At 60.2% G+C, this 57671-nt stretch carries 54 protein-coding genes and 2 pseudogenes (1 of these 56 running past the window's edge); 30 read left to right on the top strand and 26 right to left on the bottom strand.

Annotated elements, in window-relative coordinates; translation table 11 throughout:
• On the top strand, positions 1–530 hold the 3' portion of the coding sequence (kdgD, locus tag IB262_RS25510) for a 5-dehydro-4-deoxyglucarate dehydratase (protein WP_192357271.1). The gene continues 382 nt to the left of window position 1, outside the view; only the last 530 of its 912 coding nucleotides appear in the window; the start codon falls outside the window, past its left edge; the stop codon is at positions 528–530.
• A gap of 20 nt (positions 531–550) precedes the next feature.
• Positions 551–1687: a mandelate racemase/muconate lactonizing enzyme family protein gene (locus tag IB262_RS25505; protein ID WP_192493963.1), complete on the top strand. Its 1137-nt coding sequence runs from the start codon at positions 551–553 to the stop codon at positions 1685–1687.
• Between the two features lie 123 nt (positions 1688–1810).
• Here IB262_RS25505 and IB262_RS25500 read toward each other — a convergent pair whose 3' ends face one another.
• Positions 1811–2731 (bottom strand): AraC family transcriptional regulator, encoded by a 921-nt coding sequence (locus IB262_RS25500; RefSeq protein WP_060609433.1) that lies wholly within the window; start codon positions 2729–2731, stop codon positions 1811–1813.
• Positions 2732–2944: 213 nt separating this feature from the next.
• Here IB262_RS25500 and IB262_RS25495 point away from each other — a divergent pair, with 213 nt between their 5' ends.
• The 6 genes from IB262_RS25495 to IB262_RS25470 all read left to right on the top strand — a co-directional run bounded on the left by IB262_RS25495 (position 2945) and on the right by IB262_RS25470 (position 9915).
• Entirely contained in the window at positions 2945–3826 is an 882-nt protein-coding gene (locus IB262_RS25495; protein WP_034798656.1) for a sugar ABC transporter permease, read from the top strand.
• Between the two features lie 4 nt (positions 3827–3830).
• The gene (locus IB262_RS25490; protein WP_060516781.1) at positions 3831–4715 is read left to right on the top strand and encodes a carbohydrate ABC transporter permease; all 885 of its coding nucleotides are present in this window, start codon (positions 3831–3833) and stop codon (positions 4713–4715) included.
• Between the two features lie 2 nt (positions 4716–4717).
• Complete coding sequence (gene ugpC / locus IB262_RS25485; protein ID WP_113189544.1) at positions 4718–5812, top strand: sn-glycerol-3-phosphate ABC transporter ATP-binding protein UgpC; 1095 nt, start codon at positions 4718–4720, stop codon at positions 5810–5812.
• 39 nt (positions 5813–5851) lie between these two features.
• Positions 5852–7117, top strand: coding sequence for an ABC transporter substrate-binding protein (locus IB262_RS25480; RefSeq protein WP_192493962.1), 1266 nt, complete (start codon positions 5852–5854; stop codon positions 7115–7117).
• A gap of 75 nt (positions 7118–7192) precedes the next feature.
• Positions 7193–8746 carry a glycoside hydrolase family 28 protein gene (locus IB262_RS25475; RefSeq protein ID WP_192493961.1) on the top strand — a complete coding sequence of 518 codons (1554 nt, stop codon included), beginning with the start codon at positions 7193–7195 and terminating at the stop codon, positions 8744–8746.
• A gap of 8 nt (positions 8747–8754) precedes the next feature.
• On the top strand, positions 8755–9915 hold the full coding sequence (locus tag IB262_RS25470; RefSeq protein ID WP_192493960.1) for a glycoside hydrolase family 88 protein: 1161 nt from the start codon (positions 8755–8757) through the stop codon (positions 9913–9915).
• Here IB262_RS25470 and IB262_RS25465 read toward each other — a convergent pair.
• Positions 9852–10868 carry a LacI family DNA-binding transcriptional regulator gene (locus IB262_RS25465; RefSeq protein ID WP_192493959.1) on the bottom strand — a complete coding sequence of 339 codons (1017 nt, stop codon included), beginning with the start codon at positions 10866–10868 and terminating at the stop codon, positions 9852–9854. The genes IB262_RS25470 and IB262_RS25465 overlap by 64 nt on opposite strands.
• Positions 10869–11005: 137 nt before the next feature.
• Here IB262_RS25465 and IB262_RS25460 point away from each other — a divergent pair, with 137 nt between their 5' ends.
• From IB262_RS25460 to IB262_RS25435, 6 genes are all read left to right on the top strand, one after another.
• Positions 11006–12040: a Gfo/Idh/MocA family oxidoreductase gene (locus IB262_RS25460; RefSeq protein WP_082936614.1), complete on the top strand. Its 1035-nt coding sequence runs from the start codon at positions 11006–11008 to the stop codon at positions 12038–12040.
• Between the two features lie 10 nt (positions 12041–12050).
• Positions 12051–12953 carry a sugar phosphate isomerase/epimerase gene (locus IB262_RS25455; RefSeq protein WP_034798673.1) on the top strand — a complete coding sequence of 301 codons (903 nt, stop codon included), beginning with the start codon at positions 12051–12053 and terminating at the stop codon, positions 12951–12953.
• Between the two features lie 59 nt (positions 12954–13012).
• Positions 13013–14245, top strand: a complete 1233-nt coding sequence (locus IB262_RS25450) for a sugar ABC transporter substrate-binding protein (RefSeq protein ID WP_192493958.1) — start codon at positions 13013–13015, stop codon at positions 14243–14245.
• A gap of 202 nt (positions 14246–14447) precedes the next feature.
• Entirely contained in the window at positions 14448–15350 is a 903-nt protein-coding gene (locus tag IB262_RS25445; protein WP_192493957.1) for a sugar ABC transporter permease, read from the top strand.
• On the top strand, positions 15347–16174 hold the full coding sequence (locus IB262_RS25440; RefSeq protein WP_034798680.1) for a carbohydrate ABC transporter permease: 828 nt from the start codon (positions 15347–15349) through the stop codon (positions 16172–16174). Before IB262_RS25445 ends, IB262_RS25440 begins: the two co-directional genes overlap by 4 nt.
• Entirely contained in the window at positions 16171–17244 is a 1074-nt protein-coding gene (locus tag IB262_RS25435; RefSeq protein ID WP_192493956.1) for an ABC transporter ATP-binding protein, read from the top strand. Before IB262_RS25440 ends, IB262_RS25435 begins: the two co-directional genes overlap by 4 nt.
• Positions 17245–17554: 310 nt before the next feature.
• On the opposite strand, the gene IB262_RS25430 is transcribed toward IB262_RS25435, so the two are convergent.
• The 3 genes from IB262_RS25430 to IB262_RS25420 are packed head-to-tail and all read right to left on the bottom strand — an operon-like array spanning position 17555 to position 21228.
• Complete coding sequence (locus tag IB262_RS25430) at positions 17555–18823, bottom strand: glycerate kinase (protein WP_192493955.1); 1269 nt, start codon at positions 18821–18823, stop codon at positions 17555–17557.
• Positions 18820–19908: a tartrate dehydrogenase gene (locus IB262_RS25425; RefSeq protein ID WP_112976230.1), complete on the bottom strand. Its 1089-nt coding sequence runs from the start codon at positions 19906–19908 to the stop codon at positions 18820–18822. Before IB262_RS25425 ends, IB262_RS25430 begins: the two co-directional genes overlap by 4 nt.
• A 21-nt stretch (positions 19909–19929) precedes the next feature.
• Positions 19930–21228: an MFS transporter gene (locus tag IB262_RS25420; protein ID WP_089045957.1), complete on the bottom strand. Its 1299-nt coding sequence runs from the start codon at positions 21226–21228 to the stop codon at positions 19930–19932.
• Between the two features lie 128 nt (positions 21229–21356).
• Here IB262_RS25420 and IB262_RS25415 point away from each other — a divergent pair, with 128 nt between their 5' ends.
• Entirely contained in the window at positions 21357–22271 is a 915-nt protein-coding gene (locus IB262_RS25415) for a LysR family transcriptional regulator (RefSeq protein ID WP_034798776.1), read from the top strand.
• 135 nt (positions 22272–22406) lie between these two features.
• Here IB262_RS25415 and IB262_RS25410 read toward each other — a convergent pair whose 3' ends face one another.
• The 4 genes from IB262_RS25410 to IB262_RS25395 all read right to left on the bottom strand — a co-directional run bounded on the left by IB262_RS25410 (position 22407) and on the right by IB262_RS25395 (position 26329).
• Positions 22407–23102, bottom strand: a complete 696-nt coding sequence (locus tag IB262_RS25410; protein ID WP_226020918.1) for a FadR/GntR family transcriptional regulator — start codon at positions 23100–23102, stop codon at positions 22407–22409.
• Between the two features lie 129 nt (positions 23103–23231).
• Positions 23232–24128 carry an NAD(P)-dependent oxidoreductase gene (locus IB262_RS25405; protein ID WP_060584408.1) on the bottom strand — a complete coding sequence of 299 codons (897 nt, stop codon included), beginning with the start codon at positions 24126–24128 and terminating at the stop codon, positions 23232–23234.
• A gap of 179 nt (positions 24129–24307) precedes the next feature.
• Positions 24308–25300, bottom strand: coding sequence for a sugar-binding protein (locus tag IB262_RS25400; protein WP_060516756.1), 993 nt, complete (start codon positions 25298–25300; stop codon positions 24308–24310).
• A gap of 48 nt (positions 25301–25348) precedes the next feature.
• Positions 25349–26329, bottom strand: a complete 981-nt coding sequence (locus tag IB262_RS25395; RefSeq protein ID WP_110819357.1) for an NAD(P)-dependent oxidoreductase — start codon at positions 26327–26329, stop codon at positions 25349–25351.
• 147 nt (positions 26330–26476) lie between these two features.
• Here IB262_RS25395 and IB262_RS25390 point away from each other — a divergent pair, with 147 nt between their 5' ends.
• From IB262_RS25390 to IB262_RS36060, 3 genes and pseudogenes are all read left to right on the top strand, one after another.
• Entirely contained in the window at positions 26477–27268 is a 792-nt protein-coding gene (locus IB262_RS25390) for an ATP-binding cassette domain-containing protein (protein ID WP_226020917.1), read from the top strand.
• Between the two features lie 46 nt (positions 27269–27314).
• Positions 27315–28310, top strand: coding sequence for an ABC transporter permease (locus IB262_RS25385; protein WP_060516753.1), 996 nt, complete (start codon positions 27315–27317; stop codon positions 28308–28310).
• A 189-nt stretch (positions 28311–28499) separates the two neighbouring features.
• Positions 28500–28623: pseudogene (locus IB262_RS36060) on the top strand (cupin); the annotation flags it as partial.
• Positions 28624–28685: 62 nt separating this feature from the next.
• Here IB262_RS36060 and IB262_RS25380 read toward each other — a convergent pair.
• The 7 genes from IB262_RS25380 to IB262_RS25350 all read right to left on the bottom strand — a co-directional run bounded on the left by IB262_RS25380 (position 28686) and on the right by IB262_RS25350 (position 36886).
• Positions 28686–28913 carry a hypothetical protein gene (locus tag IB262_RS25380; protein ID WP_060516749.1) on the bottom strand — a complete coding sequence of 76 codons (228 nt, stop codon included), beginning with the start codon at positions 28911–28913 and terminating at the stop codon, positions 28686–28688.
• 385 nt (positions 28914–29298) lie between these two features.
• Entirely contained in the window at positions 29299–31530 is a 2232-nt protein-coding gene (locus IB262_RS25375; protein WP_246802716.1) for a PBP1A family penicillin-binding protein, read from the bottom strand.
• Between the two features lie 244 nt (positions 31531–31774).
• Positions 31775–33079: an aminotransferase class III-fold pyridoxal phosphate-dependent enzyme gene (locus IB262_RS25370; protein ID WP_192493953.1), complete on the bottom strand. Its 1305-nt coding sequence runs from the start codon at positions 33077–33079 to the stop codon at positions 31775–31777.
• Positions 33076–33894 carry an N-formylglutamate amidohydrolase gene (locus IB262_RS25365; RefSeq protein ID WP_110819359.1) on the bottom strand — a complete coding sequence of 273 codons (819 nt, stop codon included), beginning with the start codon at positions 33892–33894 and terminating at the stop codon, positions 33076–33078. The genes IB262_RS25370 and IB262_RS25365 overlap by 4 nt, the downstream gene beginning before the upstream one ends.
• Positions 33895–33912: 18 nt before the next feature.
• The gene (locus IB262_RS25360) at positions 33913–35256 is read right to left on the bottom strand and encodes a glutamine synthetase family protein (protein WP_060644493.1); all 1344 of its coding nucleotides are present in this window, start codon (positions 35254–35256) and stop codon (positions 33913–33915) included.
• 38 nt (positions 35257–35294) lie between these two features.
• Positions 35295–35957, bottom strand: a complete 663-nt coding sequence (locus IB262_RS25355; RefSeq protein ID WP_110819361.1) for an isochorismatase family cysteine hydrolase — start codon at positions 35955–35957, stop codon at positions 35295–35297.
• A 47-nt stretch (positions 35958–36004) separates the two neighbouring features.
• Positions 36005–36886 (bottom strand): MurR/RpiR family transcriptional regulator, encoded by an 882-nt coding sequence (locus IB262_RS25350; protein WP_060516737.1) that lies wholly within the window; start codon positions 36884–36886, stop codon positions 36005–36007.
• 180 nt (positions 36887–37066) lie between these two features.
• Between IB262_RS25350 and IB262_RS25345 the strand changes: the two genes are divergently transcribed.
• The 5 genes from IB262_RS25345 to IB262_RS25325 all read left to right on the top strand — a co-directional run bounded on the left by IB262_RS25345 (position 37067) and on the right by IB262_RS25325 (position 42297).
• Positions 37067–38947, top strand: coding sequence for a branched-chain amino acid ABC transporter ATP-binding protein/permease (locus IB262_RS25345; RefSeq protein ID WP_192493952.1), 1881 nt, complete (start codon positions 37067–37069; stop codon positions 38945–38947).
• Between the two features lie 22 nt (positions 38948–38969).
• A complete protein-coding gene (locus IB262_RS25340; protein ID WP_051659459.1) occupies positions 38970–40133 on the top strand; it encodes an ABC transporter substrate-binding protein in 1164 nt (387 codons plus the stop codon).
• Between the two features lie 94 nt (positions 40134–40227).
• Positions 40228–40962 carry an ABC transporter ATP-binding protein gene (locus tag IB262_RS25335; protein WP_200949873.1) on the top strand — a complete coding sequence of 245 codons (735 nt, stop codon included), beginning with the start codon at positions 40228–40230 and terminating at the stop codon, positions 40960–40962.
• 24 nt (positions 40963–40986) lie between these two features.
• Positions 40987–41874: a branched-chain amino acid ABC transporter permease gene (locus IB262_RS25330; protein WP_176960447.1), complete on the top strand. Its 888-nt coding sequence runs from the start codon at positions 40987–40989 to the stop codon at positions 41872–41874.
• Positions 41875–42057: 183 nt separating this feature from the next.
• On the top strand, positions 42058–42297 hold the full coding sequence (locus tag IB262_RS25325) for a tautomerase family protein (protein ID WP_060609394.1): 240 nt from the start codon (positions 42058–42060) through the stop codon (positions 42295–42297).
• A 240-nt stretch (positions 42298–42537) separates the two neighbouring features.
• On the opposite strand, the gene IB262_RS25320 is transcribed toward IB262_RS25325, so the two are convergent.
• The 8 genes from IB262_RS25320 to IB262_RS25285 all read right to left on the bottom strand — a co-directional run bounded on the left by IB262_RS25320 (position 42538) and on the right by IB262_RS25285 (position 49998).
• Positions 42538–42939 carry a hypothetical protein gene (locus IB262_RS25320; RefSeq protein WP_060516733.1) on the bottom strand — a complete coding sequence of 134 codons (402 nt, stop codon included), beginning with the start codon at positions 42937–42939 and terminating at the stop codon, positions 42538–42540.
• Positions 42940–43257: 318 nt separating this feature from the next.
• On the bottom strand, positions 43258–44319 hold the full coding sequence (locus IB262_RS25315) for an ABC transporter ATP-binding protein (protein WP_090301584.1): 1062 nt from the start codon (positions 44317–44319) through the stop codon (positions 43258–43260).
• Positions 44320–44336: 17 nt separating this feature from the next.
• A complete protein-coding gene (locus IB262_RS25310; RefSeq protein ID WP_060516729.1) occupies positions 44337–45158 on the bottom strand; it encodes a carbohydrate ABC transporter permease in 822 nt (273 codons plus the stop codon).
• Complete coding sequence (locus IB262_RS25305; RefSeq protein ID WP_060516727.1) at positions 45155–46042, bottom strand: sugar ABC transporter permease; 888 nt, start codon at positions 46040–46042, stop codon at positions 45155–45157. The genes IB262_RS25310 and IB262_RS25305 overlap by 4 nt, the downstream gene beginning before the upstream one ends.
• Positions 46043–46289: 247 nt before the next feature.
• Complete coding sequence (locus IB262_RS25300) at positions 46290–47624, bottom strand: extracellular solute-binding protein (RefSeq protein ID WP_090301586.1); 1335 nt, start codon at positions 47622–47624, stop codon at positions 46290–46292.
• Positions 47621–48445 (bottom strand): ROK family protein, encoded by an 825-nt coding sequence (locus tag IB262_RS36055; protein ID WP_246802715.1) that lies wholly within the window; start codon positions 48443–48445, stop codon positions 47621–47623. The genes IB262_RS25300 and IB262_RS36055 overlap by 4 nt, the downstream gene beginning before the upstream one ends.
• Before the next feature lie 50 nt (positions 48446–48495).
• Positions 48496–49182 carry a putative N-acetylmannosamine-6-phosphate 2-epimerase gene (locus IB262_RS36050; protein WP_244546904.1) on the bottom strand — a complete coding sequence of 229 codons (687 nt, stop codon included), beginning with the start codon at positions 49180–49182 and terminating at the stop codon, positions 48496–48498.
• Between the two features lie 69 nt (positions 49183–49251).
• Complete coding sequence (locus IB262_RS25285) at positions 49252–49998, bottom strand: GntR family transcriptional regulator (protein ID WP_034798725.1); 747 nt, start codon at positions 49996–49998, stop codon at positions 49252–49254.
• 472 nt (positions 49999–50470) lie between these two features.
• Here IB262_RS25285 and IB262_RS25280 point away from each other — a divergent pair, with 472 nt between their 5' ends.
• Positions 50471–50617 carry a DUF1127 domain-containing protein gene (locus IB262_RS25280; RefSeq protein WP_064817045.1) on the top strand — a complete coding sequence of 49 codons (147 nt, stop codon included), beginning with the start codon at positions 50471–50473 and terminating at the stop codon, positions 50615–50617.
• Positions 50618–50903: 286 nt separating this feature from the next.
• Here the strand turns inward: IB262_RS25280 and IB262_RS25275 are convergent, their stop codons facing one another.
• Positions 50904–51905, bottom strand: a complete 1002-nt coding sequence (locus IB262_RS25275) for a DUF4105 domain-containing protein (protein WP_034798802.1) — start codon at positions 51903–51905, stop codon at positions 50904–50906.
• Between the two features lie 529 nt (positions 51906–52434).
• Between IB262_RS25275 and IB262_RS36045 the strand changes: the two genes are divergently transcribed.
• The 3 genes from IB262_RS36045 to IB262_RS25265 are packed head-to-tail and all read left to right on the top strand — an operon-like array spanning position 52435 to position 53688.
• Complete coding sequence (locus IB262_RS36045) at positions 52435–52965, top strand: ABC transporter substrate-binding protein (RefSeq protein WP_234824578.1); 531 nt, start codon at positions 52435–52437, stop codon at positions 52963–52965.
• Positions 52962–53501, top strand: a complete 540-nt coding sequence (locus IB262_RS36040; RefSeq protein ID WP_246802714.1) for an ABC transporter substrate-binding protein — start codon at positions 52962–52964, stop codon at positions 53499–53501. The genes IB262_RS36045 and IB262_RS36040 overlap by 4 nt, the downstream gene beginning before the upstream one ends.
• Positions 53502–53517: 16 nt before the next feature.
• Positions 53518–53688 (top strand): hypothetical protein, encoded by a 171-nt coding sequence (locus tag IB262_RS25265; RefSeq protein WP_192493951.1) that lies wholly within the window; start codon positions 53518–53520, stop codon positions 53686–53688.
• A gap of 51 nt (positions 53689–53739) precedes the next feature.
• Here the strand turns inward: IB262_RS25265 and IB262_RS25260 are convergent, their stop codons facing one another.
• Positions 53740–53931 (bottom strand): hypothetical protein, encoded by a 192-nt coding sequence (locus IB262_RS25260; RefSeq protein ID WP_192493950.1) that lies wholly within the window; start codon positions 53929–53931, stop codon positions 53740–53742.
• A 148-nt stretch (positions 53932–54079) separates the two neighbouring features.
• Between IB262_RS25260 and IB262_RS25255 the strand changes: the two genes are divergently transcribed.
• From IB262_RS25255 to IB262_RS25245, 3 genes and pseudogenes are all read left to right on the top strand, one after another.
• Entirely contained in the window at positions 54080–54532 is a 453-nt protein-coding gene (locus IB262_RS25255) for a DUF2721 domain-containing protein (protein ID WP_034798730.1), read from the top strand.
• Between the two features lie 390 nt (positions 54533–54922).
• Entirely contained in the window at positions 54923–56614 is a 1692-nt protein-coding gene (gene aspT / locus IB262_RS25250; RefSeq protein ID WP_034798732.1) for an aspartate-alanine antiporter, read from the top strand.
• Between the two features lie 260 nt (positions 56615–56874).
• Positions 56875–57671, top strand: a pseudogene (locus IB262_RS25245) (decarboxylase); the annotation flags it as partial.

The raw sequence follows: 57671 nt of genomic DNA, 5'->3' as shown, positions 1-57671 counted from the left end.
CGATCTGCCAGTCGGTCGGCATCGGCGTCATGGTCTATAACCGCGACAACGCGGTGCTGCAGGCCGACACGCTTGCCCGGCTGTGCGACGAATGCCCGAACCTGATCGGCTTCAAGGATGGCACCGGCGACATCGGGCTGGTGCGCCAGGTCACCGCCAAGATGGGCGACCGGCTGATGTATCTCGGTGGCATGCCGACGGCGGAACTGTTTGCCGAGGCCTATCTCGGTGCCGGCTTCACCACCTATTCCTCGGCCGTCTTCAACTTCGTGCCCGGCCTTGCCAATGAGTTCTATGCCGCCCTTCGCGCCGGCGAGCGCGCCACCTGCGAGCGCATCCTCAACGACTTCTTCTATCCGTTCATGGCCATCCGCAACCGCGCCAAGGGCTATGCGGTGGCGGCGATCAAGGCCGGCGTGCGGCTGCAGGGTTTTGATGCCGGTCCGGTGCGTGCGCCGCTGAAAGACTTGACCGAGGAGGAAGTCGCCATGCTCGACGCGCTCATCGGTGCGAACAAGCGTCAGAAATGAGCGTTTTGCGAGGATAGCCCATGAAGATCGTCGCCGTCCGCACCCACCTTCTCGAACATCGGCTGGCCGTGCCGTTCGAAAGCGCCTCCATGCGTTTTGACCGTCGCGCCCATGTGCTGGTCGAGATCGAGTGCGACGACGGCACGATCGGTTGGGGCGAGTGCCTCGGCCCGGCGCGGCCGAATGCGGCGGTGGTTGCGGCGTACACGCCCTGGCTGATCGGCCAGGATCCGCGCCAGACGGAAAAGCTCTGGGCGATCCTCTACAACGCGCTGCGCGATCAGGGGCAGCGCGGGCTTGCGATTACCGCCCTTTCCGGCATCGATATCGCGCTCTGGGATATCAAGGGCAAACATTATCGCGCCTCCGTTTCCATGCTGCTTGGCGGGCGCTGGCGCGAGAGCGTACGCGCCTATGCGACCGGCAGCTTCAAGCGCGATGGCGTCGACCGGGTCTCCGACAATGCGCTGGAGATGGCCGAGCGCCGGGCGCAAGGCTTCCATGCCTGCAAGATCAAGATCGGCTTCGGCATCGACGAAGACCTGCGTGTCATTCGTGCCGTGCGCGAGGCGATCGGCGACGAGATGCGGCTGATGATTGACGCCAACCATGGCTACACCGTCACCGAGGCAATCCGGCTTGGCAAGGCGGCGGCCGACTACGACATCGACTGGTTCGAGGAGCCGGTCGTGCCGGAACAGCTTTCCGCCTATCGGGCGGTCAGCGCCGGCCAGCCGATCCCGGTTGCCGGCGGCGAGACCTGGCATGGCCGCTATGGCATGTGGCCGGCGATCGAAAGCCGTGCCGTCGACATCCTGCAGCCGGATCTCTGCGGCTGCGGCGGCTTTTCCGAGATGGCGAAGATCACGAGCCTTGCGACGCTGCACGGCGTTCGCATCGTGCCGCATGTCTGGGGCACGGGCGTGCATATCGCTGCGGCGCTGCAGTTCATGGCGGCGATGACGCCGGATCCGGTGCGGGTCAACCCGATCGAGCCGATCCTGGAGTTCGACCGGACGGAAAATCCGTTCCGGCAGGCGGTGCTGAAGGCGCCGATCGAGGCGGTCGACGGTGTCGTTGCCATCCCCGATGCGCCCGGCCTTGGCATCGAGATCGACCGTGACGCGCTCGCCAGGTTCAAGATGCCCGAGACATGAGAGTGTTGTTGACATGCGCGCCGACCAGGGCCATGTCCGAAATTGCCGGGTATGTTCTCCCACATCATCGCGGCGAGACACATGGGTGCTTGTCTGTCCGGCTTAGCGCCAACACACTTCGAGCTAGTCGGCCGCAAGCCCGTCGGCAAGTACCAGGGCCTGTTCGCGCTCGTCGAGGTGCATGAGGCCGCCATCTCGGCTTTGGCGAACCCTTTTCATGTGATCGCGTGGACTGAGACCCAGAGTTCGCTTGAACATGCGTGAGAAGTAGTAGGGGTCGGGATAGCCGACTTCCGCGGCCGCAGAGGAAACCGAAAGCCCTGCTTCGAGAAAGTGCATCGCCCGCTCCATGCGTTTCAGTTCCTGGTACTTGCGCGGCGTGCGCGCCACGCGCTTTTGGAATTCCCGCAGGAAATAATCGCGATTGTAGGGTGATGCCTCAACCGCTTTCGTCGCAATATCCGGGTCGAGCGGATTGGCGGAGATCATCGTTGCGGCCTTCATGACAGCGAGATCGATCGCGTCTGCCCCCTCGGGCTGGTAGGTGGCATGGTCTCGCCACCCGATGAACGCATCCTCGATGAAAGCGATCAACAGAACCATGAACAGGTGGTGCTGGCCAAGCGTCACGGAAGAGGGCGGCGCGCTTTGACGATAGTGGCGCGCCAACGGCTCAAGCAACCCCCACCGCGCCAGTCTCAACTTCGGCACCAAATCCATCTGCTCGACCAGGTTGTGGCGGCCGTAAATATCAAGAGTGAAATGCTGGGCGAGGCCAAGATACGTCTCCGGTCCCTCGCTCCATCCGATGAAGCGCTGGCCGCGCGAAATCAGCATGGCATCACCCGGCTCCATCACGCGTGGCTCGCCGTCGACCAGATAGTGGCCGCGCCCTTCAAGGCAGATGACGAGGTCGTCGACCGGGTTCGACTTGTCGATGCGCCAAGTCTGCGAATGCTCCATCCGGATAGCAGCGCGGGTCAGATTAAGCGTCAGCGCCGCCGGTGGAATAGCTGAGAGAATTCCACCTTCAATTTCGTCCATCTTTTTCCTCGCCTTTGTGAATTCATTCTGTGACAAAAATACGTGAGTGTCATCGCAGAAATGCATGAACGCACCGCATCTTACTGGGAGGAGATCGGTCAGCGGACGGGAAGGAGGCTACAGCCTGCGCCTGTCTGCGCCGTTCCGGGAGCGCAATTTGTACGAAACCGTATCTAAAATGGCCGCTCTGCAGTGCCGTCCGGGAGGGCCGGCATGAAAGGGCATCGTCTTTTAGGGCTTGGCTATCTGGCGCCCTACATTATCGGCCTCTTGATCTTCACGGCCATTCCGTTCATCGGCTCATTCTATCTTAGCTTCACGAGCTACGACTTGATGAGCGAGCCGCGCTGGACAGGTGTCGCCAACTACGAGCGGCTGTTTACCCGCGACCGGACTTTCATCAAGTCGCTGAACGTAACGCTGCTTTACGTGTTCATTACCGTGCCTTTGAAGCTCGCCTTTGCGCTCTTCATCGCTGCAATTCTAAACCACAGGTTGAAATTCATCGGTCTTTTTCGAACGGCGTTCTATGTGCCTTCAATCCTTGGGGGGTCGATCGCGATTGCCGTTTTGTGGCGTTATGTCTTCGCTTCGCAGGGCCTTGCGAACATGGCGCTTTCGACCCTTGGTATCGCGCCCGTCGATTGGTTCGGCGATCCCGTGAATGCGCTTTTCACCATCACGCTGCTGCGCTGCTGGCAGTTCGGCTCGGCCATGGTGATCTTTCTTGCCGCCCTTCAATCGATCGACAAGTCACTTTATGAAGCGGCCGCCATCGACGGCGCCGGCAAAGTGCGCACCTTCTTCTGGATCACCCTACCGCTGCTAACGCCGGTTATTTTCTTCAACTTGATCATGCAGATGGTTCAGGCGTTCCAGGAGTTTAACGGCCCTTACATCATCACCCAGGGCGGTCCACTCAAGGCGACCTATCTGCTGCCGCTCTACATTTATGACGAGGCTTTCAAGAAGTTCAACATGGGCTACGCCTCGTCTATCGCCTGGGTGCTCTTCGCCATCATCACTGTGCTGACCCTTGTTGCCTTCTGGTCCTCCAAGAAGTGGGTCTATTACGCCGGCGACAAGAGGAGCTGACGAGATGACCGAGTTTCAATCTCTCAACGATCGCGTGGCTGCACGCAGGGCAAGGGTCCGCCTGATCTCCACGGCGGTTCGCTATGTGCTTCTGTTTTCCGTTGGGTTCGTCATGCTCTACCCGCTAATCTGGCTGGTAGGCGCGAGTTTCAAGACGAATTCGGAGATCTTTTCTGGTGCTGGTTTCATGCCGGCAAATCCGACGGCTGACGGCTATGTAAAGGGCTGGCAGACGTCGACGCCCTATACGTTCGGCCGGTTCTTCTGGAATTCCTTCCTGATCATTCTGCCGAAGGTCATCGGTACGGCGATCTCATGCACGATGGCGGCTTATGCCTTCGCAAGGTTCGACTTTCCGCTGAAGAAGATCCTCTTCGGTTCGGTCATTGCCATCCTGCTTCTGCCAAATGTTGTAACCCGTATTCCGCAGTATATTCTCTTTCGCGATCTCGGCTGGCTCGACACGTTCCTGCCGCTCTGGGTACCTTCCGCCTTTGCGGGCGATGCCTTCTTCGTCTTCATGCTGGTGCAGTTCCTGCGCTCGCTTCCGGCGGATATGGAAGAGGCCGCTCGTGTTGACGGCGCAAACAGTCTCCAGACGCTGGTCTACATCGTCGTGCCGATGCTCGCGCCGGCGCTGATCTCTGTCTGCCTGTTTCAGTTCATGTGGACCATGAACGACTTCCTGGGACCGCTGATTTACCTGTCATCGGTCGACAAATATCCCGTGAGCCTCGCGCTCAAACTTTCCATCGACACCACCGAAGCCTTCGAATGGAACCGCATTCTCGCAATGTCGGTGCTGACGATCACGCCTGCCTTGGTCGTCTTCTTCGCTGCGCAACGGTACTTCATTGAAGGGATCTCCTCTGGGGGAGTCAAAGGCTGAACATGGCTAAGGTCCAATTGAAGAACCTCGAAAAGGTCTACGGCAACGCATTCAAGGCCGTGCACGGGATCAATCTCGATATCGAGGATGGCGAGTTCATGGTCTTCGTCGGTCCCTCTGGCTGCGCCAAGTCCACCACATTGCGCATGGTCGCGGGGCTCGAGGAGATTTCGGGAGGCGAGGTCGTGATCGGCGACCAGCGGGTTAACGACCTGCCGCCCGGCAAACGCTCCATCGCAATGGTGTTCCAGAACTATGCACTCTACCCGCACATGAAAGTGCGCGGCAATCTGGCCTTCGGGTTGAAGATTGCCGGCAAGCCGAAGGCGGAGATCGACGCGGCTATCGCTCACGTAGCCAAGATCCTTGAAATCGAGCCGTTGCTCGATCGGTTGCCGAAGCAGCTCTCCGGCGGCCAGGCCCAGCGCGTGGCGCTTGGGCGTGCATTGATCAAGAAGCCCGGCGTCTTCCTGTTCGACGAGCCGCTGTCCAACCTCGACGCCAAGCTGCGTGCCTCGATGCGTGTCCGCATCACCGACCTGCACCGCCAGCTCAAGGCCGAAGGCTTATCCTCAACGGTCATTTACGTGACACACGACCAGACCGAGGCGATGACGATGGGCGACCGCATCTGCGTCATGCAGGCGGGCCACATCATGCAGGTTGCCGCGCCGAAGGAGCTCTACAATCGCCCGGCGAACCTTTTTGTCGCTGGCTTCATCGGCAGCCCCGAGATGAACCTTGTCGATGCCGAACTTGTCGACGGGCATCTTTCGATCGGGACCCAGCGCCTGCCGCTCGGCTCCAACCTTCAAGCAAGGCTCTCGGCGAGGCCGGCAGAGGCGGTGCTCGGCATGCGCCCGCAGCACCTCTCACTCGCCACCGACGGCCCTGCGTTCACAGCGAAACTCACGAATGCCGAGTTCATGGGCCATGAAGTCTACCTTCACGCCGATCTCGAGGGTCGAAAGCTGGTGAGTGTAGTGGGCGCCGCCGAATTCGAGGCTCTTGGCCGCTCCGATCTGATCCGGCTGCGCCCCGACCCCAGCCAGCTTCATGTTTTCGACAAGACCGATGGCCGCAACGTGTCGCTTTGAGGAGGCGATGCGTCGTTCAATTTCAAGGAGGAGAAACCAATGAGAATGACAGTAAAGATCGCTGCGCTCGCCAGCGTTGCATATGGCGCTCTCGCGCTCGCCACGGCAGCGCACGCCGCTGAGCTACGCATGGCGTGGTGGGGCGGCGAGAGCCGCCACGTTGCCACCCAGAAGGCGATCGCAGCTTGCGGTGAAAAATATGGCCATACCGTCAAAGGCGAGTTCACCGGTTTTGACGGCTACCTCGAAAAGTTAACGACCCAAATGGCCGGCAAGACCGAGGCCGATATCGTGCAGGTCAATTGGCCGTGGCTGCCGCTGTTTTCGAAAAATGGTGACGGTTTTGCGGACCTGCGGACGCTCCAGGCGATCGATCTTTCCAACTGGACCGAAGCCGATCTCGCGGCGGGCTCAATGAACGGCGTCTTGCAGGGGCTTTCCGTCTCGACCACCGGCCGCGTCTTCTTCTTCAACGCCACGACCTTCGAGAAGGCCGGGGTGCCTATCCCGACAACCTGGGATGAGTTCTTCGCTACGACGGCAACGATTAAGGAGAAGCTTGGCAAGGACTATTACACCTTCAACGCCGTCAAGGAGACCGCGCAACTTCTAACGACATTGGCCGTCGTCCAGAAGACCGGAAAGGATCTCGTCGATCCTGAGACCAACCGTGTCGCCTGGACACCTGAGGAGCTGGCTGAAGGCATTTCCTTCCTCGGCAAGCTGGTCGAGACCGGCGCCATTCGCTCCCAGAAGGAAGAGGCCGCCGACGGCAACGTCAATCTGTTCGAGAAACCCTCTTGGGCCGAGGGGAAGGTCGCCGGTTCCTATGAATGGGATTCGACCTATTCCAAGTATGCCGATCCGTTGAAGGACGGTCAGGTGTTGACGCCCGTGCCGATGCTCAAGCTTGCTGATGCGGTAACGGACGGCGTCTATCGAAAGCCCTCCATGGTGTTCTCGATCTCGAAGAATTCGAAGGACCCAGCGGCTGCGGCGCAAATCGTCAACTGCCTGTTGAACGAGCCGGAGGGGATCGATGCACTCGGTACCTCTCGCGGCCTGCCGGCGTCGAAGGCCGCTGCCACTCGCCTTGGCGAAAAGGGCGAGCCCGAGGTGCGCGCCGCCAATGCCATCGTGCTGGCCGCCGGCGGGCCGACGGTTTCGCCGTTCAATGAACACCCAGAGATCCGCGCCGCCTTCATCGATACGCTCGAGGAATACGCCTACGGGCAGCTCGATGCCAAGGAGGCGGCAGAACAAATCATCGATACGGTGAACGACGTTCTCGCCAAGTTTGACTGATCGCTAAGACTGCCCGCCGTTGCTTGTCGCGGCGGGCGTCCCTGCGCCCTGCGGGAAGCCTACACGAGAGAGATCATGACCCGACCATCCATCATCGCGCTGTCGGCGCGAACGGCGGCGCTTTGCCTGCCGGCACGCGGAGCGCTATACCACCTGCCGGCGACAGCGAAGTGGCGCCTTTCCTCGTCCGACGGGGACAATCAGATGCGGCAGGGAGAGACCTCCCTTGCTGTGCCTCTGCTGCACGAGCTTCAACCTCGCACACGTTACCGCTTCGAAGCGGAAGGGTTTGAAGCGGTCGAGTTTGACACCCCGTCCTGCGCGGGGCTCGTCGACGCCGCCGGGTTTGGTCTTGTCCTTGATGTTCTTCCCGAGGATTTCGACGGTGCCCGCCGGAATGCGGCTGCTTTGAGAGAGGCCGTTGCTGCGGTTCCGGTGGGCGGTACGTTGAGGGTGCCGGCTGGGGTCTGGACGGCATTTCCGGTCAAACTCAAGAGCCACATGACTTTCCACCTTTCCCAAGGGGCGGTCTTGCGAGCGCCGTCGGTGCGGCGCGGATGGCCCATCCTGCCCGCCCGTGACGCGTCCGGCCGGATGTTGGGGAGCTGGGAAGGCCTTCCGGCCGACTGTTTCGCAGCTCCGCTCCATGCCGTTGGCGTGAAAGAGCTGACAATCGAGGGGCAGGGCACGCTCGACGGTTCCGGCGATAGGGGCGACTGGTGGACCTGGCCGAAAGAAACGCGTGACGGTGCACGCCGCCCGCGCGGCCTTCATCTCGTTTCCTGCTCAAATGTGCAGCTCCTTGGCTTTGCCATCCGCAATGCGCCCTCCTGGACGATCCACCCGCAGGGCTGCAGGCAATTGACGGCGGCAGGACTATTCATTTCCGCTCCGTTCGACAGCCCAAATACCGATGGTTTCAATCCTGAAAGTTGTCGCGACGTGACAATCACCGGCGTCCGCTTTTCCGTCGGGGATGATTGCATCGCCGTGAAGGCCGGCAAACGCGGCCCAAATGGTGAGGATGACCATCTGAGCGAAACGCGTGGCGTGCGGGTGAGCCACTGCTTGATGGAGCGTGGCCACGGGGGGCTCGTCATTGGTTCGGAAATGTCTGGCGGCGTGCACGACGTTTCGATCGAGAATTGCGCCATGGTCGGTACAGATCGCGGCCTGCGCCTTAAGACGCGGCGCGGGCGTGGTGGAGCGATCACCGATATCGCTATGCGCAGCGTTCTTATGGACGGCGTCGAGACCGCGCTTTCTGCCAACGCACACTACCATTGCGATGCCGACGGCCACGACGCCTGGGTGCAATCCCGCCAGCCGGCTCCAGTCGATGTGGGCACGCCTGTCATCGACGGCGTCACGATCGAGGATGTCGAGATCCGGAAGTTGGCCCATGTCGCCGGTACCTTCCTTGGCCTGCCGGAGGCCCCAATCCGCAACATCAAAATTCGTCGGCTCAAGATCGTCTCCTTCAACTACGAGGCCACAGCCGCTCCTCCTGTCATGGCTGACGGGATCCGACCGATGCGGCATGAAACGATCGTCTCGGAACAAGCGGACGTCGATTGCGACGAGCCGGCGCTCCTGAGCACCGCCGCGATATCAACGCACTTCGAGTGAGAGATCCCATGAACCCGACCGACTATTTCGACCAGTTCGCGCATCGCTACAGTCCCTACAAGGGCGGGAGCTGGTGTTACGAAGACGGCTGCCTCTACCGAGGCCTTCAGCTGCTGTTTCAGGCGACGGGCGAGAAACGTTGGATGGACCATCTTCACCGGCTGGCCGATCGGCAAATCGGGCCCGATGGCTCACTCCTCGGCTACGATCCCACAGAATACAATATCGACCACATTCTCGCCGGACGATCGCTCTTTGCCTTGGCCAGGGATACCGGCGACGCCCGCTATCTCGCGGCGGCAGAACATCTGGCTGGTCAACTCGAAAGCCATCCGCGCATCCCCCAGGGCAACTACTGGCACAAGAAGCGCTACCCACACCAGGTCTGGCTCGATGGGCTCTATATGGGCCTGCCGTTTCAAATCGAATATGCGCTGGCCACGGATAGGCCGGCGCTTGTTACTGACGCCCTTCGGCAATTTTCGACGGCGCTTTCGCTAACGGCGACCCCGGCCGGCCTCTATGTTCATGGTTACGACGACAGCCGAAAACAGCTGTGGTCCGATCCGGAGACAGGCAAATCGCCAGCCGTGTGGGCACGGGCTGTTGGCTGGCTGGCGATGGCGCTCGTGGATGCGCTGGCGCTTCTACCTGATGACGAAATCTCCGGTCCTCATCGGCGGAGGGCACGCCAGCTTTTGGGGGAACTCATGGCGCGGCAGACATCGTCTGGCCTCTGGATGCAGGTGCTTGACGCACCGAACCTCGAAGGCAACTACGAGGAAAGCTCGGCCTCCGCCATGTTTGCCTATGCGCTGATCCGCGCCGCACGCCTTGGGCTCGTCGAACCTGATCGAGCGTCAGAGACAATCGCGGCCGGCCGCCGCGCACTCGACGCTCTGCTCTCTATGCGGCTCATTGCCGACGCCCAGGGCATAACCAGGCTGACGACGATCGTCTGCGTTGCAGGTCTCGGAGGCTTCGAAGGCACGTACAGGGACGGTACGCCCTGCTACTACCTCGCAGAACGGCTGGTGAGCGACGATCCCAAGGGCGTCGGTCCGCTGATGATGGCCTTCGCCGAAAGTATCAGCAAACGTGTCGATCAGTCGCTCTCACCCGGGACGAGCGTCATGGGCCAGAGGAACCGCGCAGATCTCACCGGGTAAATGTCGGCAAAGGCCGGCATCGTACCAAGCAGGGATTCGGCAAGTGCTATGCCAAGATCGCGTAGGGACAGGCTGAAAGCCGTCAATCGGGGCGACAGGAATTGCGAATGCGGACTTTGACGACCGATGATCGCCATGTCCCGTCCGGGCTTTATGCTGGCTTCCACCAGTCCGCGATAAAGGCCGACAGTGATTGCTTCGTTGATGAGCACAATCGCCGTCGGACGGGTCTCAAGCGCACTCAGTTCCCGGGCGATTTGATACCCTCCCGCTTCGTTCGGGGTTGAGCGGAACACATGACGCTCGTCGAGGTGAAGCCCATGTCGGGCCAGGGTCGAGCGGCACTGATCTTCAAACACATAGCCCAGGTTCATGTCGTCATGCGGCCGCGTAATCGCTATTTGCTTGTGGCCGTGCGCAACCAGCCGATCGATCGATGCCTCAGCCATGCCCTCGAAATCCAGATCAAGCCAGGGTTGACCGACATCTGTCAGGCTACGTCCGAGCGTGATGAACGGGATCTTGCGTTTGGACAACAGCTCGAAGCGGGCATCGTGTCGCCTTGTTGCCGAAAGGATGATGCCGTCGGCAAAACCGCGCGCGACAACGCGCTTCAAGTAGTCGTTCGGATCCTCCTCAGAGGAGCAGAGCAGGGCGACGAGGTCGAGCTTGTGACGAGCAAAGACGGTCTGGACACCGTCGAAGACGCTCATGAAGAATGTGTCCCCCTGGCCGGTGATTTCGGAGCCGGTCTGCATCATGAAGCCGATGACGCCGGTCGCGCCCTTGCGGAGCGCACGGCCCGATTGGTTGGCGACATAACCAAGGGACTCGGCTGCTTCGAGCACCCTTTTTCTGGTCTCTTCGTTGACGTCGGGCTTACCGTTCAGCGCCCGGGATACTGTCCCGATCGAGATATCGAGGTGTTCGGCAAGCTCGCGAATCCCCTTCATTTTTCCGCGTTCCTCCCCAGACCCGCGACTGGTCATTTTCACACCTCTTGACATAAAAACCCTTTGCCGCATAGTATCGTAAACGTTTACGGAAGCCAATTGAGGAGTTGCTGCTTCCGTTTCTTGGAGGAAATCACGTGCGATACAGGGCCGTTTTGTGCGGGTGCGGAGCTATGGCCAAAGGCTGGCTGAGGGCGCTGACGGAGAGCGAACTTCTTCGCGTGAAAGTCGAGATTGTTGGCCTCGTCGATCTCGACCAGGCGACTGCTGAGGCGCTCGCTACCGAATTTAACCTTGGCGGCATCGTTATCGGAACGGACCTGCCGACCGTGCTTCGCGAGAGCCGCGCAGATCTTTTGTTCGACATCGTCGTTCCGGCCGCACGTCGTGCGGTGGTGGCCGCCGGACTTGCGCATGGTTGCCACGTTTTGAGTGAGAAGCCCATGGCCGCCTCGCTCGGCGAGGCACGCGAATTGCGTCGACTTGCTGCAGCGGCCTCGCGGATCCATGCGATCGTTCAAAACCGTCGCTTCATCAGCGGTGTTCGGCGCATACGCCGCCTCATCGAGTCGCTCGTTCTCGGTGAGCTGACGGCGTTGCATTGCGACTTCTTCCTCGGCCCGCATTTCGGAGGATTTCGCGAGCAGATGGACAATGTCTTGCTGCTCGACATGGCCATCCACACCTTCGATGCAGCGCGCTTCATGTCGGGCAAGGACCCGCTCGCGGTCTATTGCCACGAATACAATCCCAAGGGCTCCTGGTATCGCCATGGCGCAGCCGCCAATGCGATCTTCGAGTTCTCCGACAATGTCGCCTTCACCTATCGCGGTTCCTGGTGCGCTGAGGGTGCCAACACCAGTTGGGAGAGCGCGTGGCGCATCACCGGTTCGAAGGGCACCTTGCTTTGGGATGGCGGCGATCGCTTTGACGCCAAAGTCGTTACGGGTCAGGAGGGCTTCATGCGCACCGTTGAACCGGTTGCGGTGCCCGATACCGAAGATCTCGCCGATACGAACGGGCATGCCAGCGTGATCGAGAATTTCATCCGCGCGATCGACGCGGGAACCGTGCCGGAAACCGACGGCAGCGACAACATCAAGAGCCTTGCCATGGTCTTCGGCGCGATCGACAGCGCGCGGGATGGCAAACGCGTCACCATTGCAGCCTAGGGAGCCTATTTTGATCAACCCAAGCAAATCCATCCGTATTGGCACGATGATCTCTGCCACGAAGGGCGGTGCCGACAGGCGTATCGCCCAGATCGCGGGCATGGGCTTCGAGAGTTTCGAGCCCTTCTTCTGGCAAACGACGAATGGCCAGGACCTCGCCGACCTCGGCAAGCGTTGCGTGGCGGCGGTCGGCGATCGTGACATCACCATCTCCACGATCGGCATGTTCGGCAATCCGTTGGAGACGACCGCGATCGACGAAGAGACCTTGCAGGGCTGGCGAGACTGCATCGACAATGCCCACCACTTCGGCGCGACCTGCGTTGCCGGGTTCACCGGCCGCCTTCGCGGCAAGCCTTTGACCGACAGCCTGCCGCGTTACAGGAAAATCTGGTCCGAGCTGTCGAAACGTGCCGCCGACAAGGGCGTAAGGATTGCATTCGAGAACTGTGCCATGGACGGCAACTGGCATACCGGCGATTGGAACATCGCGCATAATCCGGATGCCTGGGAACTGATCTTCAACGAGACGCCAGACGACCACATCGGGCTCGAATGGGAGCCATGCCATCAAATGGTCTATCTGATCGATCCGCTGCCGCAGATCCGCAAATGGGCAAGCAAGATCTTTCACGTGCACGGCAAGGACGCGACCATCCGCTGGGACGTCATCCGTGAACACGGGATCTTCGGCAAAGAGAAATTCGTCTTCATGCGTACGCCCGGCTTTGGCGACACGAACTGGACCGACGTGATCTCCGAACTTCGGTTGGCTGGTTGGTCCGGCTCGATCGATATCGAAGGCTGGCATGACCCGGTCTATCGCGACGATCTGGAGATGACCGGCCAGGTTCACGGCCTGAATTACCTCAAAACGTGCCGGGGCGGCGACTTCGTCATCGATCCGGTCTGAGACGTGCATGTTGGCCGGCATGGAGGATGCCGGCTCGGGGATAATCAAAGGAGGAGAAAATGGCTATCCGCGGATCCGCAATCCTGGGCGCGCTCGCCCTTGCAGGTGTCTCTCTATTCGGCCTCGCCGCCAAGGCGGAGGATGTCACGATCAGCGTCTGGTCGCTCGATCGCGATATTCAACCCGCACCGAACTTGATTTCGGACTTCAACAAGCTGAACATTGGCATCAAGGTCGAGTACCGCCAGATCCAGTTTGACGACGTCGTCAGCGAGGCGATGCGCGCCTATTCGACCGGGCAGGCACCCGACATCATCGCTATCGACAATCCTGAGCATGCGCTTTTTTCGTCGCGCGGCGCGTTCCTCGATCTCACCGATATGATCGCCAAGTCGACGGTGGTCAAGACGTCGACCTATTTCCCTGGCCCGCTCGCCTCCACCATGTGGGATGGCAAGAATTACGGTCTTCCCAAGGCCACGAACACGATTGCGCTCTACTACAACAAGGACATGTTCAAGACGAAGGGCCTCGATCCTTCCAAGCCGCCGCAAACCTGGGACGAACTCGTCGATGCGGCTCGCAAGCTGACGGACCCTGCGGCCAACGTTTATGGGATCGCGTTTTCAGCTAAGGCGAACGAGGAGGGGACCTTCCAGTTTCTCCCCTGGGCCCAAATGGCCGGTGGTGGCTACGAGCACATCAATTCGGATGGCGCCGTCAAGGCGCTCGACATCTGGAAGACCATCATTACGGAGAAGCTGGCGTCGCCGGACACGCTCACCCGCGGACAGTGGGATTCGACCGGTACCTTCAACTCCGGCAACGCCGCCATGGTCATCTCCGGTCCGTGGGAGCTCGACCGGATGGTCAAGGAGGCGAAGTTCGACTGGGGTGTCGCTCTGTTGCCCGTGCCTGAGCTCGGTGCGGAGCGTTCATCGGCCATGGGCGATTTCAACTGGGCGATATTCTCCAACACGCAACACCCTGCCGAAGCGTTCAAGGTGCTCGAGTACTTCGTCTCGCAGGACGATCGCATGTTCAAGGACTTCGGCCAGCTTCCCGCCCGTTCCGACATCGCTATTCCGGAGACTGGCGTGCCGCTCAAGGACGCGGCCCTTAAGGTCTTCAATGAGCAGTTGAAATACGCAAAGCCGCGCGGCCCGCACCCGGAATGGCCGAAGATCTCAAAGGCAATCCAGGATGCAATCCAGGCAGCGTTGACGGGACAGATGAGCTCGAAGGAAGCACTCGACCAGGCTGCTGAAAAGATAAAGGCAGTCCTGGGCTAAAGTCTTGGCCAAGGCGGCCTAGAGGCATCCCGCCTGAACCGGAGAGCCGGGCCGCCTTCCGCAAGCGCTCGATCGCATTGAGGCGCTGGGACGGAAACCCGCAAAAACCATGCCGGCTATGCCGGCCTGGTTCTGGTTGTCTAGTTTGCAGGCCAAGCTGCGTCAGCCCAAATGCGCTGAGGCCTTGGCGGCGGAGGAGCTCATGAAACGCCTTCTATCCAGCATCATCGACGGCCGCGGCTTCGATATCGGCCTCGTGAGCCTGCCGCTCGCCTTCCTGCTAACCCTGTCCGGCCTGCCACTGCTCTACAACATCGCCATGAGCTTCCAGGAGGTGGACATGTTCAGCCTCGGCAGCTTCTGGCGCCCGTTCGTCGGTTTCAAGAACTACCGCGATCTCTTCGCCCAGCCGGAAACCTGGCCGATCCTGGCCAATACCGCGACTTTCGTCGTCGCCTCGATCGCCGGTCAGTTCCTCGTCGGCTTTGGACTGGCGCTGTTCTTTTGGACAAATTTTCCAGGCGCCTCGTGGGTGCGGGGTCTGTTTCTGGTTTCCTGGGTGATGCCTGGCCTCGTGGTTGGCGCGATCTGGAATTGGATCCTGTCGGGTGATTTTGGCGTGCTCAACTTCATACTGAGGGAAACGGGCCTCATCGACAGTAATATCTTCTGGCGCTCGGATCCCGGTTACTCGCTCTGGGCCGTCATAATCGCGAATATCTGGCTCGGTACCTCCTTCAACATGATCCTGATGTCCGTCGGTCTGTCGGCCATTCCGCGGGACCTTTATGAGGCGTCCGAATTGGATGGTGCCAATGTCTGGCAACGCTTCTGGACGATCACGCTGCCGATGATGCGCTCGTCCATAGGGGCCATCATCGCGCTCGGGCTCATTTTCACGCTGCAGCAGTTCGATCTTTTCGCCTCGATCACCTCCGGAGGGCCGAACAATGCCTCCAACGTCACGCAATACTGGGCCTGGGATCTGTCTTTCCGGCAGTACGATTTCGCCAAGGGCGCGACGATCTCGGTGATCATGATCGTCTTTGTGATGATCGCTTCTGTCGTCTACGTGCGTTCGACACGGCATGAGGTGCGCGGATGAGCAATGTATCCCGGGATCGCCTGCTTCTCGCAATCGCGATCATTCTCGCCGGCCTTTATCTGTTCCCACTCTACTGGATGTACATCACCACGATCAAATCGGGGTCGGAGATGTTTGCCACTCCGCCGACCTTCTGGCCGAGCGATCCCCAGTGGCAAATCTTCGGCAACGTGTGGCAGAGCCGGAACATGGGCCGGTACATCTGGAACTCCTTGGTCATCGCCTGCGGAGCGGTCAGCGTCATCACCGTGCTTGGTGTTGGCTGCGCCTACGTGCTGGCGCGCTATCGCAACATCTGGATCGATATCGGGCTCTTCCTCATCCTCATGTTGCAGGTCCTTCCGGCGTCGCTGATGGTGACGCCGATTTTCGTGGGCTTTTCGCAAGTTGGGTTGCTCAACTATCCGCGGCTTGCCGTCATCCTGGCGATTGCGGCCAAGAGCATGCCGTTCTTCGTCGTCCTGGTGCGCGCGACCTTCATGAGCGTGCCACAGGAACTGGAGGAAGCAGCCCTTGTCGACGGCAACTCCAGGGTCGGCGCATTCTTCAATATCGTCCTGCCGCTCGCACGCAACGGCATCCTCGTCAGTGCGATCCTGATTTTCATGCAGGCCTTTGGCGAGTTCGTCTATTCGAAATCGATGATCCAGGCCGTCGAGCTGCAACCGGCAAGCGTGGGGTTGAACTCCTTCATGGGGCCAAACACCAATGAATGGAACAATATCATGGCCTACGCGGCGATCTACGTGACGCCGATCCTCGCCATTTTCGTCCTCCTGCAACGCCGCATCGTCTCTGGTCTTACCTCGGGAGCGCTCAAATGAATGCCCAGATCGAACTAAGGAACGTCAACAAGTATTATGGTGCCTACCATGCGCTGAAGGACATCGAGCTTTCGATCCGCAAAGGCAGCTTTACAGCTCTCGTCGGTCCGTCAGGTTGCGGGAAGTCGACGTTGTTGCGGTCTCTGGCGGGCCTGGAGAGCATATCGTCCGGTACGCTCAAGATCGCTGGCGAGGTGATGAATGCAGTGCCGCCGCGCAAGCGCGATGTGGCGATGGTGTTCCAGTCCTACGCGCTCTATCCGCACATGACGGTTGAGGAAAACCTGACTTATAGCCTACGCATCAGGGGCGTTGCCAAGGCCGAACGCAAGAAGGCGGCACATGAAGTTGCCGCCGTCACCGGGCTCACGCATCTCCTGGCGCGCTACCCGCGCGAGCTTTCCGGGGGTCAGCGGCAACGCGTAGCGATGAGCCGGGCGATTATCCGGCACCCAAAGGCGTTCCTGTTCGACGAGCCGCTCTCCAATCTTGATGCCGCACTTCGCGTTCATATGCGCAAAGAAATCCGCGCGCTGCACGATCGGCTGGGCGCCACGTCGGTCTATGTCACGCACGATCAGGTGGAAGCGATGACAATGGCGGACCATGTCGTCATCATGCGTGACGGCGTCATCGAACAACAGGGCAGTCCGCTTGAGCTTTATGACCGGCCGGCTAACAAGTTCGTGGCCGGCTTCATTGGATCTCCTGCCATGAATTTCCTGCCCGCGGTCGGCGGTCCGGACGGACGCTCGATCATCCTCGATGTCGGTACCAAACAAACGATCGCCCTTAACCGGACGGTGCAGCCAGGACAGGCCTTGAGCGTCGGCTTGCGTCCGGAGCATATCGAACTTGCGGCAGCCGATGAGGGCATTCTCTCAGCACCAGTGGCAATGATCGAATCGACCGGTGCGACGTGCTTTCTGACAGTGGCAACCACGCCCGAGCTGTCGGTGGTCTTCAATGGCCGATCGGTCGCAAGAGCAGGCGACCGGGTCGGACTGAGCTTTGCTCCCGGCAGCATGCATCTTTTCGATGCCGATACCCAGCGCCGCCTTGCCGATTGAAGCCCGAACTATCCAGGCGCGCACCGCCAAAAAAGGAGCCTGCCGACGCCTCGGCTGCGCGTTCCCGGCCAACTCGTCGGTTCTCAGCGGTGGCTCGACCCGCTTCGAGGATCATGCTTTCCCGATCTGAGCGACACGGAGATTATTCGTGCTGCCTTCAGTCGCGAACGGGAATCCGCTGACGATGACAGTTTGAAGGTCCGTCCGACGCCGGTGAGGAACAACGATTTGAGCGTTTCGGGCGAATTTGAAGCCGGCCCGACCGTCGCAACGATCTTGGCCTTGCGGTTGCTGCGTGGGAGCATGATTTCTATCCGATCAGGATTGCGCGTATGTCATTGACGTTTGTGAGTGTTGGCCCGGTGACGACAAGGTCGCCAATCGCCTTGAATGCGGTGTAGCTGTCATGTTGTGAAAGCGCGGTGCGCGGAGCAATGCCGACTTGCTGCAGACGGGTAAGGGTGTCAGGAGTGACGAAAGCACCCGCAGCGTCCTCGACACCGTCGATACCGTCTGTGTCTCCGGCAATTGCCCAGATCGAATTTGCACCACTCAAGCCAATCGCAAGGCTCAGCAGGAATTCGGTGTTGCGGCCGCCACGTCCGGTCGAGCCTTTCGGCAAGGACACGGACGTTTCTCCGCCCGACAGGAGCACGGCTGGTCCCGCAACAGGTAAGCCCTTGTCGCGCGCGGAGAGCGCGATGCCGGCAAAGACTGTACCGACTTCTCTCGCTTCTCCCTCAAGTGCATCGCCAAGGATCAAGGGGCGGATCCCGTGAGATTGCGCAACTTGTGCCGCCGCATGCAGGGCTGTGGACGGCGAGGCTATCAGCCGCGTTTCTGCGTTGATCGGGGCGCTCACCGCCGCGGAGCCGCCACCGTCGAGAACGGCGATCGCTTCCGGTGGAAGAGCGAGTTTGTAGCGCGCGACGATTTCGCGAGCCTCGACAACGCCCGTCTCGTTGGAGACAGTGGGTCCCGAGGCAATTTCGGAAGAGTTGTCGCCCGGCACGTCGGAGATCACGAGCGTGACGACCCTTGCAGGATATGCTGCCTGCGCGAGCCGTCCGCCTTTTATGTTTGAAAGCTGCTTTCGAACGGTGTTCATCTCCGAGATCGTCGCACCGCTGGCAAGCAGCATCCGGTTGACCTCCTTCTTGTCGGCCAACGTCATGTTGCCGGCTGGAGCAACCAGCAAAGCGGAACCGCCGCCTGAAATCAGGGCAATGACCAGATCGTCCGGCCCAAGGTCGCGGACCTTCTCAAGGATACGTGTCGCCGCCTCAACGCTCATCGCGTCGGGGACCGGATGGGACGCTTCGACGATTTCGATGCGCCCGGCAGGAACTGCATGGCCATACCTCGTCACGACTAGTCCGGAAAGTTCAACGTCGCTCCATGCGGCGTCGAGTGCCGCCGCCATCGCAGCCGAAGCCTTTCCGGCTCCGATCACGATGCAGCGGCCCTTGGGCGGATCGGGCAGGTGGTTTGACACCACTCTAACCGGATCCGCGCTGGTGACCGCTGCGTCGAACATTTGACGCAGCGCATCGCGGGCGGATGTATCGCTAAAGGTCATTCGGCAGCAACGAGGATGTTTGAGCCGGCGATCGCCTCGCAAACGGCATCGGTCACCTGCTGTGTGGTGGCGCTGCCGCCGACATCAGGGGTGAGGATGCCTGCCTCGGTGACGCGTTCGACAGCCGTCATCAGTCTTGTCGCAGCGTCTTTTTCTCCGAGATGTTCGAGCATCTGGGCGGCCGTCCAGAAGGTGGCGATGGGGTTGGCGATGCCCTTGCCGGTGATGTCGAAAGCTGAGCCGTGAATCGGCTCGAACATTGATGGGAAGCGACGCTCCGGGTCGATATTGGCAGTCGGTGCGACGCCGAGGGAACCAGCAAGGGCGCCGGCGAGATCCGACAGGATGTCGGCATGCAGGTTGGTCGCTACAATGGTGTCAAGACTTTCCGGCCTCAGCGTCATGCGCACCGTCATCGCGTCGACTAGCATCTTGTCCCAGGTCACATCCGGGAATTCCTTCGAAACTTCGGCAGCGATCTCGTCCCACATGACCATGCCATGCCGCTGCGCGTTCGACTTGGTGACGACGGTCAAGAGCTTGCGCGGCCGCGACTGGGCGAGTTTGAAGGCGTAGCGCATAATGCGGGTAACGCCGACGCGTGTGAAGATGGCAACCTCGGTGCCAACTTCCTCCGGCAGCCCCTTGTGGGCGCGACCGCCGTGGCCCGAGTATTCGCCTTCGGAGTTTTCTCGAACGATGACCCAGTCCAGGTCGCCTGGCCCGCAGTTGCGCAGCGGCGGAGTAATTCCCGGGAGTATCTTGGTCGGTCGGACGTTGGCGTACTGGTCAAAGCCCTGGCAGATTGGAAGACGCAGGCCCCAGAGCGTGATGTGATCGGGGACATCCGGCGCACCAACCGCACCAAAATAGATTGCGTCGAACTTCTTGAGTGTCTCCAAACCATCGGCCGGCATCATGACGCCATGTTTTTTGTAGTAATCCGAGCCCCAGTCAAAGGTTTCGGAGTGGATCTTGAAGTCGCCGCTACGCTTCTCCAGCGCCTCAAGGACCTGAAGACCCGCTGCGATCACTTCCGGGCCAATTCCGTCGGCCGGTATCGCTGCAATTTTGTATTCGCGCATTGTTGTTCTCCAATCTGGATTTCAATGTTGAATGGAAGCCGTCCGAGTGGCCTCGCGGGAGGCCCCGCGAGCAAGGATCAGAGTGACCACTGCCGAAATCACGAGCAGTGCCGCGACGAAGTAGAGACCACCGGCAAAACTCCCTGTCGTGTCCTTGATCCAGCCGATCATCGAGGGGCCGACGAAGCCGCCGAGGTTGCCCAATGAATTAATGGTGGCGATACCAGCGGCTGCGGCCGGGCCTGAGAGGAACATCGTCGGCATGCTCCACAGCGGCGGCTTGGAGGCGCTGATCCCGATGTTCACAAGCGTCAGGGCGATCATCACGGCAAACACAGTCGTCGCACCGGTTGCAAAGACAAGGGCCGCGGCAGCCAGCAGACAGGCACCGACAACGTGCCAAGTGCGTTCGCCGGTCCTGTCGGAATGGCGTGCCCAGACAATCATGCCGATCACAGCAAAGACAGCTGGAATGGAATTGATCAAACCAACGTGGAAAGACGAAAGGCCAAAGCTCTTGATGATCTGTGGTGCCCAGATTCCGAGCGTGTAGAGACCTGCTGACGTGCCAAAGTAGATGAGCGAAAGTGCAAGGACCCTTACATCAGCGAGCCCTGCCCAGATGCCGTGGCTTGCCTTCACCTTGCCGGCCTGTTCCTGCTCCATGGTCTTCACAAGCCAAGCACGCTCGTCGTCGGTAAGCCACTTTGCCTTTTCCGGTCGGTCCGTCAGGAAAAACAATACGACCACACCGAAGATTACCGCCGGAACAGCTTCGATGATGAACATCCACTGCCAGCCGGCCAGGCCCCAGATGCCGTGCATCTCGAGAAGGGCGCCAGAAATCGGCGACCCGATGGCTGTTGCAAGCGGAGCAGCTGCCATAAACATCGCGGTGACAGCCGCTCGGCGACGCGCAGGAAACCAATAGCTCAGATAAAGAATGATGCCTGGGAAGAACCCAGCTTCGGCCACGCCCAGCAAGAAGCGCAGGGTGTAGAAGCTCGTCGTGCCTTGGACCAGCGCCATCGCACCCGATACCAGGCCCCAAGTAATCATCACCCGGGCAATCCAGATGCGGGCGCCGACTTTGTGGAGAATGAGGTTCGACGGCACCTCGAAAAGAAAGTAGCCGAGAAAAAAGATGCCCGCGCCCACGCCGAAGACGGTCGATGAAAATCCAAGGTCCTGGTTCATCGTCAAAGACGCGAAGCCGATGTTCACGCGATCGATGAACGCGATCAGGTAGAGAACCATGATGAATGGCACGATGCGCCATGTGATTTTGCGCAATACGCGCGTCTCCCGGTCGCTCGTCAAAACAAGCTCCTCCCTATGTTCGAACCCGGCGCGTCCTCTCGCGCTTGTCGAGAAGGTTAGTTTCTCCTTTCCTGCGCATGAAGGTTCATGCAATTATATAATTTATTGATATAATGAAGGGCGTGGGGGTGGAACTCGAACAGCTCAGGTGTTTTGTCGCGGTCGCCGAAGAACTGCACTTTGGAAGAGCTGCCCAGAAGACGGGCATGCTGCCTGCTTCGCTCGGCCGGCACATCCGGTTACTGGAAGAATCTTTGCGAACGCAGTTGTTGAGTAGAACAACCCGAAGCGTGAGCCTGACCGATGACGGCGTGTCGCTTTTGCAAGAAGTGCGGCCGCTCCTGGGGCGGCTTGACGAAGTCGCCGAAAAATTTCGTGCAGCCCGACACAGGCCGTCCGCCATACTGCGCATCGGCGCGATCGATAGTGCTGCCGCCGGTCTCTTACCGTTGCTCTTGCAGGATTTTCGGGAGGCGGCGCCTGATGTCATCACACAGATCATTGAAGACAAGTCTGTCCGGCTTATTCCGAAACTGCTGGCCGGGCGCCTCGACCTTGTTCTGATCCGTCCTCGCGATGGGATCAGCCGCACTCTGAATGTGCAGTTGCTGTTTCATGAAACGGCAGTTGTTGCGGTACCAATGGGGAGTGCTCTTGCTGGACGGTCCGAAATCACCGTCCAGGATCTGGCGGAAGAGCCATTGATCGTGCCAGAACGCCGCTCGCGACCGCACAGTCATGACCTCACAATGGGATTGTTCGCGGACTTTGACATGCGTCCCCGCGTCGCACAAATAGCCGATGAAAAGCAGACGATAATCAATCTGGTTGCCGCCGGAATCGGGTCCGCCATCGTTCCACGCTGGACCTCGAAACTTGCTGTGTCAGGTGTCAGCTACATCCCGCTCGCTCATCCATCGGGATCGCCGATGCATCGACTACCCCTCTCAGCCGCCTGGATGAAAGCGGTGCGAGATCCGTTGCGCGACACGATGCTCGCGTTGTTGCAGCACAATGTCGCGCGATACGCGGAATTTGCGTGAACGCCACGAGCCGTAAAAGGCTGTCACGATCGCGATCCTCGGCCTGACGCTGCGCGGGGGGCCTTAGCCGGTCCACCGCATGGGTAGCTCTCAGCAGCAGTTTGTTCACGACGACGTGCGGCGCGCGCCCTGAGCTCACATGTTGCGCTCTGAATGCGCAATGAGTGCATCGGTGTTCGCTAAAAGTCGCCTTACGGCGTTACGGGCCGCGTTCGGGCGTTGAAGCCGAATGCTTTTCTCGATGTTCTCATGGAGCCTAAGGGCATGGACGAGGGTGCTGTCGTTCCGGGTTACCAGCAGGAAAAGGTGGTTGAGTGCGGATTCGATCAACGTCCCGAGCGGAATGAGGAGGTCATTTCCGGAAGCGCGCAGGATCGCGAGGTGGAAGCGCGTGTCAGCTTGGGTGCGAGCCTGCAGCGTTGTCGCTTGCCCCATGTCTCTCAGTGCCTCGGTGATTTCGGCCATCTGTTCTTCGCTGCGGCGGATCGCTGCAAGGGCGGTGGCTTCCGGTTCGATGATGTGACGAAATTCCTGTACGGTCTTGAGGAACTGGATCCGATCCGGCGAGTGTGCGTACCAACTCAGGACGTCGCGGTCGAGCAGGTTCCAACGCTCCTTCGGCTCCACCCAACTGCCGATTTTTGGACGCGATGCGAGTAGCCCCTTGGCCATCAATATCTTGATCGCCTCCCTGACAGCGGTTCGGCTTACATTGAAGATTTCCGTCCACTGGGCCTCGTTCGGCAGGATCGTTCCCGGAGGATAGTCGCCACGCACGATCCTGAGCCCGATATCTTCGGCGAGCGACATATGAACGCTCGGCCCTGACATGCGCGGCGCGTCGAGCCGCCGGGTCGCACGCGCCGCCTCCGCGGTACCCGAGCCTGCGGAGAGTTTTTCTGGTCGCTGTTCAGCCATTCATCTTTTCTCGTATCTCGAACCCTCTAGCCACGCATTGCGTCACCTGCCGCCAACATAGGTCCGCCAGCTGTGTTGCGGCTGAAAACCGAGCATCGCGCGCGCCTTCCGGTTCGACAGAAGTGTCTCGTATTCGCCAAGCTGTCCTTTGACCGGTACGCCCCGATAGAACCGGTCGATCAGCTCTTGCGTCGGAAGGTCTGAAGACGTCTCGTCGTTCGCTGCATTGAAGATCTGGAACCCGAGACCATCCGTGTCGATGGCCCTGAGGGTGATCTGGCCGAGGTCCCGCGCGTCGATGTAGCTCCAGGCGATGCGCTTTCGAAATCCAGGATCGGTAAACCAGCCTGGGAAAAGGTGGTATTCGTTGGGCTCGATCACATTTCCAATGCGCAATGCATAGATGTCGGCTCCGCTTCTGAGCGCAAAGGCGCGCGCGGTCCTTTCGTTCACCACCTTGGAGAGCGCGTAGCTGTCCATCGGATCGACGTCATAGTCCTCATCGAGCGGAAAATAGTGCGGGTTTCGTGGCTCATTGGCGAAGACGAGACCGTAGGTCGTTTCGCTGGATGCGATGACGATCTTGCGGATGCCAAGTTTCGTCGCGGCCTCAATGACATTGTAGGTGCCCATCACATTGATGCGAAAGAGTTCATTGTCAGGCGCGATCAGGATGCGCGGGATCGCCGCGAAATGAACAACGGCATCGATCGGTTGCGGCGCAAGCGACGGGTCGAATTCGTGCAGGCCGGTGTAGCTCGACAGTGCATTGAACACTTGGCCGCTGTCGGTAATGTCGGTGATCAGCGTGCGTACTTTCGGGTTATCGAGGGGCTTCGTGTCGAGGTTGAGCACCTGATGGCCCTGCTCGAGGAGGTATTGCACGACATGGCGGCCAGCCTTGCCGCTACCTCCGGTGAAGATGATCCGCTTGGTCATTGCGCTCTCCGTGCTTTGCAAAATTGAGGAATGGTCTTGTCGATGATAGTTCGCCGAAGGGAACTTCCAAGCGGGGTCGTTGCAAGGAGTCGCGGCCGGCCGTCAAGCGTGCTGACCGCGCTCGCTGCTCATGGGGCGGAGGCGCCGGAGGCCGTCAAAGGGCGCTCCGGCCACCGTTCCTATTTCTGGATGCAGGTATCGGCCGTATCCTTGGTGCATTCATCGAGACCGGTAAATACCGGATCGTCTACCGGCTTGCCGGCGATCAGGTCGAGCATGACCGATGGCGCCTTGTAGCCCATTTCGAAGGGTCGTTGGCCGACAAGTGCGGTCACGAGACCCTCCTTGGCGATCGCCACTTCCTCTCCGATCGTATCGGCCGCGCCGATGACGAATTCATTCTTCGCAATCTTGTCTGCCATCGGCTTGAACAGATCGCGATAGGGTTGCGGCGCACCGAACAGTGGCCAACCACCCATGATGCCGAAGGCGTCGAGATCGGGATTGGCCGCAAGAATGTCCGTCATCGCCTGCACGCCTTTGGCGCCGTCGTCATTGGTAAAGACCGGGCAGCCAGCAACCTCGGTCCAGCCACCTTCGCCCTTTAGCTCGGCCAGCCCGTCCTTGCCGGTCAGCACGTCACGCATCCCTTGAGCACGGCGCAGGATGTTATCAGCGCCAGGGTTCCCTTCGATCGTGCAGATCTTGCCGCCGTTCGGTTTTGCCTTCTTGATGTAGTCCGCGATCCGCGCGCCCATCGTATAGTTGTCGGTACCAAGATAGGTCTTTCGCAGGCCCGCATCTTCCTTGGCAAGGTCGGCGTCAAGCGTCATGACCGGGACTGTCGGGTTTGCCGACTTCAACGTCTGGGCGATCAGCTTGGCGTTGGAAGGCGAAATGGCGATCGCAGCCGTGCTGGGCTTGCCGAGCATGTCCTGGACGATCTGCGCTTCTCCTGCTTCGTCGGAAGTCGACGCCGGGCCGGTATAGAAGCATTCATATTCCGAGCTTGTGTTTTCCTTGTTCCACTTCTGGCAACCCTGATTGATCGCCTCGAAGAAGGGATTGTCGAGACCCTTAACGACGATGACGAGCTGCTTTTTCGTCTGGGCGCCGGCGGGGCCGGCGGCCAGCGCCAGCGCTGCGACTGCGAGCACCAATGCTTTCCTCATTTTATCCTCCCGTTGAAACAAGCGGACACCCTCTGTCCGCGGCACAAATCAACCCGGATACCAGACGATACGAGGGTCACTTGGTGGACGCTCGTATTGAAAGGCCTGGTCGATAAGCTTTTCGAGATCGTATTCCGGTTGCCAGTCCAGCAGGAATTTTGCCTTGCTGTTGTCCAACCAGTTTGAGTGGAAATGGCTTGGAACATCGACCGACGGCAGGCCGCGCGTGCGTTCGAGATAGCTTGCGACCTCGCCGTAATCGACCGGACGATCCATGGCGATGTTGAAACGTTGACGCTCTGCGTGCGGATTGTCGATCGTGCTGAGGATCGCTGACACAAGGTCGCTGACGTGGACGAAGTTGCGCTTGAGCGGTCTTCCGTCGGCATCGCGCAGTAATGGTACGGTTCCGGCCTTTGCGTGGCGCCTGGCTTCATGGGGCGGAAAATACGTCTTCCAGTCCGGTCCACCGAAAACGTCGTCGCCGAAGGAAAGCGAGTGCCTGAAGTCGTCCTTTTCCATGATCCACGGCGCACGCAGGCAGCAGACGTTCATCCCATATTGGACTGAGTACTGCTCGACCATCACCTCCTCGAGGACTTTGGAGAGCGCGTAGCTGCCGGGATAGGCGCGATGCGGTGTCACCTCGGTTATCGGTCCTTCATGGCGATAGAAGAAATGGCCGACCGCGGCGTCGCCGCCGATCAGAATGAACTGCCGGGCTGCTGGGCTCATTCTGAACGATTCGAGCAGCCAAAAGAGACCTTTGACGGTCACATCCATGACGTCGGCGGGCGTTTCCTTGCAGGTCGCCAGATGCACGATATGGGTCGCGCCGGCAATCGCGGCGTCAGCGACCGCGCGATCGGCGATGGAGCCGCGGATAATCTCGAGGCGCTCGCTTGGATTGAGCACGCGGTTGTGGCAGAGCGCGCGAATGCGCGCTTTCGAAAAACGTGGTCGGTCAAGCAGCGTGGATATGAGGTGCTGCCCGACCTTGCCCGTTGCCCCGGTGACAAGGATAAGCATGCTTATCTCCCAGTAGTAGCTAATATATGATTGCGACTTTCGTCAATGTCTAATTGTCATACAAATAAGGTTTATCAGACGAGAGATCATTGACGCGGTTGTGATGATTTGCGTAAATAAGCAATCTCTCACTCAAGGGGCGGGCATATTGTGACGCGCCTTGGTGAAGGCCGCGCGTCTTGGGAGTTTGGAAGGCTGGTCGTGCTGCTAGAACTCAGCAATATTTCCAAGCACTTCGGGGCCATACAGGCCGTCAATGACATTTCGCTGTCGTTAGAGGCAGGCCAGGTTGTCGGATTGATGGGCGACAACGGCGCCGGCAAGTCGACTCTCGTCAAAATGATTGCGGGAAACTTTCGACCGAGCGAAGGCACGATGCGCCTCAATGGCAGCGAAATCGTGCTGCATCGCCCGGTCGAGGCGCGGCACTTCGGAATTGAGATCGTGCACCAGGATCTTGCCCTTTGTGACAATCTCACCGCGGCGGCGAACGTTTTTCTCGGACGCGAACTGAGGCGGGGCATCGGCCCATTGGGCGTGCTCGACTACAAGGCAATGTACCGGAGGGCCGCGGAGATCTTTAAGGAACTCCGTTCCGAGACCAGAGCACGCGACCTCGTGAAACAGATGTCGGGCGGTCAACGCCAAGCGGTGGCGATTGCGCGTACGATGATTTCGGAGGCGAAAATCGTTCTGATGGACGAGCCGACCGCGGCCATTTCCGTGCGCCAGGTCGCTGAAGTGCTCCATCTCATCCGACAACTGCGCGATCGTGGCATTCTGGTTGTGCTTATCAGCCATCGCATGCCCGACGTATTCGATGTCGCCGATCGCGTCGTTGTCATGCGCCGAGGCCGAAAGGTGGCGGACAAGCCAATCATCGAGACCTCTCCGGAAGAGGTGACAGGGCTTATTACTGGCGCCATTGAGGGTGGATAGCGGAAAACGATCTGGGTCTTTTGCGCCGGAGGAACGCGAGGTTAACATGGCAACGACGCTGCACGAGACGATAGCCCATAGGCAGCGCACGCTCGCAGCAACAGTCCTGGGCAGCCAGACCTTCTGGGTACTGGTCGCCGTCATTCTCGCCTGCATCTTCCTGTCATTCGCCACCGACAGTTTCGCAACGGCAAAGAACCTCTACAACATCACCCGCAACGTCACTTTCATCGCAATCATCGCGCTCGGGATGACGCTTGTCATCATCACCGGTGGGATTGATTTATCGGTAGGGTCGGTGCTCTGCCTGTGCAGTATGGTACTTGCAGTCACGATGCATGCGGGATACGGCATAGGGACGGGCATTGCCGTCTCGGTCGCCACGGCATTAGTGATCGGCGCGTTCAATGGCATCTTGATTGCCTATCTCGGCTTTCCGCCCTTTGTCGTAACGCTCGGCATGCTCTCGGTTGCCCGGAGCCTGGCCATGGTCGCATCCAACAATACTGTCGTCTTCGAATTTGGCCCCGATCATGCCAAGCTGCTGGCGCTGGGCGGTGGGGCGGTCTTCGGTATCGCCAATCCAGTGATCTACATGATCGTGCTGGCGCTCCTGACCGGCTTCGTGCTGCGGTGGACGCGGATCGGCCGCTACATTTACGCCATTGGTGGCAACGAAAAGGCGGCCGTTGCCACGGGCCTTCCCGTACGACCCATCAAGGTCTGCGTCTATATGATCTCGGCGCTGTCGGCTGGCATCGCCGGCATCATTCAGACCGGCTGGCTGGGTGCTGTGACGACCAATATTGGAGCGGGCATGGAGTTGCAGGTCATCGCTGCGGCAGTGATTGGGGGCGCTAATCTCGCTGGCGGCGCAGGTACTGCCTTCGGCGCACTTGTCGGTGCGGCACTCATCGAGGTGATCCGCAATAGCCTCGGACTTCTCGGCATCAATGCGTTCTGGCAGGGGACATTCATCGGCGGCGCGATAATCCTTGCAGTCCTTTTCGATCGCATCCGCAATTTCCGCCAAAGCGAGTAGCGCACACGCCCTGCAGCACGCGATTTTCTCACGCGTTGGTCGCGCACGCCAGTGCGCGCGGTAGTGCGAGTTTGTGTTCTATTGCCGGTGGAGAACGCGTTCATCACCCGCCTACCATTCTTCGAAGGCCGCTTGCGGTCGTGAAGGCTGCTCGGACCTATGCGTCTCACTGGAGAGGAGAGGCATGACGGATCCAGCATGCTGTGGCTCGGGGTGCTCGCTACCCATAGGCATACGAGCCAGCGCCTATGGCCATCAGGGCCAGGAGACGGTGATACTTATGACCGAGGGCAAAGAGGTCGAGATTTGGTCGAGGGCAAGCTCGACGGTGTTGCACTTGGTGAGGCAATTTACGGCCAAACCCGCAGCGCCACACTAGCCATTCGGCAGTTCTTTGAGCATTGTCAGTCGGTTTCCAGGCAACAGAGCGATGATTTTGTCCTGTTCAAGAGCGTAGAGCACCTCCAGGATTTCATCCTGCGAGAATCCTGCCGAGGTCAAAGGATCGCCGACTTCAAACACGTTGATGGACATGTCCGGCATAGCCTTCAACGCGCGTAGGCGCTCGATCAATGCGATTTCGGTTTCCGTGAATCTGCTCATACCAACTACATAACGCTCTTCGGGCAGAATTGTCTCATGGCCATTGCACGTCTGCCGTCATCGCTATGACCATGGTCCGCGGATCGAGCTGTTCCAGCGGATCGAGCTCTTCCAGTTGCACGACCTGCGCACGGCCTGGCGGCGGCCCTCGGCTACGCGGTGTTGTCACGAAGCGTTGACGGCGTTGTGAAAAAGCCCCACCTTCGCCGGAGCGATGATGGGGCTCCTACCTTGATCCGGAGGGATCCGAGATCATCAGCAAAGCAAAAACACGAATGTACGGAAAAGGTTCCCGCTTGCTGGGCCGCCTTGGCCGGTTCCGAGAGGGGAAGGCATCGAGGCTTGCCGCCTTTGTGGGCGGTTCGCATTTGATCCGACGTATTCGTCATTTTTCGCAGAGCCTTCGCTCCCCGAAATAGGGTTGGTAGCTGCAGTCCGATGGCCGGAAGGAGCGATAGCTGCGAGAGCAAGCGGTGATGTTGCAGCTCTGAGGCGGAGCGCTGTCGTCAACCAGAACGCCCGCTGCGGGGGTCGCCAACGCTTCCCGCATGAAATCCCGCCAAATCTGCGCTGGCATATCCCCGCCCGTTACGCCTTTCATCGGCGTGTCATCGTCGTTGCCGACCCAGACCCCTGCGACAAGCGGCTCGGTGAACCCGACAAACCAAGCGTCACGATTGTTCTGGCTCGTGCCGGTCTTGCCAGCAGCAAACGCGCCGGGGTCGGCTGCGCGCCCGGTACCGCGTTCCACGACAAGCTGTAGAAGGGAAAGGAGATCGCGCCGATACGGGGCCAGATCCACGCTTGGCGTATCTTTTGCCCCGACTCGAAAAGCCGTTGCTTGGTTCGAAGCCTGAAATTCGATAATTCCCCTGGGTTCAACGGGGGCCTTGCCGAATTGCACGGACGCATAGGCACTTGTCAGGTCAAGCAAGCTGACCTCGGACGTGCCTAACGCCAGCGAAGGCGTATCGACAAGTGGCGCGTCGATCCCGAGTTCCCGCGCGGCACTGATCACCTTGTCAAGGCCGACATGTTGGGCGAGCGCCACTGTTGGCGCGTTGAGAGACCGGGCGAAGGCCTCAGCGATCGTGACCCAGCCGCGATAGCGGCCGCCGGAATTCTCTGGTGACCAGCCGTTGATTTCGATCGGTGCGTCCAGTACCCGGTCGGATAAGGAAAGTCCGGCCTTCAGAGCGGCATAGTAAACGAACAGCTTGAAGGTGGAGCCCGGCTGCCGTTTTGCCGTGACGGCACGGTTGAACTGGCTCTCTTTGTAATCGCGGCCGCCGACCATGGCCACAACCGCTCCATCCGGGGTCATTGCCACCAATGCGGCCTGAGATGCACCAACAGTTCTTCCCTCAGTATCCAAGGCCCTCTTGATGACCCTTTCGGCAATCCCCTGAAGCCGGGGAACAAGCGTTGTTCGAACTGTGGTCGAGCCCGGCGAAGTCCCGGCGATTTCGCTCGCCTGCGGTGAGACCCAGTCCGCAAACCAACTGCCGGATCGGGGCGTTGGCGTTGTCGGGTGGAGGGTAGCAAAGCTCGCCTTGATCTGCGCAGCCTTTGACGCGTCAACCTTGCCGTTCGCAACCATCGCGTCGAGGACGACCGATGTGCGCTTTCGGGAACCTTCAAGATTGTCGATCGGGTTCCATAGGCTAGGAGCCCGCAACAATCCCGCCAGAAGCGCCGATTCCGAAAGGTTTAGCGCTCCGATATCCTTGTTGAAATAAATGCGTGCGGCGGCCGGCATACCCGTTGCGCCAGCGCCAAGATAGGCGCTGTTGAGGTAACGCGTCAGGATTTCCTGCTTTCCGAGTTTCCACTCCAGCCACAGGGCAATCACGAACTCCTGTATCTTTCGTTTTACCGTACGATCGCTGTCGAGATACTGCAACTTGATGAGCTGCTGGGTGATGGTGCTACCACCCTCCACAACCGACCCTGCCTTGAGGTTTCGAAGAAGCGCTCGTCCGATGCCTCTGATATCGATGCCGAAGTGGTCCATGAACCGCCGGTCTTCAACAGACAGTACCGCATCGATCAGTTGTGGCGTGAATTGGTCGAACTGTGCGTAAGGTCCTTGATAAGGTCCTTGTCTGACCAGCGGCTGACCGTCCGCGGTTTCCAACACCACGATAGGCTTTAGTGTACCGTCCCGGATCTCGGCCCAAGGGACATCTTTTAGCGCCCACACCAAGCCCGTTACACCAACCAGAATACAGAAAACGGCGGTCAGCCGCACCGCCGATTTCCACCTGGCTTTCCTTTGCAAGACAGGCTGGCTAGACCGGCGAAGCGCTCGTCCTGCCTTTTTGGGAGCGTTCGCAAGTGCCCCGCCGAGATTTTTCAGCAGAAATGAAAGAGTTTGCTTATCCGTAGCCTGGACCTTGGTCTTTACGGACGAAGCAGCCGCCCGGGCCTTGACCTTGACCGCTGTTGAGATAGCCCGCAAATCGTAGTGAAGCGCACGAAGCAGAGCGTGCGCTGCCTGTCGGGTCTGCTCAAACGGCAGAGGCAGATGTTCGCTCGTTCCAGCTCGTATCAACGGGTCAGCGTCTGCGCTGTGATCCGCCTCTTTTGTTCCCGCGGGGGCTCTCTGGGCGAGCATTTCCGCCTTTTGATGGTCGTCCGACCCAGTGCCACTTCGTGTAGAGACGTGAGGATTGCGGGGCATTTTTTAAGACGCTCAAACCCTTAATGACTTAGAGCACTGTGGCGGGTTCTCAACGTACGGCAAAGACGCTGGTTCCAGCCAAAGGATATACGCCGCCATCATCAGTGCGCGCGTCACGACAGGTGGGACCTAAATATCCCAACCGTGGCGGGCGCGAGCTTAGGTCTTGAGACTGCCTTTACCAGCCCGCGAACTGCGAAACAACTGTATCCGGAACGTCGGAGACTTCGGCGAAAGCTCGATCCAGAACGTTTAATGCCTGATCGATGTCGGTGTCCGGGACGGTCAGCGGCGGAGTCATCTCCAGAACATTTGCGTTCATCCCGACACAGTAGACGACGAGGCCGAGTTCATAGGCCCGATAGATAAGTTTTGCTGCTTCCGCTCGCGCTGGAGCCCGTGCCTGCCGATCGAGAACGAGGTCGACGCCGCAGGCAAGACCTCGACCGCGGATATCGCCGATCAGTTGATATCGTTCGGCAAGCCTTGCCAGGCCGTCGCGCAGCAGTTTGCCTTTGCGCTCCGCTTCCTGCGCAAGCTCTTCGCGCTCAATGGTTTCAAGAACGGCGAGGCCGGCGGCAGTAGAGATCGGATTGCCGTGGAGCGTCTGCATGGCAAAGGCGCTGGCACAATCGAGGATGCGTGCCGGGCCGATCGCGGCAGAAAGCGGCAGTCCGCCGCCAAGACCCTTGCCGATGGTCAGGATGTCGGGGACGAAATCCTCATGTTCGAAGCAATGCAGGCGGCCGCTGCGGCCAAGCCCGACCTTCACTTCGTCGCAGACGACGAGCACATTGAATTCCCGGCAGATCGCGGAAAAGGCTTTAAAAAAACCGGTTGGCGGAACGATCAGGCCGCCGTCGGACTGGATCGGCTCGATGAAGGCGACCGCGAAACGCTCCGGCGCCGCCTCAAGTCGCTCCCGTAATTCTGCGAGTATCGCACCACCTGTCGGGTCGTCGTGGTAGGGCCGGTAGGGATCGGGGTACGGTAGCAGGAGCAGTCCGTCTGCCTTGGGCGCGCCCGCCTGGACGCTGTGGCCGGAAAAAGCCATCGAGCCCACGGTACAGCCGTGGTAGGCGCCGACGAAGGCGATGACGCCCGACCGTCCCGTCGCCTTGGTGACAGCGCGGAAGACCGCCTCGTTGGCATCGGATCCGGAATGACCGAACCAGACCTTGTTGTCGCCCGATCCGGGAAAGGCCGTGAGGAGTTTTTCGGCAAGGGCCGCCGCCGGTCCATTGGCGGCAGAAAGAACACTGGCGCCGGCGGGATTTGCCGCAGCACCGGAGATTGCCTCAACCAGCGCCGGGTGGCCATAGCCAAGGCTCGCCGCCCCCCATGCCCCGGAGAGGTCGATCAGTTCGCGGCCGTTTTCCTCCGTCAGCCTCGCGCCGCGGCCACCGGTCACTGCAAGCGGGAAGAAGCGCAGCTTCTGCAGGTTGGCGATTGCCGCTTGGTCTCTCTTGTAGAGTGCGGTCACGGGGCTTCCCCTACGCTAGCTTTAAGACACCGGGTGAGACGCTCGCCCCAGGCAGTGACGCCCGCATCCGTATCGATCAGATCGTGGCGCACCTCGACCAGAACGCCCGGAAGCCCACGCGCGTCGGCATGAACCGGAACGGTGTAATCCTCGTCGGGATGGATGTTGTAGGGCTCGTTGTCGCCGATCGTCAGCTGGCTTTCGCTGGCCAGTTCTCGGATCAGCGAACCGGCAAAATCGACGGCGTCGCGATAGAGGATGCCGGCCTGCCAGGGGCGCGGCTTGCCGAAATAGACCGGCGTGAAGCTGTGGATGCCGACGACAAATGGCCGCTTGCCTTCGCCTTCGAGCCGGTCGAGACGGCGGCTGACCGCTTCAGCGAAGGGCGTGAACAGCGTATCGATCCGCTGCTGCCGCTCTTCGTCGCTCAGGTTTCGGTTGGCGGGGATCTCCGTCGTCTCGCTGATCTCGGGGATCATCGAGGGGGCGGGAAGCGGCCGGTTGCAGTCAATCACCAACCTTGAATAGTTGGTGAAGAACAGTGGTGCATCGAGGCTGAGGCTTAGGTGCTGAGCCAGCGCCATGGCGCCGATATCCCAGGCGATGTGGCGCTGGCGCTCGTGCAGCGGAAGCCCCATATCGCCGAGCGCGCGTGGCATCCGGTTGGAGGCGTGCTCGCATAAGAGCAGGATCGAGGAGGTGCCGTCCGGGTTGAAGACCGCATAGGGCGGCAGTTCGTCGATCGAAAGCAGCGGCGCGCTCGGGTCGTGTCGCGCGCCGGGTTCTAGGCTCTTGATGGCCGTTGTCGAGGTCATGGGTTGCCCATCCGTCAATCAGTAGACCGCCGCATAGCGGGCACAAAGTTCGTCCGGCGAGAGCCCATCGACGATCTCGATCTCCTTGCGCTTCATCGCCATGTAGCAGTCAAGGAAATCTCGAGAGAACCAGCCCGTGACGACCGGATCGGCGGTGAGCGTATCCAGAGCTTCCGGCAGGCTCGCGGGCAGGCGACGAATACCGAGCTTCTCCTGCTCTGCCGCCGAGAAATCGGAGGGGTCGGAATTGATCAAGGGCGGCTGTTCGAGCCCGGCCTTGATGCCTTCGAGGCCGGCCTTCAACAAGACGGCCAGCGACAGATGCGGGCTGGCGCATGCGTCGGCGGCGCGGTATTCCATATTGAACTGCCTGGCCGGATTGCTGCCGGGAAGGTCCAGTGTCGGGCAGATCCTGAGCGTCGCTTCGCGGTTCTTTTCGCCAAGGCAGGTGTAAGCGGCGCTCCAATGGTGCGGCACGAGCCGCATGTAGGAAAGCACCGACGGAGCGGTAAAGGCGGTCAGCGCCGGCAGATGCTTGATGACGCCGGCGGCAAAGGCGCCGGCGATCTTGGAGAGCCTGCCGGGGCGCGAGGCGTCAAAGGTCACCGGATTGCCGTCGAGATCGGTGAAGCTCACATGCAGGTGCACGCCGTTGCCGACGCCATTCGAGACCGTCTTCGGGGCAAAACTCGCGTTCCAGCCGAAGAGGGCGGCGACTTCCTTGGTGATTGCACGGATGGTAGCGCCGCGATCGGCGGCGGTCAGCGCGTCGGCGGGACGGCAGGTGATTTCGAACTGGTCCTTTCCGTATTCCGGCAGGAACATTTCCGGCTCGGCGCCGGCTTCCTGCAAAGCGGTCATCAGCAGAGACCCGAAGGGTTCGGCACGGCGCTGGGCGCGCAGGCCGAAGGACGGCGCATCCGGCCAGTCGACGCCGAGCAACTGGAACTCCTGCTCGACGGCTGAAATGACTTTGAGGCCGACTTGTTCGTATTCCTTCAGCGTCTGTTTCAGGAAGCTGCGTACGCAGCAGTCCCAGGCATTGCCTTGGAGGTCGGTGATGTCGGCGTGATAGAAATGCAGCGGCGTCTCGTCTGGCAGGCAGGTGACGCGCGCCTTGCTGTCGGGGTCGGCCATCAGCCGGAGGTCGCCGGCCGAGCCCCAGGGATTGTTCTCGGCAATCAGGTCGAAGGGCGTGAGCGCCAGGTTGGCCGGCACCCAGCCGACACCCTTGCGCAGGTAGCTGTCGATCTCGGAAGCCGCAAAACTGCGGCCGCGCGTGATGCCGGCGATGTCGGTCGTGACGAAGGTGGCAAGTTCCGTCAGTGCGGCGGCCGCCTTGCCGTTGTTGGTTTCCGTCATGGGGTTCCCCTCTATTCGTTCATTTTTTAGGCGGCGATTCAGGCTTGGCGCAAAGTGCCGAGGCGGCTGACCACCGTCTCAGTGTCGGTCGTCCAGCAATAGCCGGAGTAGGCACGAAGGGCCGCGTCATGGCGCTGCTCGCTATAGGTGGCGCAGGCGTCGTTGACGACGGTGACAAGGTAACCGCGGTCGGCGGCGTCGCGCACCGCCATGTCGACGCACTGGTCGGTGATGACGCCGGCGATGATCAGGTAGCGGGTGTTGAGGTTGCGCAGGACGTAGTCGATGTTGGTCGAGTTGAAGACGCCCGACGACGTCTTCGGCAGCACGATCTCGTTGTCGATGGGCGAAAGTTCCGCAATGACCTGCCCCTCCGGAGAACCTTTCGGCACGTGCATGTCGGAGAGCTTGTGGTCGAGCGAGCGGTCGCGGCCGTCGAGCGTCAGGCTTTCGATGATCGTGTGCAGCACATCGCAACCGGCCTTTCGCGCCGCCTCCAGAATGCGTACCTGGTTTGGGATGACGGTCTGGCGCAGGCGCCTGTGATAATAGCTCTCGGCGTCCTGCGGGTGGGTCGGGTCGAGGTTCGGCTCGCACCAGATGCGCTGCATGTCGACGAACAGCAGCGAGGTGCGGCCAGCCTCATAGGCGCTGTCGCGCCTCAAGCGATCGTCGCCAACCTTGACAGTGACTGCACTCATTCGAATTCTCCTCGGTTTGTTCTGGTTCGCCGGGACGGCGGAAAGGGTCAGCGGTCGTCTTCAACGGCTGGATTGAAGGCGTCCTCCGTGATGGCGTATCCGCGGCGCAGGTCCTCCATGCGCTCGATGCGACTACGTGACTGCGTGGCAAGGCGGGCGGTAAGTGCCGCAATCACCGCCTCCGTCTGGGCAATCGCCGGCACCATCGTGTCGTAGGGCGAGACCGTGTCGACGGGTGCCGTCAGCGTCACTGTCGCGAAATCGGCGATCGGCGAGAGCCAGCGGTCAGTAAAGAGCACGATGCGCGATCCTTGCTCGGCCGCCTGACGAGCAAAGCGGATCGTGTCGTTCTGGTAGCGGCGATAGTCATAGACGAAAAGCACGTCGCGCTTGCCGAGGTCGACAAGCTGATCGACCTGGTCGGCCTGACTGCCGTTGATCCAGCGCGTGTCGCCCCTGAGCTGCTTCATGTGCGACCAGAGGAGGCCCGCGAGAAAGCCGCTGAAGCGGCCGCCGAGGCAATGGATGCGAGCGCTCATGTCGGCCGCCGCATCCACGGCTGCCTCGAAGTCTTCCGAAGGCAGCATTTGCATCGAAGACTCCAGCGCATGGATGCTGGCGCGAAGGAAGTACTGGTAGAAGTTCTCTTGTTCCAGCGACGGGCGGCGCGCGTCGAGCATGGAGAGCGGCGAGCTCATGCGCTCTTGGACTTCACTGAGCAGCGCCTTCTGGAACTCCGGATAACCCTCAAAGCCCAGTGTGTTGGCAAAGCGCACGACGGTCGGATTGCTGACGCCGGCAGCGGCCGCGAGATGCGCGACCGTGTTCAGCCCTGCTGCCGGATAATTCGACAGAAGCTGCCTGACGATCTTCAGTTCCGAGCGCGTGAAGGTAATTGCGCCGTCTGTCAGTCGGTCCCGGATTGCCACGATTTCTGCCTCCCAAAAACGATGGCGTGAATTCCGATTTCTAATTTTTGTTACATAATTGCTAGCAGATAATGTTTTTTGAAACAAGATTGACATTTGGTCGATCTGCGATAACGTTCATGTCGGGAACGGGCCCGAGCCAAAAAATACGCGGCCGGGCCAAAATCTGGGGGAATGCGGATGGTGCGCGTCAGGCGAGAAACCGTCGTTGGTATCCTTGTAGCGTCGCTGCCGCTTTTGGCCGCTGCCGCCATCGCCTCGTTGTTCTTTCCGGGCAGCGGCGAGCGCCTGGTGACGCTTTACATGATCAACGTCATCGCCGTGCTCGGCATCGGCATCTATGCCGGCAATTCCGGTATCGTTTCCTTCGGCCATGTCGGCTTCATGGCGATCGGTGCCTATGCGTCGGGTCTGTTGACGCTAAATCCGATCATCCAAAAGACAGCGTTGCCACATCTGCCGGAATGGCTGGCCGGGATGGGCATGCCCTTCCTTCCGGCACTTGCGATTGCGCTTGTCGTGGTTGCGCTCGTCGCGGTGCTGATCGGCATTCCCGTGGCGCGCCTTGGCGGCTCATCGGCTTCGATCGCGACCCTTGGTTTCCTCGTCATCGTGCATGTTGTGCTCGTCGCCTCGACCGATTTCACCCGCGGCAGCCAGACCTTTTTTGGTATTCCCCGCGCGGTCAATCTCTGGGTGGCGGTGCCCTTTGCTATCGCTGCCGTGGTGGTTGCGCGTCTCTATCGGGATTCGAGTGCTGGCTTGAAGCTTCGGGCGTCGCGCGAAGACGAGATCGCCTCGAGCGCCGTCGGCGTCAATGTCAAACTGCAGCGCTTCTTCGCCTGGGTTCTCGGTGCGGTGCTTGCAGGCGCTGCTGGCGCCTTGCTGGCCCATTTCCTCGGCGCGTTTTCGTCGAAAGACTTCTACTTCAACCTCACCTTCATGCTTTTGGCGATGCTGATCCTCGGCGGTATCACCACCGTCTCGGGTGCCGTCGGCGGCGCTGCCGTAATCATGCTGATTGTCGAACTCCTGCGCAAGCTCGAGGGTGGCGTCGATCTCGGCTTCCTCAAGCTGCCGACCGTCTTCGGCCTCACCGACATCGGGATCGGCGTGGCAATCCTCGTCGTGATGTACCGCCTGCAGGATGGCCTCTTCGGTGTGCGCGAACTTGACGAGCGCTTCGGCTGGTTCAAGCGCTCCACAGAGAAGGACGTTGTGCCGGTAAAAAGCGTGCCTGCGTCCGAGGCCGCTTCAGCCGGTCACGGCTCTCTCCGGGTCGAAAACCTCGGCAAGAAATTTGCCGGCCTCGTGGCGCTCGAGAACGCCAATTTCGAGATCAAGCCCGGTATCGTCACTGGCCTTATCGGCCCGAACGGTGCGGGCAAGTCGACGCTGATCAACAGTGTGTCCGGCGTCGTGCCGCCGTCGACGGGCCGCGTGCTGATCGATGGCCAGGATGTGGCGTCGCTTGCCGTTCACGCGGTTCCCGTCGCGGGCCTTGCCCGCACCTTCCAGAACATCCGTCTCTTCAAGAACCTAACGGTCATCGAGAACGTCACGGTTGCGGCGAGCGCCTTGAAGGCGGGCGGTGAGGATCCCGCTGCCCGTGCCTTGACGGTGCTTTCGGAAGTGGGCCTCGCGGAATTTGCCGACCGGCTGGCCGGCACGCTTTCCTACGGTGCGCAGAGGCGGCTAGAAATCGCCCGCGCGCTGGCGCTGAAACCGCGTTACCTGCTGCTCGACGAGCCGGCTGCCGGCATGAACCCGGCCGAGACCGAGGAATTGATGCATGTGCTCGACCGCATCCGCACGAAATACCGCCTCGGCCTGCTCGTCGTCGAGCATGACCTGAAGCTGATCATGCGGCTCTGCGATGTTGTCGTCGTGCTCAACAAGGGCCAGCAGATCGCCATCGGCACACCGGCGGAAATCCAGGCTAACCCTGATGTCATCGAGGCCTACATCGGCCGCCGCCGCTCAGCGGCGCAGGCGCGCAACGCGCCCGTCGGGACCCCCGTTCTGCCGTCCGGCGCGCCGGGCCTGCATAAACCAGCATAAATCAAAAGAGGGAGCTTTTCGGATGAAGAAGAACGTCACGGCCCTGTGCCTCACAACCATGCTTGGCGGTATCGCGTTGTCGCCGCTACCCGCATTTGCAGACGATCTGGTTATCGGTCTTGCGACCGCACAGACCGGCGGTCTTGCACCCTATGACCAGCCGTCGCTGAAGGGTCTGGAAATGGCGGTCGAGGAGATCAATGCGGCCGGTGGTGCTGCCGGCAAATTCCCGATCAAGCTCGTCGCCAAGGATACGCGCTCGGATGCGGCGCAGACGGCGCTGGTGGCGCAGGAACTGGTTGACGAAGGCGTCAAGATCGTGATCACGCCTTGCGATGCCGATCCGTCGATTGCTGCCGGCCAGGTGACGCAGGCAGCCCAGATCCCCGCCTTCTCCTTCTGCGCCACGACGCCGACCATGCCGCTTGCGGTGGGCGACTACATGTTTGGCAATTATCCGGCCGACAACGTCCAGGCCTCTGTTCTTGCGACCTACGCGTTCGAGAAGGGTTACAAGAAGGCCTACATCCTGAAGTCGCCGGATAGCGCCTATACTCTGAAGCTGCCGGAGTATTTCGCCGTTGCGTTCAAAGCCAAGGGCGGCGAACTGCTCGGTGAGGGCACCTACAGCATGGGCCAGCAGGACTTCGGCGCCGAGGTCACCAAGATCAAGGCGATGAATCCGGCGCCCGACGTCATCATGACGGCGGCCTACGAGCCGGATTTCCCAGCCTTCATCCGTCAGCTGCGCGGTGCAGGGGTGGCCACGCCGATCCTCGGCAGCGACGGCATCGATTCGCCCACGACCTTCGGCCTTGGTGCCACCGTCGACGGGGTTGTCTTTACAACCGCAGGCTTTGCCAGCGAAGGCAGCCCGCTTGCTGACTTCAATGTGAAGTACAAGGAAAAATACGGTCAGGTGCCGGATACGGTCTACATCGCCAACGGCTACGACCTTGGCAAGGTGATCGACGCGGCGGTGACGGAGGCAAACAGTATCGATCCGGTTGCCATACGCAACGCGATCGCCTCGCTCGAAAACGTCCAGGGTGTGACCGGCCCGATCAGCTATGCCGGCACGCAAGGGATGCCGATGCGCTCGGTATCGCTGGTGCAGATCGAAAGCGGCAATCGCCAGCTGATCAGTCAGGGCGTTCCGGCGGCCGCCGACGTTCCAGCCCCCTGATCGATCACCTGTGGTGGTCCCCGGATTTCCCCGGGGATCGTGCCTGTCTGCGCCGGCGGCGCTTTGCAATCCACGGCAAGGACTTTGCCCGATGATGATGAGTGAAATTCCCGTTCTGAAGCCGCTTCTGGAAGTGAGCGGCCTTAAGGTCGCCTATGGTGCGGTCGAAGCCCTGAAGGGTGTTGATCTCGCCGTCGGCAAAGGGCAGATCGTGACGTTGCTCGGCGCCAACGGCGCTGGCAAGAGCTCGACGCTGAACGCGCTTGTCGGTCTGGCGGGAAAGAAGGCCGGACGTGTGTCTTTCAACGGCCGGGATGTTTCCGGCCTCGCGCCGGAACAGATTGTCCGGCTCGGAATGACCTTGACGCCCGAGGGACGGCGCATCTTCCCGAGCCTCACCGTCGACGAACACCTGCTGCTCGGCGGCGCCATGCACAAGGCGCGTGGCGCGATATCAGAGGTGCGCGAAGACATGCTCTCGCGATTCCCGATCCTGAAAGAACGCCTCACCCAGAAGGCCGGCTCGCTCTCAGGGGGCGAACAGCAGATGCTCGCGATCGCCCGCTCGATGATGTCGTCGCCTGACTTGTTGCTGCTCGACGAGCCCTCGCTCGGCCTGGCGCCGCAGGTGGTGGATCTGATCTTCGACCTGATCGCCGGGCTGAGACAAAAGGGCCTGACGATCCTCCTGGTCGAGCAGAACGTCTCTCTGTCGCTCGAGATTGCTGACGCGGGCTACGTCATGGCCAATGGCCGGGTCGTGCTTTCGGGCACGGCCGCCGAACTGCGCAATTCAACCGAAATCCAGGGCGCCTATCTCGGCGCCTGAGCCGAGCGCGTGGAGGGTCAATTCATGGACATGTTCCTGCAGCAACTCGTCAATGCGCTCAGCCTCGGCGGCACTTATGCGCTTCTGGCGCTTGGCCTTGCGGTCGTCTTCTCGATCATGGGGCTCATCAATTTCGCCCATGGCGAACTGATGACGGCTGCCGGCTACGGCCTCTGCTTTGCCCTGTTGCTGGGCCTGCCGTTTCCGCTCGCTGTCTGTGCGGCTCTTTTGATCGCCATCGTGCTCGCCATGCTGATGGAGCGCATCGCCTTTCGGCCGGTGCGCGGCGCCAGTGGCACGACGCTGCTTCTAACGAGCTTTGCCGTCAGCGCGATCCTGCGCGTGATCTTCCAGAATTTCATTTCCGCCCGTCCGAAGCCGGTGCCGATGCCCGAGAGCTTTTCCGGCACGATCGAGATCGGCGGCCTGCATCTGGGCCTCATTCAGGGAACCTCGATCCTCGTCACGATCATCATGCTGGTCGGCCTGAACCTCTTCCTTCGCACGACCGTGCTCGGTCGTGCCATGCGTGCTGCATCCGAAGATTTCGCTATCGTTCGGCTGATGGGTATCCGCGCCAATGCGGTGGTCGCTACCGCCTTTGCGATCTCCGGCCTGCTTGCCGGCGTCGCCGGCATCCTCTGGGTGGCCCAGCGCGGCAGTGTCGATCCGTTGATGGGCTTCCTGCCAGTGCTCAAAGCCTTTATCGCCGCAATTATCGGTGGGCTCGGCAGCCTCTCCGGCGCTGTCGCCGGCGGCTTTCTGCTCGGCTTCATCGAAGTGTTCTTGCAAGCCTATCTGCCGGAAAGTCTGCTCAGCTACCGCGACGCCTTCACCATCCTGCTCGTCATCGGGGTTCTGCTCTTTGCTCCGCAGGGGTTGCTTGCAAAGAAGACCGTCATCAAGCTTTGATGTTCGCGAAAGCACCTGGTATCGGGATGATAGGGTCAGTGCAGACGCAAGCAATGGCAATGAGTTGGCATTGATCGTCCGCAATCACCTTGTGGACTCGTCGAGGTCGGCAGGATTTGCGGCTTGCCCTTGGGCCCTGTCGTCTTCCCGTCATGGCACTTGGTATCAACGAATGGAATGGAAATGCCGCACATAGTCGTAAAGATGTTCCCTGGCCGCACCGAGGAGCAGAAACAGGAATTCGCCGCGAAAGTGGTCGAAGCTGCGAAAACCATCCTAGGCTCAAGCGACGCTTCGCTTTCCGTTTCCATCTTGGAAGTGGATCCGGCGGAGTGGGATGCGAGTGTCTACGACCCGGAAATCGTGGCGAACGAAAGCACGCTCTATAAACGGCCGGGTTACGGGGCTCTCTCACAGTCGTAGGGGGTGATCGCCGAGGGCGTTTTTGAATGAAGCGGGGGTGCCATGCAAACCCCGCTCGCCTCGGCCACACGGCCACTTTGCCCGGCATGCTGACAGGATTGGAGTGTCCAATGTTCATTCATCTGCTGGCGCTGCCAGCGGAAGAGCGCGCTATTCAGGATGGGGTGGCGCACCAGGCACCTGCGCTGGCTCCGTAGGCGCAAACCCCGCGACCCGGATCTACGTCTGCACTTGTGATCGTCAGGCTGAGCTCGGATCCCACGTCGGTTTGTCAACCGTGGTGCAAGGTACAGCCCGCCAATTGGAATGACGAGCATTGAGCAGCGTTGAATTCCCGTCCACCACGAGCCACAGCCCGTTGCCAAGGGCGTGTACAGTGAGGGGTTTTCGCTTCTCCTGTTTGCCGCGCGCCGACGCAAGCATATAGCGGTTCGCGCTGATGATGCCTCGTTCGCGCATTCGCGCGTTAACAAGCTGCTCGAGCGGAATAAGCAGATGTGCTTCTCCAAGATCGAAGTAGAGCGAAGGATCATCCGGCAACCTTTCGAGCGCGGCCGCGATCTCTTGGTTCAACTCCATCTTTCCAACGGCGCCGTCGGCCTGGAGTGCTAGATACTTTCGCGACATTTCATCGGCTTTCATTCAGCGCTACAGCGACGAGCACTTCGCTGGGCCATCCCGGCCAGGACGACCCTGTTGCTCGTCGGCATTCGGTACCATTATCGCTCATGATTGCTGGGTATCTATGTGAAATCGCACTGTCGGCTGTCCGACCGACAAATTTCAACTGTTCCCCAATGTGCATGCTTGCTGTTGGGTCAATCGAAGGCTTTTCTTTCGTCTGCCAGGGTCCGCAGCGTTTGATGTGAAATCGGCCAATGAACCGATTTTTGCCATCTGAACGCTGCCGATCGCTTGAGCGCCTGCCTAGCTCAAAGGCCTTCGAGGGATCCCCCAGTGTCAGGCACCAATTGCTGCGCCCGTACCATCGAACAGCGAGGACCGGCTCTCGTCGATCCGGATCCCGACGGCTTCGCCAACGCGAAAAGGTGTGTCGGCCGGTGCGCTGACATTGATCAGGCCGAGCCGGCCGGCGCGAACGAAGACGCTCATATTGCCGCCGAGATACTCGCTCGCCTCGATGACGCCGCGGCAATGCCCAGTTTCCGGAGCAACCAGCGCCAAGTGCTCGGGCCTTGCGCCCAGTTTCTCGGGTTCGACCGTCCCTGGCATGGGAAGCGCTAGATCGCCTTCGCCGCTCAGGTCGAGGCGGCCGCCCTGGTCGCGCCGGCATGGCAGGAGGTTCATCTTTGGGCTGCCGATGAACTGCGCGACGAAAAGGTTCGCCGGCTTTTCGTAGAGGTCTCTCGGGCTACCCTGCTGCATGATCCGCCCGTCCTTCATCACGACGATCCGGTCGGCCAGCGTCATCGCCTCCACCTGGTCATGGGTCACATAGATCATGGTGGCGCCAAGCGTGCGATGCAGCTTGGCGATCTCAAGTCGCATATCGACGCGCAGCGCCGCATCGAGGTTTGAAAGCGGCTCGTCAAAGAGAAAGCCGACCGGCTCGCGCACAATTGCCCGCCCGATTGCGACTCGCTGGCGCTGGCCGCCCGAGAGCTCCTTCGGATAGCGGTCCAGAAGGGGCGTGAGCTTCAGCGTTTCCGCCGCTGCCTCGATCTTGGCCCTTGCGGTCTCCGACGGCACCTTGGCGAGCCTCAGGCCGAAGCCCATGTTCTGCCGCACCGTCATGTGCGGATAGAGCGCATAGGACTGGAAGACCATGGCGAGCTGACGATCGACCGGCGAAGCGGACGTCGCATCCCGCCCATTGATCAAAATCTGGCCGTCGGTCGTTGCCTCGAGACCCGCGATCATGCGCAACAGCGTTGACTTGCCGCAGCCGGAGGGCCCGACGATGACGACGAATTCACCGTCGGCGATCTCAAGGTCGAGCTCCCGGATGATCTCAACTGCGCCGTAGCGCTTTCCGGCTTTCCTGAGCGAAATCGTTCCCATGCGTGTCTCCTGGAATATCAACCCTTGACCGCGCCGGCGGTCATCGATCCACTGATCTGGCGGTACATCACGAGGCCGAGCAGCATTGGCGGCAAAGCGCCGACGACCATCACTGCCGATGCTACGCCCCACTGCACACCGCCGCCGCTTGCGGCAAAAAAGAAGGATGCGCCGACCGTGACCGGAACTGCCTTGGAGGTCGTCAGCATCAGGCCGAAGAGGAATTCGTTCCACGCGGTGATGAAGCCGAAGATCAGGCTGGTGACGATCGCCGGCCGGCAGAGCGGCATCACGACCTTGATGAGGATCTGCGTGCGGTTTGCACCATCCATGAGGGCAGCCTCGTCGAGTTCCGCGGGCAGGTCACGGATGGCGTTGACGAGGATGACGAGCGCAAGCGGCAGGTTGACGATCGTCAGGATCAGCCCCAGCCCCAGGCGCGTATCAAGCAGCGCAAGCCACTGGAACATCATGTAGAGCGGGATCGCGAAGATGATCAGCGGCACGGCGCGCAGGTTGACAATAAAGGGCAGGAGTGTGCGTTCGCCAATCTTGCCGCGGGCAATCGCGTAGGCTGCGGGGAGCGCCAGCGCCACGGCAAGTACCGTTCCCATCAGCGCCACAGCAAGGCTGTTGAACAGATAGAGGAAGATGTTCAGCCGATCGGAGACCTCGAACACGGCGCGGTAGTTCTCAAATGTCGGGGCCTGGACCCAGAGACCGGGGTTGCCGGAAAGCTCGCGCGCACTCTTGAACGAGGTGGAAAGCGTCACCAGCACCGGAAAGTTCAAGCCGATGGCGGCAACAGCGAAAACGAACCAACGGAGTGCTGACATCATCGCTTGGCTCCTTTCCGCCGGCTGGCGAGAGCATTGAGGCCATAAAGCACGGCGAAGGAGGCGACGAACAGGACGACTGAGGCGGCAACCGCCTTGCCGATGGCGCCCTGCTTGAAGAAGGCCTCATAGATGTAGATCGACAGCGATGCCGTCGATCCGCCGGGACCGCTCCCGGTCAACACATAGACGTTGTCAAAGACCCGGAAGCCGTCGATGAAGCGGATAAGCAACGCGGCCGCGATCGTAGGGCCCATCATCGGCAGTTCGATGAACCACAGGCGCTGCAGGCTTCGCGCCCCGTCCATTGCGGATGCTTCGGCAATCTCGGAAGGGATCGCCTGATAGGCCATGTAGAAAAGCAGCAGCGTGAATGGTGTCCACTGCAACGTCTCAACGACGACCAGGGTCCAGAAGGCGGAGCCGGGCCCAAGGAACGAGATGCTGGCGCCGAAATAGGTCCAGAGATAATAAGGTACCGGCCCGACGAATTCGTGCAGGACAAGGCGGTACATCAGGCCGACCAGTGCCGGCGCGACCATGAGCGGCAGCATCAGGATCGCCATCAGCCAGCTCCGTTTTTCGATGAGCGGCGACAGGAAGATCGCCAGCGACAGCCCGAGCAGGCATTCGAGAATAGCGGTCAAGAGGCCGAAGCGCAGCGAGAACCAGCTCGCCTGCCAGAAAGCCGCATCGCTCCAGACCGAGACAAAGTTCTTGAGCCCGGTAAACGTCGGCTGGCGTAGCGTCTCGAAGGAGACCTCGGAGACCGAATAGATCAGGTTGACGAGGGCCGGGAAGCCCAGGAAAACGAGCAGGAAGAGGACGAGCGGCGTGGCGAGCAGCCGGAACTCAGGGGCATTGGATTGCGGTCTGGCTATGGTCATGGCACCGATCTGTGTCTGTTGTCGGTCGGGCAAGGGGACGCAAGGTGTTTCCTCGGTCCACTTCCCAGTGCCTGTTACAGGAGATCTAGCCAGCCCAAATCCTTGAGCTGGATGGCTCTTTGGCACCGCGGACGCGGCGCACCTGGATCCCGTGTGGAGCACTGGCAAGTGGGGTGGAGAAAGATTCCCCGGTACCCGCTTGTCGTTGAGGGCTGCGGCCTCCTGGTGGACGCCGCAACCCTTTCACTTACTTCAGCAGGTCTGCCATGCCCTTTTCGGTGCTAGCGAGCGCATCCTCGATCGATTGCTGGCCGGACCAGTAGCCGGTGAACTCCTTGGCCTGCAGTTCGTAGACCGACAGCGCCTTGGCTGACGTAGCACCGTTCATGACGTAACCGTACTTGCCGGCGAATTCGCCGAGCTTGACGAGATCAGGCCGGGAATCGGCGACCTCGACGACCACTTCCGGCGTCAGGGCTGGTGCGCCGTTGTTTTTGGCGTAGATCAGCGCGGCTTCCTTGGAAGACAGCCACTTCACGAACTTGGCCGCACCCTCCTTGTTTTCGGCATTCTTGTTGAGGCCGAAACCGAGGCCGTGGATATGGGTGAAGCGCCCTTGAGGACCTGCAGGTGGTGCGACCGTTTCGGTCACGTCTGCCACAGCAGGGGATTTCTCCTTGCTCGTCAGGTCGCCGGCTGCCGCATTCCATTGCAGCATTGCGGCCACTTGGCCAGACGCAAAGGCCGCATTCGCCTCGGCAAATTCGTAAGACAGTGAGTCCTTCGGTGATGCGCCATTGTCGTAGAGCAGCTTGTAGATCTCGAGGCCCTTTCGATAGGCATTGGAGTTCACGGTGATCTTGCCGCTGTCGTCCATCCAGTTCGCACCATAGGCGCGTGGTACCGACTGCCAGACCATGATGTTGAAGAGAAGGTTCTTGAGCTGCAGCACCGTGCCGTAGCGGGTCGGGCTGTCCGGGTTGACCGCCTGAGTGAAGTAGAGCGCGGTGGCGGCGTAATCGTCCCAGGTCCACTCGTCCGGGATCTTGGGCTCCAGCTTCTTGCCGAGATACTTCTCCGAGATCTCGGCATATTTCGCCTTGCCGGCGTCATCTTTCAGCAGGGCCTCGATCAGGTCCTTGCGGAAATACATGAAGTGAAGCGAGAGATCGGTTGGCACGCCATATTGCTTGCCCTGGTACTGCATGGTCGACAGTACGGAATCGCCATAGACCGCCTTGGCTTCGCCCGAAAGTTCGACCGGCTCCATGAACGGCGCGTAACGGCCGATCGAATAGGTAGCGAGCAGGTTGAGGTCGAAGGCCTTCGAGCCAGCGGCGAGATCGGCCTGCAGCTTGTCCCAGAAGCCGTCTCGGTTGAAGAACAGAAGTTCGACCTTGTCGTTCTCGGCAACGTCTGACTTGGCGTTGTAGGCGTCGGCGGCAGCCCGCAGTGCCGTTTCTTCCGGGCCGCCCGGCCAGCCGAGCACCGTTACTTCCGCAAGGGCCGGCGTGGCCGCCAGCAGGCTCGCAATACCCGCTGCGGCGAGCAGCGCACGTCTTTTCGTTGTCGCAAATGTCATTTTTGGTTCTCCCTCAAGTTTTGTTGACACTCTGCAAGATTAGCAACGCCGATCACCCCTGCATTCTCCCCAAGGGCGGCGGCGTGTAGCGATGGTCGAAGGCGTGGCGGCACCGGTTCCAGTGCGCGTTCGACGGCGGCGAGATAGCCTTCGGCCAGGCCGATGCTGCCGCCGATGACGATGCGTTTCGGGTCCAACGTGAGCTGGATGTTGCGGCAGAGCAGCGCGGTTCGCCCCGCGGATGTTTCGATGATGCGCCTGGCCCAGTCATCGGCATTTCGGGCCGCGGCAAAGACGTCGCGCGCGGTGGCGCCGGATTGGTGGGGGGATGCCTCCCTGGCGATCCAGTGGCCGGACACGCGATCTTCGAGCACATCATCAGCCCATTCGGCACTACGCGATTGGCCGAAGTGTCCGGCGAGGCCCTCGAGCAGACGCCCGTTCAGGACGATGCCGCCGCCGATGCCGGTGGAGATCGTCAGGAAGACCATGTCTTCGCGGTTGCCTGCGCCAAAGGCGTATTCACCCCAGGCGGCCGCATGGGCGTCGTTTGCAGCCAGTACCGGCACGTCAGCCAGTCGTTCGATCGTCGCTGTCAGCGGAAACCGATCAGGTATGGCGAGTGTGTTGCGGTTGAGCGCTGACCATTGGCCGTTATCGACAATGCCAGTGACCGCGGCGCCGACCGAGCCGTACGCACCGCGCCAGGACGCGATCGCACCGAAGAGTGCGGCGAGCCACTGGGTCGGGTCGCCTTGGCGGGGCGTCGGCATCCGGTGCGTGTCGACGATCTCTGTTCCCCGGATAAGGGCAGCCAGCATCTTCGTGCCGCCGACATCGATCGAAAGAACGGTCCGGGGCTCAGTCATGATCAAGCCTCGCTTCCGGCAAGCGTTTGATCGAGCGCCTGCCGGAACCACGCCGTCACATGTTCGGGACGCGTGATCGCGGAACCGACGACGACAGTGAAGGCCCCCGCCTGCAGCGCCTGAGCGGCCTGTTCGGGCGTGCGCACACAGCCTTCGGCAACCACGTGAGGGGTGAGGCCGCGCATGGCGGCGATGAGCGCGAAGTCCGGCTCCGTCGGCTCGACCGGTCCGGTGTAGCCAGCAAGGGTTGAGCCGACGATCTCGGCACCTTCGGCAAGCGCGCGCTCGGCGTCGGCGAAAACAGAGCAATCCGCCATGGCGATCTTGCCGCCGGCGTGAATGCGCTCGATCAGCGTCCTGGTCGCAACCGGCCGTTCGCGAGCAGTGGCATCATAGGCGATGATATCGGCGCCGGCTGCCGCCAGAGCATCGACGTCCTTGACAAAGGGGGTGATGCGGATCGGCGATGTCTCCAGGTCGCGTTTGACGAGGCCGATAATTGGCCGATCGGTCGCCTGGCGCACGGCGCGAACATAGTCTGCAGATTCGATGCGAAGGGCGGTTGCGCCGCCGTCGAGCGCGGCCAAGGCGAAACCGACAACCATGGCGGCATTGTCCATGACGCCGCCTTTCACCGGTTGGCAAGAAACGATCAGACCGTGCTTGAGGCTATGGATGTCGAAGGTCACGCAGGCTCTCCCAATGGAGGCCTCACGGTAACAGTGTAAGACCAGATTGCAACAGGAATTATACTGGTATTACCTCATCAGCTCGATAACGAAGTCGTAGACGTCACCCCGGTACTTGGTCTGGGTGAATTCGACAATTTGCCCATCGGCCAGGAAACAGCGCCGCTCCATGACGAGCAGGCTCGTGTCTTCGGGCGTTGCGAGCAGGCGTCGCTCTTCATCGCTTGCAGGCTTTGCCTGCATGCGCTGCAGTGCCCGGACAGGCAAAGCGCCGTGGGCTGCGAGATATTCGTACAAGGACGCGCCGATGGCGTCCGGATCCGGCACAAAGCGGGCGGGAAGCGATGCCGTTTCGATCGCGATCGGCGTGTCGTTGGCCGTCCTCAATCGTCTAAGGCGTACGATTTTTTCTCCCGCCGGAATGCCAAGCGCCATCATTTCAGCGGGTGACGGGCGGCTGATTTCACGTGAGATCCAGGTGCAACCGGGTTCCAGCCCGCGCGAGCGCATATCTTCGGAGAAGCTCGTCATCGTGGCCAGGGATTTCTCGACACGTGATGAAACAACGGTCTTTGCCCCCTGGCGGCGGTCAAGCAGGCCATCAGCGACGAGCCCTTCGATCGCCTTGCGCACCGTCACGCGCGAAATCGAAAGGCCCTCGCTCAAGTCCCGCTCGCTGGGGATGACCGAACCGCGGCGGAGTGTCGAGGCGCTGATGGCCTGTTTGATCGCCTCTTCAAGGCGGCGATAGAGCGGCTCGCCGCTGTCGCCCGACATTTGGCTGGCAAGAAACTCGAGCGTTGTCTGATCGTTCATGGGGATCACCTTTCCGGATGACCCCTTATGCAAAATTTTTCATAGGTTTTAAACTGGTATTGTCGTAATCGGCCTCAGCGACACATGCCGGGCCAATGTGTGGCGCCGATCCGTGGCGGCAAATGGCGTCCTGCACGAGCCTAAAGCAGTGCCACTATCGCTGCGATGAACAGCATTGCGAGCACCGCGAGTGCAAGATGGAGTAGGTTCGCCCGGTGGCTTTGGCTTCTAAAAGTTCGCGCCATGTTCTTTACCTCACGATCTGACATGTAACGCACAGCTCTCATGATGGTTCATGGCCATCGCAGCTGAACCGTCGGCTGGCGACCGCCTATGCATTTCCCACATGGGAGCGCTGAGTTTTGAGCGCTGCAACTTAGGGAAAGCCTGAGCTATAAGGTGTTCATCGAAGCGAAACGAGGCGCCACGGACTGGCAGCCAGGCTTCGAAAGCCCATTGAAAGGGGGATCAAATGAACATAGCACGCTCCATCAACAACTGGCGCAAGTACCGTCAGACGGTCACCGAGCTGGGCCGCATGTCGAACCGCGAACTTCGCGACCTCGGCATCGAACGCGCCGACATCGACCGCGTCGCACGTACGGCCTTCGCCCGCTAAGGCGATCTTAAAGACTGAAGAATTGCCAAGCGCCTGCATCTCCTGCGGGCGCTTTTGCTTTTGAGGTCATGGAGTTTGTTGGGGCGTAGGGAACACCATATGTTCCAGGCTGGCGCGCCCCGCAAAATCGTCCAAAAGAAAACCCCGCCGGGGAAGGCGGGGCAAGGCTCACGCCCAGTTGGCTCGGGGAAGAAACTCCATCAGAAGACTGACATGCGCACGTAGCGAAGAATGAAACAGGCTGTTGCGGATTGCTGATGAGCTCCCTGATGACCGTTCGCCGTCTTCAAGGCGAGCCCTGCGGCACTGGCGAAGGCACGCCGAGTCTTATTGCCTTTGAGAAATTTGGCGACAACCCGTCGTCCCGAGCACGTTGGCCGATATGACTGGCATTTCTGAGTTCTGCGAGCGACACTGACGTATCGACCGCCCCCCGATCATAAGCGTAGTCGGGAAGATACCCGTTGACGATGAGACGCCAGTCGAACGGGATCGAGTCTCCTACAACGCGCATCATCTTGACAACCGTCGTCGTGCAGTTGGTCGTAAGCGAGTTGTAGAAGAGCGGCGTTGTGGCAAGAGCGTTGGCGTCTGTAACATACTCGCGCAGAAGCGCACGCGCCTGGTCAGGTGACGCCTTCAGGCGATAGATTTGAACATCCTCGCTGCGGAAATTTGACCGGACGCCCACCACGTCCCGTTCGTCGGCTGCGATGATCACCAAAGGATTGCTCTTGAACAAATCTGCGAGCGGCGAGAACGCGCCGCCAACCCGCCGACGGACTTCGACCGACCACGGGAGCTGCTCGCCGCCTTCAAATCCAAAGCTGAATATTACATGGGCAATCTCTGGCCCCGCCCAATAGGACATGAACAGGTCGACTGTTCGGAGCTTCCTCATATCGTAGGTCCGCGTGGTCCACCGTTCGACGAATTCCGTGCTGCTGTGCCATTCGAAGTTGCGAACATTGGTTAGTGTCAGCAGGTCGCCGTGAAATTCGCCTGTAACCTGTCGTGCAACATCAGGTGCCCACGAACCGTCTTCGACGGGTTTGATCGTCCTCCACCAAATCAAGACAACTGCGAACGCAACTGCAAATACCAGGAGAGCTTTGAGACGCCAGCGGCCAAACAGCGCGGCGACCGTCAAAAGCCCGACAAGTGCAAAGAGTCCGGCGATAAAACCTCTTGTGAATTCGGAAACGGGAAGACGATACCATAATGCAAGCGAGGCCCATGCGGCTGCCACGGCTAGCAGAATCGCCGGCGGAACAGTCAGAACAACCAGAGCCCAGCGACTCCAGCCACTCCTTTGCTTGTTCCAACCTGGATTCCTCAACACTTCAGGTCCCGCGTAGTTTGCCAGCCGCTTTGTTTGGGCTGCCGCTTGCTCATGTTTGACTCCTCTCGTCACATTCTCGATTGGCCCATTTCAAGAGCCGCTTAAACCACACAGTATTTCCCCAGGTTCGCTCTTCGTCAGCATTATGTCGAATATATCGTACTACTGAAGAACGTAACGGTTACATTCCGCACGAGCGCGTTGCAGCCGCGGTGAGGAGGGAACCGTCAATTATTGACGGGGAAGACCTCCGGAAATCGTCAACCGCCGCCAACCGTAGACTGGCTCGGCATCTTCGCGCGACCGATGCGGTTTACTAAACTGCCTTGGTGCCTGGAGGCAGACCGCGCTATTCGTCCGGTGCAGCAGCATCTTCTGGCGAATCTCCCTAAAAATTTACGGAGCGCTGGACACGGCGCGATAACTTGACTGGCAGAACTTGGTCCGAACCTACCGACCTTGCGATGGAGCGTACATGTCAAGCCGCCTCAAGACATTCACTGCACTGGTACTGTCCCTATCGGCGTTTCTGCCGGCCGCGGCGTCGACCGAAACGGCCTTCCTCGACCACCGCGGCAAGAAGGTCATGTTTGCAAAACCGCCGGAACGCGTCGTGACGACAGTTCGCTCGGCGCCGATCATCTATCGTGCCGTGGACGAAAAGGCCGATCGCATCGTCGGCATGAACAAGGATTCGCTGGTGAGGTACTTTACCAGCGGCATCTATGCCGAGATGCTCCCGGAAATGGCCAAAATCAATGCCAGTGCCGCCCAGGATGGCTTCGTACCGAATGTCGAGGCGATCCTTGCGGAAAAACCCGACGTGGTGATCCAGTGGACCCATGACGAGAAGCTTATCGAACCGCTGGAGCGGGTGGGGCTCACTGTCGTCGGCTGGCAATGCTGCTCCGAGCAGGACCGGCTCGACTATGTCACGCTCAGTGGCTACATGACCGGCCGCAACGACCGCGCCCAGGCAATCCTGAAGCACAGTCCGAAACGTTGAAGGCCCTCAATGAAAAGGTTGCCAAGCTCGACAAGTCGGCGCTTCCGTCTGTGCTTCACATCGACAAGGTCGCCGACCAGATCCAGGTCATCGCCAATGGCTCGCAGGATCTTTCCCTCAGCGGCGTCACCAACCCGGCGGCGGATAGAACCGGTGAATGGTGGCGAACCGTCGATTTTGAACAGTTGCTCGTCTGGAACCCGGACATCATCATCATTCCCGCCTATGCGACCGACCTCAACCCCAAGGATTTCTTCAACAACCCGGTCCTTGCCAGCCTGAAGGCCGTGAAGGAGAAGCGCGTATACAAGCAGCCGATCTTTGCCCGCACCCCCGATGCGCCGGAAATCTTCCTGACATCGGAATGGCTGGCGGCGGTCGCCCATGGGGCCGATTTTGCTCCCACCTTCAAGAAGCAGATCCTCGACAACTACAAGCTCATTTACGGCGCCGAACTGAAAGACGACCAGGTCGCTGCGATCCTTGAAACTGAAAGCAATGCGCCTGCGAGCAGATATGCCGAGCTCTTCCAGTAAGGGCGACCTGTAGCCTGTGGACTGGATCTGGCAGTACCCGACGACGACGGCGCGCGGCGGCTACGTCTTCATGCACAATGGCGACAACATGACCCGCTACCCAGACCGTGGCCCCAAAAAGGAGGCGCTTGTCGCCAATGTCTGCCTCGCGTTTCGCAGGCTCTCCATGGGTGAACTGCTGACTTAAAGGACCAAGACGCGGTCCCTATTGGCGCACGTACCCAAATGTGCAGGTGGCTCACGGCCAGGCCGCGTAGTTCGTGTTGACGTCGTTCCTCTTCAGGGCGCCGCCGGCGCTGGCAACGAGCTTCTCAGCTGGTGCAAGATTTTCTGTCAAATGTTCTGGCAGGCCGTGCTTGCCTTTGGCCTTCTTCGCTTCTTTTGACGTAACAAAGGTCGTGCTTCCTGTTCTTTTCACGAGCACACGCAAGGGTGAATTTGCCCTGGAGTGGCTGCGGCCATTTTGGCCTTCAATCGTAAGTGACCGCCCCCCCGAGCCCGCTTATAGTGATTTGCCTTTTGGGGAGGCCGCTACAGATTGCTAATGTTCTATTGCGCGAAAGTTGTTGAGAGCACACATGCAAACACCAGCAATCGTCACGGATCTTGCCTCTATTGTCCAAACTGCTCTGGCGCCGGTATTTCTCCTCGCTGGTACGGCAGGTTTCGTCGGTGTCTACGAGATGCGTCTTGGCAGGGTTTCCGATCGGCTCAATGCGATACAGGAAAAAGGTGAGCGAGGGGGCGGGCGACGCACGCAGTTGGACTATCTGCGCCGCCGTACGCTTGCCCTGGAAATAGCTGTCGCACTCGGGACGTTTGCCGCGATCTGCACTGGATGGGCAATCCTCAATCTACTCGCCGGTGCGCTTCAGTTCGGGTTTCGTGAAGAAAATCTCTTCTGGTTCTTCGGCGGTGCGATCCTGTCGCTTATCGGATCGCTTGTCGCATTCCTTGTCGAGATGCTTATTGCTGGGCGCAGCATGTTGCGCCAGATACGGATGGACGAAACCACCCCGGAACGCGATTGATCGGACAGTCCAAAGGTTCAAAGACAGGAAGCCTTCGCAGCCAGATCTCGGGGACGCGCAGGCGACCGTTGGACCGACCTGCGGCTTCTAACCGGAGCATTTAAGGTTTCGATCGCCTCTGGTTTCTTCCGCAGAGTCGCAGACTGCTAATAGAGCGACAGGGCCGCCCCCGGATAAAGGCCATCTAACATTTTCCTCCAGGAATGCATGAACGGGCACAAAGAGCGTAAGATGTCCTTCGTTCTGGCGGTTACCGCGGCGTTTTTCATACTAGTATTACTATAAACAAATAATGTCTTGTAACGGGTGGGCATGGGTGTATTCTCGCGTAAATAGCGATGAGCGCTTAGTCTGATTTTGTCCCGATTACCACGTTTTGGGGATGTTATTATGATCGACTGGTTCGTAAGCACGCTTCGCACATATCCTGAAATTGCAATCTTTCTCTCATTGGCGCTGGGATACTACTTCGGTTCATTCACCTACAAAGGCCTTGGCCTCGGTGCGGTGACTGCGACGCTGATCGCTGCCGTCATCATCGGTCAACTCGGGATCACCATTTCGCCGCCGCTCAAGGCCACGTTCTTTCTGATGTTCCTGTTTGCGATCGGCTACGGCGTCGGGCCGCAATTCGTTCGGGGCATCGCGAAGGATGGCCTCCCGCAAGCGTTGTTCGCGGCGGTTGTGTGTGTCTTTTGCCTGGGAGCGCCATATATCGCTGCCAAGATAGCCGGTTATGATGTGGGTTCCGCGCTGGGGCTCTATGCAGGCTCGCAGACCATCTCGGCGTCGATGGGATTGGGAACGGATGCCATCAATCGCCTTGGTTTGGCGCCGGAAGAAACCAAACGTCTTCTGGACGCCATGCCGGTCGCCTATGCCGTCACCTATATTTTCGGAACGATCGGATCGGCCATCGTGCTGGCGTTGATCGGTCCTGCGCTCATGGGTATCGACCTGGAGGCGGAATGCAAACGCTACGAGGCCGAGCAGGGTGGCAAGAAGGAAGCGGGGGGCGCTGGAACCGCTTGGCACCACTACGAGTTGCGCGCCTATCGGGTCCGCGAGGGCGGGCCGGTCGTCGGCAAGACGGCACGTGAAGCCGAATCGATGATCCCTGAGCAGCGGATTTTCATTGAACGTATTCGTCGCGGGGGAAAGATCGAGGATGCTACGGCAGACACGGTGATCCAGGCAGGCGACGTCGTTGCCGTGGCCGGGCGGCGCGAAGTGCTGGTAAGCGTGATCGGTCAAACGGCAGAGGAAGTCGACGACCGCGAGTTGCTGGCCGTGCCGGTCGAAGGGGTCGATGTTCTTGTCACAACCAAGGAGGCGAACGGCAAGACGCTGGCGGAACTGGCACAATGGCCAACGTCCCGTGGCGTGTTCCTGCGCCGGATCGCCCGTGGCGCTACGGCGACGGAAATTCCGATCCTTCCGAACACGCAAGTCCACCGCGGCGATATCCTGACGATCGTCGGGCGAACGCAGGACACCGCGGCTGCCGCCAAAGCACTGGGTGTGGCCGACCGGCCGAGTGACATTGCCGATGTCGCCTTCATCGGCGCCGCAATTGCCATCGGTGGCTTGCTCGGTGCGCTCGTCTACAAGGTCGGCGATGTGCCGTTTACCCTGTCCACGTCTGGAGGCGCATTGATATCCGGGCTTTTCTTCGGCTGGCTCCGCTCCGTGCGGCCGAAATTCGGACGAATACCGACATCGACGGTCTGGTTCATGAACTCCGTCGGTCTCAACGTTTTCATCGCGGTGGTCGGTATTTCCTCGGGTCCAGGATTTGTAGCTGGCTTGCAGCAGCTTGGCTTCAGCCTGTTCCTTTGGGGCATATTCGCAACGACCGTCCCGCTCGTGCTGGCAATGTATGTCGGAAAATATGTGTTCCGGTTCCACCCTGCTATTCTGTTGGGATGCTGTTCCGGCGCGCGCACCACGACTGCCTCGCTCGGGATGATCAACGATCGCGCCAAGAGCCAGATACCAGGCCTCGGCTATACTGTGACCTATGCCGTCGGCAACACCCTGTTGACGATCTGGGGCATGGTGCTCGTGATGATGATGACCTAGCGCATCTCCGGGTTAAATGGGGATGCGGAGGTGCCGCGTCCCTTCGACTACAGGCATGTATCTCGCATCTTTTCCAGTAGGCGGCTTCTTATCGGACCGGGATGGTTCGTCTTTCGAAGCCCTGGCCAGCGGGATCAGAGACCCTTTCTTGAGACTGCTTCGTCCCATTTATTGCGTCGATAATAATAGCCGAGACCACTGACGAAAACCGCAGATCGGTGGCCGCGGGTAGCCCATACGAGCCGAGTTGGGAGCGCGCTATGCCGAACAAGACCGCACAAGTAGATCAGTTTCTGCTCATCCATTCGGCACGCGCCGACAATTGGCGTGAGATCACGACGCTGGCAGACGCCTGGGCCGCCAATCGCGGCGCGCGGGCTGCCCTGGAAGCGGCGATTTCTGCTGTGGCACCGGCGGAGGAATACTACGCCTATCCGGGCAGACGGCTGCTTTCGGTTCTGGCAGAGCGTATTGCCACCGACGATGCCGGTGGAGCGGCAAGGCTTGCACGACGCATCTCCAATGGGCTGCTCAGCCATTCCTATCGCGGCCGCCAAAGTGAATGGGACGTGCATGACGAAATGTCAGGAGCCGAAGTGACCGATATCATGCCGCCGGGAACCGGAGAGGCTCGCGGGCGCCGGCCCTATTTCGAAGTTCTGTTCGTCAACAGTCAGCCGGCCACGCGTTGGGAGGCATTCGCCGCAGAGATTAGGAGGCTGCGCCGGCCAGAGGACGGTTTCATTTACGAGCCGGTGCTGGTCGGGTCCTTCGAGGATGCGTTCTGCGCGGCCGCCCTGAACCCCGATATTATCGCTATCGTGCTCGCTGAAGGTTTTCCTTACCGCTCACGGCACGACGCGCCTGTGCTTCGATCGGTGCTTGATCCGCTGGGAGAAACCGAGGGACCAGACATGTCGGCGCTTCGCCTGGCGCGCGGCTTGAAGCGCATCCGGCCCGAACTCGACGTCTATCTGCTTTCCGACCGGCAAGTCGAAAAGATCGCCGGAGATCCGACGGCGGATGCGGTGCGGCGCGTGTTTTACGCGGTGGAGGA

It is taken from the genome of Ensifer sp. ENS02, from assembly GCF_014851885.1.
GTDB classification, from domain to species: Bacteria; Pseudomonadota; Alphaproteobacteria; order Rhizobiales; family Rhizobiaceae; genus Ensifer; species Ensifer adhaerens.
Note: the sequence above shows the minus strand (reverse complement) of the source record. Positions and strands in the feature narration are given on the sequence as shown.

Coding starts and splice junctions, on each gene's coding strand:
- IB262_RS25315 (WP_090301584.1), bottom strand. CDS start 44,319: ATGGGAACGATTTCGCTCAGGAAAGCCGGAAAGCGCTACGGCGCAGTT.
- IB262_RS25400 (WP_060516756.1), bottom strand. CDS start 25,300: ATGAGGAAAGCATTGGTGCTCGCAGTCGCAGCGCTGGCGCTGGCCGCC.
- IB262_RS25505 (WP_192493963.1), top strand. CDS start 551: ATGAAGATCGTCGCCGTCCGCACCCACCTTCTCGAACATCGGCTGGCC.
- IB262_RS25325 (WP_060609394.1), top strand. CDS start 42,058: ATGCCGCACATAGTCGTAAAGATGTTCCCTGGCCGCACCGAGGAGCAG.
- IB262_RS25365 (WP_110819359.1), bottom strand. CDS start 33,894: ATGACCTCGACAACGGCCATCAAGAGCCTAGAACCCGGCGCGCGACAC.
- IB262_RS25465 (WP_192493959.1), bottom strand. CDS start 10,868: ATGAAGGGGATTCGCGAGCTTGCCGAACACCTCGATATCTCGATCGGG.
- IB262_RS25495 (WP_034798656.1), top strand. CDS start 2,945: ATGAAAGGGCATCGTCTTTTAGGGCTTGGCTATCTGGCGCCCTACATT.
- IB262_RS25380 (WP_060516749.1), bottom strand. CDS start 28,913: ATGAGCAGATTCACGGAAACCGAAATCGCATTGATCGAGCGCCTACGC.
- IB262_RS25345 (WP_192493952.1), top strand. CDS start 37,067: ATGGTGCGCGTCAGGCGAGAAACCGTCGTTGGTATCCTTGTAGCGTCG.
- IB262_RS25285 (WP_034798725.1), bottom strand. CDS start 49,998: ATGAACGATCAGACAACGCTCGAGTTTCTTGCCAGCCAAATGTCGGGC.
- IB262_RS25490 (WP_060516781.1), top strand. CDS start 3,831: ATGACCGAGTTTCAATCTCTCAACGATCGCGTGGCTGCACGCAGGGCA.
- IB262_RS25320 (WP_060516733.1), bottom strand. CDS start 42,939: ATGAAAGCCGATGAAATGTCGCGAAAGTATCTAGCACTCCAGGCCGAC.
- IB262_RS36055 (WP_246802715.1), bottom strand. CDS start 48,445: ATGCTGGCTGCCCTTATCCGGGGAACAGAGATCGTCGACACGCACCGG.
- IB262_RS25440 (WP_034798680.1), top strand. CDS start 15,347: ATGAGCAATGTATCCCGGGATCGCCTGCTTCTCGCAATCGCGATCATT.
- IB262_RS25385 (WP_060516753.1), top strand. CDS start 27,315: ATGGCAACGACGCTGCACGAGACGATAGCCCATAGGCAGCGCACGCTC.
- IB262_RS25395 (WP_110819357.1), bottom strand. CDS start 26,329: ATGCTTATCCTTGTCACCGGGGCAACGGGCAAGGTCGGGCAGCACCTC.
- IB262_RS25375 (WP_246802716.1), bottom strand. CDS start 31,530: ATGCTCGCCCAGAGAGCCCCCGCGGGAACAAAAGAGGCGGATCACAGC.
- IB262_RS25435 (WP_192493956.1), top strand. CDS start 16,171: ATGAATGCCCAGATCGAACTAAGGAACGTCAACAAGTATTATGGTGCC.
- IB262_RS25470 (WP_192493960.1), top strand. CDS start 8,755: ATGAACCCGACCGACTATTTCGACCAGTTCGCGCATCGCTACAGTCCC.
- IB262_RS25445 (WP_192493957.1), top strand. CDS start 14,448: ATGAAACGCCTTCTATCCAGCATCATCGACGGCCGCGGCTTCGATATC.
- IB262_RS25300 (WP_090301586.1), bottom strand. CDS start 47,624: ATGACATTTGCGACAACGAAAAGACGTGCGCTGCTCGCCGCAGCGGGT.
- IB262_RS25355 (WP_110819361.1), bottom strand. CDS start 35,957: ATGAGTGCAGTCACTGTCAAGGTTGGCGACGATCGCTTGAGGCGCGAC.
- IB262_RS25360 (WP_060644493.1), bottom strand. CDS start 35,256: ATGACGGAAACCAACAACGGCAAGGCGGCCGCCGCACTGACGGAACTT.
- IB262_RS25405 (WP_060584408.1), bottom strand. CDS start 24,128: ATGACCAAGCGGATCATCTTCACCGGAGGTAGCGGCAAGGCTGGCCGC.
- IB262_RS25450 (WP_192493958.1), top strand. CDS start 13,013: ATGGCTATCCGCGGATCCGCAATCCTGGGCGCGCTCGCCCTTGCAGGT.
- IB262_RS25310 (WP_060516729.1), bottom strand. CDS start 45,158: ATGATGTCAGCACTCCGTTGGTTCGTTTTCGCTGTTGCCGCCATCGGC.
- aspT (WP_034798732.1), top strand. CDS start 54,923: ATGATCGACTGGTTCGTAAGCACGCTTCGCACATATCCTGAAATTGCA.
- IB262_RS25410 (WP_226020918.1), bottom strand. CDS start 23,102: ATGTCAGGGCCGAGCGTTCATATGTCGCTCGCCGAAGATATCGGGCTC.
- IB262_RS25305 (WP_060516727.1), bottom strand. CDS start 46,042: ATGACCATAGCCAGACCGCAATCCAATGCCCCTGAGTTCCGGCTGCTC.
- ugpC (WP_113189544.1), top strand. CDS start 4,718: ATGGCTAAGGTCCAATTGAAGAACCTCGAAAAGGTCTACGGCAACGCA.
- IB262_RS25280 (WP_064817045.1), top strand. CDS start 50,471: ATGAACATAGCACGCTCCATCAACAACTGGCGCAAGTACCGTCAGACG.
- IB262_RS25480 (WP_192493962.1), top strand. CDS start 5,852: ATGAGAATGACAGTAAAGATCGCTGCGCTCGCCAGCGTTGCATATGGC.
- IB262_RS25425 (WP_112976230.1), bottom strand. CDS start 19,908: ATGCGCGAATACAAAATTGCAGCGATACCGGCCGACGGAATTGGCCCG.
- IB262_RS25255 (WP_034798730.1), top strand. CDS start 54,080: ATGCAAACACCAGCAATCGTCACGGATCTTGCCTCTATTGTCCAAACT.
- IB262_RS25475 (WP_192493961.1), top strand. CDS start 7,193: ATGACCCGACCATCCATCATCGCGCTGTCGGCGCGAACGGCGGCGCTT.
- IB262_RS25500 (WP_060609433.1), bottom strand. CDS start 2,731: ATGGACGAAATTGAAGGTGGAATTCTCTCAGCTATTCCACCGGCGGCG.
- IB262_RS25335 (WP_200949873.1), top strand. CDS start 40,228: ATGATGAGTGAAATTCCCGTTCTGAAGCCGCTTCTGGAAGTGAGCGGC.
- IB262_RS25330 (WP_176960447.1), top strand. CDS start 40,987: ATGGACATGTTCCTGCAGCAACTCGTCAATGCGCTCAGCCTCGGCGGC.
- IB262_RS25430 (WP_192493955.1), bottom strand. CDS start 18,823: ATGACCTTTAGCGATACATCCGCCCGCGATGCGCTGCGTCAAATGTTC.
- IB262_RS36045 (WP_234824578.1), top strand. CDS start 52,435: ATGTCAAGCCGCCTCAAGACATTCACTGCACTGGTACTGTCCCTATCG.
- IB262_RS25340 (WP_051659459.1), top strand. CDS start 38,970: ATGAAGAAGAACGTCACGGCCCTGTGCCTCACAACCATGCTTGGCGGT.